52 protein-coding genes, 1 pseudogene and 1 riboswitch are annotated in these 57671 nt (G+C 39.2%); of the genes and pseudogenes, 34 read left to right on the top strand and 19 right to left on the bottom strand.

What is annotated here, in order from left to right; translation table 11 throughout:
• The first annotated feature begins 230 nt into the window (after positions 1–230).
• Both HMPREF0023_RS06075 and HMPREF0023_RS06070 read left to right on the top strand, forming a co-directional pair.
• Positions 231–710 (top strand): SgcJ/EcaC family oxidoreductase, encoded by a 480-nt coding sequence (locus HMPREF0023_RS06075; protein WP_008941495.1) that lies wholly within the window; start codon positions 231–233, stop codon positions 708–710.
• Between the two features lie 323 nt (positions 711–1033).
• Positions 1034–2206: an MFS transporter gene (locus HMPREF0023_RS06070; RefSeq protein ID WP_190319061.1), complete on the top strand. Its 1173-nt coding sequence runs from the start codon at positions 1034–1036 to the stop codon at positions 2204–2206.
• A gap of 2 nt (positions 2207–2208) precedes the next feature.
• On the opposite strand, the gene HMPREF0023_RS06065 is transcribed toward HMPREF0023_RS06070, so the two are convergent.
• Positions 2209–3699, bottom strand: a complete 1491-nt coding sequence (locus HMPREF0023_RS06065; RefSeq protein WP_008941493.1) for an amidase — start codon at positions 3697–3699, stop codon at positions 2209–2211.
• Between the two features lie 197 nt (positions 3700–3896).
• On the opposite strand from HMPREF0023_RS06065, the gene HMPREF0023_RS06060 reads away from it, so the two are divergent.
• A complete protein-coding gene (locus HMPREF0023_RS06060; protein WP_008941492.1) occupies positions 3897–4373 on the top strand; it encodes a hypothetical protein in 477 nt (158 codons plus the stop codon).
• A 45-nt stretch (positions 4374–4418) separates the two neighbouring features.
• Here the strand turns inward: HMPREF0023_RS06060 and accC are convergent, their stop codons facing one another.
• The 5 genes from accC to HMPREF0023_RS06035 all read right to left on the bottom strand — a co-directional run bounded on the left by accC (position 4419) and on the right by HMPREF0023_RS06035 (position 9034).
• A complete protein-coding gene (accC, locus tag HMPREF0023_RS06055) occupies positions 4419–5783 on the bottom strand; it encodes an acetyl-CoA carboxylase biotin carboxylase subunit (protein WP_004638905.1) in 1365 nt (454 codons plus the stop codon).
• Between the two features lie 17 nt (positions 5784–5800).
• Complete coding sequence (accB, locus tag HMPREF0023_RS06050; RefSeq protein WP_004638908.1) at positions 5801–6220, bottom strand: acetyl-CoA carboxylase biotin carboxyl carrier protein; 420 nt, start codon at positions 6218–6220, stop codon at positions 5801–5803.
• Positions 6221–6245: 25 nt separating this feature from the next.
• Positions 6246–6695, bottom strand: coding sequence for a type II 3-dehydroquinate dehydratase (gene aroQ, locus HMPREF0023_RS06045; RefSeq protein ID WP_004638910.1), 450 nt, complete (start codon positions 6693–6695; stop codon positions 6246–6248).
• Between the two features lie 713 nt (positions 6696–7408).
• The gene (locus HMPREF0023_RS06040; protein ID WP_005090699.1) at positions 7409–8443 is read right to left on the bottom strand and encodes an ABC transporter substrate-binding protein; all 1035 of its coding nucleotides are present in this window, start codon (positions 8441–8443) and stop codon (positions 7409–7411) included.
• On the bottom strand, positions 8444–9034 hold the full coding sequence (locus tag HMPREF0023_RS06035; RefSeq protein ID WP_004638917.1) for an ANTAR domain-containing response regulator: 591 nt from the start codon (positions 9032–9034) through the stop codon (positions 8444–8446). It abuts the gene before it with no gap.
• Between the two features lie 527 nt (positions 9035–9561).
• On the opposite strand from HMPREF0023_RS06035, the gene HMPREF0023_RS06030 reads away from it, so the two are divergent.
• The 5 genes from HMPREF0023_RS06030 (at position 9562) to mobA (ending at position 18612) form a co-directional block, all read left to right on the top strand.
• The gene (locus tag HMPREF0023_RS06030; protein WP_005090698.1) at positions 9562–10914 is read left to right on the top strand and encodes an MFS transporter; all 1353 of its coding nucleotides are present in this window, start codon (positions 9562–9564) and stop codon (positions 10912–10914) included.
• A gap of 27 nt (positions 10915–10941) precedes the next feature.
• Positions 10942–13488 carry a nitrite reductase large subunit NirB gene (nirB, locus tag HMPREF0023_RS06025; RefSeq protein WP_017396744.1) on the top strand — a complete coding sequence of 849 codons (2547 nt, stop codon included), beginning with the start codon at positions 10942–10944 and terminating at the stop codon, positions 13486–13488.
• A gap of 11 nt (positions 13489–13499) precedes the next feature.
• Complete coding sequence (gene nirD, locus HMPREF0023_RS06020; RefSeq protein WP_008941489.1) at positions 13500–15119, top strand: nitrite reductase small subunit NirD; 1620 nt, start codon at positions 13500–13502, stop codon at positions 15117–15119.
• An 86-nt stretch (positions 15120–15205) separates the two neighbouring features.
• On the top strand, positions 15206–17986 hold the full coding sequence (locus HMPREF0023_RS06015) for a nitrate reductase (protein WP_008941488.1): 2781 nt from the start codon (positions 15206–15208) through the stop codon (positions 17984–17986).
• On the top strand, positions 17983–18612 hold the full coding sequence (mobA, locus tag HMPREF0023_RS06010; protein WP_008941487.1) for a molybdenum cofactor guanylyltransferase: 630 nt from the start codon (positions 17983–17985) through the stop codon (positions 18610–18612). Before HMPREF0023_RS06015 ends, mobA begins: the two co-directional genes overlap by 4 nt.
• Before the next feature lie 39 nt (positions 18613–18651).
• Here mobA and dsdA read toward each other — a convergent pair whose 3' ends face one another.
• Positions 18652–19983: a D-serine ammonia-lyase gene (gene dsdA / locus HMPREF0023_RS06005; protein WP_008941486.1), complete on the bottom strand. Its 1332-nt coding sequence runs from the start codon at positions 19981–19983 to the stop codon at positions 18652–18654.
• Positions 19984–20390: 407 nt separating this feature from the next.
• Between dsdA and HMPREF0023_RS06000 the strand changes: the two genes are divergently transcribed.
• The 7 genes and pseudogenes from HMPREF0023_RS06000 to HMPREF0023_RS05970 all read left to right on the top strand — a co-directional run bounded on the left by HMPREF0023_RS06000 (position 20391) and on the right by HMPREF0023_RS05970 (position 27590).
• Entirely contained in the window at positions 20391–22685 is a 2295-nt protein-coding gene (locus HMPREF0023_RS06000; protein ID WP_008941485.1) for a molybdopterin oxidoreductase, read from the top strand.
• Between the two features lie 266 nt (positions 22686–22951).
• Entirely contained in the window at positions 22952–23983 is a 1032-nt protein-coding gene (moaA, locus tag HMPREF0023_RS05995) for a GTP 3',8-cyclase MoaA (protein WP_008941484.1), read from the top strand.
• Positions 23984–24008: 25 nt separating this feature from the next.
• Complete coding sequence (locus HMPREF0023_RS05990) at positions 24009–24260, top strand: MoaD/ThiS family protein (RefSeq protein WP_005090684.1); 252 nt, start codon at positions 24009–24011, stop codon at positions 24258–24260.
• A gap of 1 nt (position 24261) precedes the next feature.
• On the top strand, positions 24262–24774 hold the full coding sequence (locus HMPREF0023_RS05985) for a molybdenum cofactor biosynthesis protein MoaE (protein WP_008941482.1): 513 nt from the start codon (positions 24262–24264) through the stop codon (positions 24772–24774).
• A 17-nt stretch (positions 24775–24791) separates the two neighbouring features.
• A complete protein-coding gene (gene moaCB, locus HMPREF0023_RS05980; protein ID WP_008941481.1) occupies positions 24792–25715 on the top strand; it encodes a bifunctional molybdenum cofactor biosynthesis protein MoaC/MoaB in 924 nt (307 codons plus the stop codon).
• A pseudogene (locus HMPREF0023_RS05975) lies at positions 25715–26949 on the top strand (molybdopterin molybdotransferase MoeA). Before moaCB ends, HMPREF0023_RS05975 begins: the two are co-directional and overlap by 1 nt.
• A 158-nt stretch (positions 26950–27107) precedes the next feature.
• On the top strand, positions 27108–27590 hold the full coding sequence (locus tag HMPREF0023_RS05970; protein WP_005080915.1) for a winged helix-turn-helix transcriptional regulator: 483 nt from the start codon (positions 27108–27110) through the stop codon (positions 27588–27590).
• Between the two features lies 1 nt (position 27591).
• On the opposite strand, the gene HMPREF0023_RS05965 is transcribed toward HMPREF0023_RS05970, so the two are convergent.
• Positions 27592–28989 (bottom strand): PLP-dependent aminotransferase family protein, encoded by a 1398-nt coding sequence (locus HMPREF0023_RS05965; protein ID WP_017394827.1) that lies wholly within the window; start codon positions 28987–28989, stop codon positions 27592–27594.
• A 123-nt stretch (positions 28990–29112) separates the two neighbouring features.
• Here HMPREF0023_RS05965 and HMPREF0023_RS05960 point away from each other — a divergent pair, with 123 nt between their 5' ends.
• On the top strand, positions 29113–29976 hold the full coding sequence (locus HMPREF0023_RS05960; protein ID WP_008941477.1) for a DMT family transporter: 864 nt from the start codon (positions 29113–29115) through the stop codon (positions 29974–29976).
• Positions 29977–29981: 5 nt separating this feature from the next.
• Here the strand turns inward: HMPREF0023_RS05960 and HMPREF0023_RS05955 are convergent, their stop codons facing one another.
• The 4 genes from HMPREF0023_RS05955 to tusD are packed head-to-tail and all read right to left on the bottom strand — an operon-like array spanning position 29982 to position 31384.
• Positions 29982–30293, bottom strand: coding sequence for a TusE/DsrC/DsvC family sulfur relay protein (locus tag HMPREF0023_RS05955; protein WP_004638950.1), 312 nt, complete (start codon positions 30291–30293; stop codon positions 29982–29984).
• A 34-nt stretch (positions 30294–30327) separates the two neighbouring features.
• Positions 30328–30612, bottom strand: coding sequence for a DsrH/TusB family sulfur metabolism protein (locus tag HMPREF0023_RS05950; RefSeq protein ID WP_008941476.1), 285 nt, complete (start codon positions 30610–30612; stop codon positions 30328–30330).
• 9 nt (positions 30613–30621) lie between these two features.
• A complete protein-coding gene (locus HMPREF0023_RS05945; protein WP_017394826.1) occupies positions 30622–30972 on the bottom strand; it encodes a hypothetical protein in 351 nt (116 codons plus the stop codon).
• Positions 30973–31015: 43 nt separating this feature from the next.
• The gene (gene tusD / locus HMPREF0023_RS05940) at positions 31016–31384 is read right to left on the bottom strand and encodes a sulfurtransferase complex subunit TusD (RefSeq protein WP_008941474.1); all 369 of its coding nucleotides are present in this window, start codon (positions 31382–31384) and stop codon (positions 31016–31018) included.
• 63 nt (positions 31385–31447) lie between these two features.
• Between tusD and HMPREF0023_RS05935 the strand changes: the two genes are divergently transcribed.
• From HMPREF0023_RS05935 to HMPREF0023_RS05920, 4 genes are all read left to right on the top strand, one after another.
• Positions 31448–32455 carry an SDR family NAD(P)-dependent oxidoreductase gene (locus tag HMPREF0023_RS05935; RefSeq protein WP_008941473.1) on the top strand — a complete coding sequence of 336 codons (1008 nt, stop codon included), beginning with the start codon at positions 31448–31450 and terminating at the stop codon, positions 32453–32455.
• A 151-nt stretch (positions 32456–32606) separates the two neighbouring features.
• A complete protein-coding gene (gene fumC, locus HMPREF0023_RS05930) occupies positions 32607–34001 on the top strand; it encodes a class II fumarate hydratase (protein WP_005090663.1) in 1395 nt (464 codons plus the stop codon).
• 114 nt (positions 34002–34115) lie between these two features.
• Complete coding sequence (locus HMPREF0023_RS05925) at positions 34116–34607, top strand: hypothetical protein (protein ID WP_008941472.1); 492 nt, start codon at positions 34116–34118, stop codon at positions 34605–34607.
• Positions 34608–34738: 131 nt separating this feature from the next.
• Positions 34739–34828: riboswitch (glycine riboswitch) on the top strand.
• A 177-nt stretch (positions 34829–35005) separates the two neighbouring features.
• On the top strand, positions 35006–36250 hold the full coding sequence (locus tag HMPREF0023_RS05920; RefSeq protein ID WP_008941471.1) for a D-amino acid dehydrogenase: 1245 nt from the start codon (positions 35006–35008) through the stop codon (positions 36248–36250).
• A 43-nt stretch (positions 36251–36293) separates the two neighbouring features.
• Here HMPREF0023_RS05920 and HMPREF0023_RS05915 read toward each other — a convergent pair whose 3' ends face one another.
• On the bottom strand, positions 36294–36941 hold the full coding sequence (locus tag HMPREF0023_RS05915) for a hypothetical protein (protein ID WP_008941470.1): 648 nt from the start codon (positions 36939–36941) through the stop codon (positions 36294–36296).
• 98 nt (positions 36942–37039) lie between these two features.
• On the opposite strand from HMPREF0023_RS05915, the gene ispF reads away from it, so the two are divergent.
• Positions 37040–37531, top strand: a complete 492-nt coding sequence (ispF, locus tag HMPREF0023_RS05910; protein ID WP_004638973.1) for a 2-C-methyl-D-erythritol 2,4-cyclodiphosphate synthase — start codon at positions 37040–37042, stop codon at positions 37529–37531.
• On the opposite strand, the gene HMPREF0023_RS05905 is transcribed toward ispF, so the two are convergent.
• From HMPREF0023_RS05905 to glnL, 5 genes are all read right to left on the bottom strand, one after another.
• Positions 37519–38043 carry a protein tyrosine phosphatase family protein gene (locus HMPREF0023_RS05905; RefSeq protein WP_017396745.1) on the bottom strand — a complete coding sequence of 175 codons (525 nt, stop codon included), beginning with the start codon at positions 38041–38043 and terminating at the stop codon, positions 37519–37521. The two genes, ispF and HMPREF0023_RS05905, sit on opposite strands and share 13 nt — an antisense overlap.
• Before the next feature lie 138 nt (positions 38044–38181).
• The gene (argF, locus tag HMPREF0023_RS05900; protein WP_005080892.1) at positions 38182–39102 is read right to left on the bottom strand and encodes an ornithine carbamoyltransferase; all 921 of its coding nucleotides are present in this window, start codon (positions 39100–39102) and stop codon (positions 38182–38184) included.
• Between the two features lie 112 nt (positions 39103–39214).
• A complete protein-coding gene (locus HMPREF0023_RS05895; RefSeq protein WP_005080889.1) occupies positions 39215–39856 on the bottom strand; it encodes a TetR/AcrR family transcriptional regulator in 642 nt (213 codons plus the stop codon).
• A gap of 147 nt (positions 39857–40003) precedes the next feature.
• A complete protein-coding gene (glnG, locus tag HMPREF0023_RS05890) occupies positions 40004–41503 on the bottom strand; it encodes a nitrogen regulation protein NR(I) (RefSeq protein ID WP_004638982.1) in 1500 nt (499 codons plus the stop codon).
• Complete coding sequence (gene glnL / locus HMPREF0023_RS05885) at positions 41490–42599, bottom strand: nitrogen regulation protein NR(II) (protein WP_004638983.1); 1110 nt, start codon at positions 42597–42599, stop codon at positions 41490–41492. Before glnL ends, glnG begins: the two co-directional genes overlap by 14 nt.
• Before the next feature lie 329 nt (positions 42600–42928).
• On the opposite strand from glnL, the gene rimO reads away from it, so the two are divergent.
• From rimO to lpxA, 12 genes are all read left to right on the top strand, one after another.
• Positions 42929–44272 carry a 30S ribosomal protein S12 methylthiotransferase RimO gene (gene rimO, locus HMPREF0023_RS05880; protein ID WP_004638985.1) on the top strand — a complete coding sequence of 448 codons (1344 nt, stop codon included), beginning with the start codon at positions 42929–42931 and terminating at the stop codon, positions 44270–44272.
• Positions 44273–44327: 55 nt separating this feature from the next.
• Entirely contained in the window at positions 44328–45056 is a 729-nt protein-coding gene (gene pyrH / locus HMPREF0023_RS05875; RefSeq protein WP_004638988.1) for a UMP kinase, read from the top strand.
• Between the two features lie 76 nt (positions 45057–45132).
• The gene (gene frr / locus HMPREF0023_RS05870; protein ID WP_008941467.1) at positions 45133–45687 is read left to right on the top strand and encodes a ribosome recycling factor; all 555 of its coding nucleotides are present in this window, start codon (positions 45133–45135) and stop codon (positions 45685–45687) included.
• A gap of 3 nt (positions 45688–45690) precedes the next feature.
• Positions 45691–46440, top strand: a complete 750-nt coding sequence (gene uppS, locus HMPREF0023_RS05865; protein WP_004638991.1) for a polyprenyl diphosphate synthase — start codon at positions 45691–45693, stop codon at positions 46438–46440.
• Positions 46441–46442: 2 nt separating this feature from the next.
• Positions 46443–47267: a phosphatidate cytidylyltransferase gene (locus tag HMPREF0023_RS05860; RefSeq protein WP_004638994.1), complete on the top strand. Its 825-nt coding sequence runs from the start codon at positions 46443–46445 to the stop codon at positions 47265–47267.
• On the top strand, positions 47268–48464 hold the full coding sequence (ispC, locus tag HMPREF0023_RS05855) for a 1-deoxy-D-xylulose-5-phosphate reductoisomerase (RefSeq protein ID WP_008941466.1): 1197 nt from the start codon (positions 47268–47270) through the stop codon (positions 48462–48464).
• 5 nt (positions 48465–48469) lie between these two features.
• Positions 48470–49825, top strand: coding sequence for an RIP metalloprotease RseP (gene rseP, locus HMPREF0023_RS05850; protein WP_008941465.1), 1356 nt, complete (start codon positions 48470–48472; stop codon positions 49823–49825).
• Between the two features lie 34 nt (positions 49826–49859).
• On the top strand, positions 49860–52409 hold the full coding sequence (gene bamA / locus HMPREF0023_RS05845) for an outer membrane protein assembly factor BamA (RefSeq protein ID WP_008941464.1): 2550 nt from the start codon (positions 49860–49862) through the stop codon (positions 52407–52409).
• A 44-nt stretch (positions 52410–52453) separates the two neighbouring features.
• Entirely contained in the window at positions 52454–52942 is a 489-nt protein-coding gene (locus HMPREF0023_RS05840) for an OmpH family outer membrane protein (protein WP_005090640.1), read from the top strand.
• Positions 52943–52945: 3 nt separating this feature from the next.
• On the top strand, positions 52946–54016 hold the full coding sequence (gene lpxD / locus HMPREF0023_RS05835) for a UDP-3-O-(3-hydroxymyristoyl)glucosamine N-acyltransferase (RefSeq protein ID WP_008941463.1): 1071 nt from the start codon (positions 52946–52948) through the stop codon (positions 54014–54016).
• A gap of 6 nt (positions 54017–54022) precedes the next feature.
• The gene (gene fabZ / locus HMPREF0023_RS05830; protein ID WP_004639006.1) at positions 54023–54508 is read left to right on the top strand and encodes a 3-hydroxyacyl-ACP dehydratase FabZ; all 486 of its coding nucleotides are present in this window, start codon (positions 54023–54025) and stop codon (positions 54506–54508) included.
• Positions 54505–55293, top strand: coding sequence for an acyl-ACP--UDP-N-acetylglucosamine O-acyltransferase (lpxA, locus tag HMPREF0023_RS05825; protein ID WP_004639009.1), 789 nt, complete (start codon positions 54505–54507; stop codon positions 55291–55293). The genes fabZ and lpxA overlap by 4 nt, the downstream gene beginning before the upstream one ends.
• Positions 55294–55344: 51 nt before the next feature.
• On the opposite strand, the gene HMPREF0023_RS05820 is transcribed toward lpxA, so the two are convergent.
• Positions 55345–56277 (bottom strand): AraC family transcriptional regulator, encoded by a 933-nt coding sequence (locus HMPREF0023_RS05820; protein ID WP_005090635.1) that lies wholly within the window; start codon positions 56275–56277, stop codon positions 55345–55347.
• Positions 56278–56465: 188 nt separating this feature from the next.
• Here HMPREF0023_RS05820 and HMPREF0023_RS05815 point away from each other — a divergent pair.
• On the top strand, positions 56466–57671 hold a 1206-nt coding region (locus HMPREF0023_RS05815), incomplete at its 3' end, for an alkane 1-monooxygenase (RefSeq protein WP_034437292.1).

Below are 57671 nucleotides of genomic sequence, written 5' to 3'. Positions count from 1 at the left end.
ATATACTATGTATATAATAATTAATATCTATAATTGAATTTTATATTATGTGGTCTTAATTTATTTAATTATAAATTAATATGATACAGATAAATAACAAAAAAGAGATTTAATGCCAATCCTGAATTTAAAACTAAACTTAAAATGTGGGGGATTTATTAAATGGTCTAAATATAAGTTCCATTTTATGAATTGAATAAGATAATTATTTAACTATAAGGAGGTACAAATTGAAACTGGTTTATGTTTCTGTGTTATTTGGCGGTGTTTTATCAGGTTGTGTGAGTGTGAGTAAGTTTGATGATCATTCTGCACACCAAATAAAAGCATGTAAAAGCACAAATGATCAAGAAATTAGCGCATTATTTGAAAAATGGAATCAAGATTTACAAAGCGGAAAACCTGAAAGCATTGTAAAGCTTTATGCCCAAGACTCGGTTTTACTTCCAACTTTATCTAATAAATTGAGATTTACCCCTGCTGAAAAGGAAGATTATTTTAAGCATTTTATGGAAAATGCACCTTCGGGAAAGATTGAAACACGATTTATCGATATTGGCTGTAATACTGCATTGGATACAGGGGTCTATACGTTTTCTTTTGCAAAAACAGGAGAGTTTGTAAAAGCCCGTTATAGTTATACCTATCAATGGAATGGTAACCAGTGGTTAATTACGAGTCATCATTCTTCGTTAATGCCAGAGATTTAATAAAATAATATTGTATTAAAAGATGTTTATATAAATTAGAGATAGAATGATATTTATCTCTAATTTTAAATATTAATTTTAGAGTGTGGAGATATAAGGAAGATGCTTGATGTTAAAATGCATCTCAAATTTTTAATACATATTCGCTACTTGATTCTATGTTTCTTGCTGCATGCTCATGATTTTCCTTAGATCCATTTGTTTTATTTGAAAATATTTTAGCTAAATTGATTTATTGATTGCTCGGTTAAGTTACAATTTATGACTCAGCTTAGCAAAATGATTTGATAAGTCAGTGTATTGAAAATGTGAAGGTCTATAACTTGTCCCAACTTCTTACAATCCAAACACGATTAGGTGGTTTTTACCTATTTTACTACGCGATCGTGGGGACGTTTATGCCTTATTGGAATTTATATCTTCAAGATCAGGGCTTTGATTACCAAGAAATAGGAATTTTGTCTTCTATTGCGATTATCACTCGATTTTTTGCACCATTGATTTGGGGCTGGATTGCTGATAAATCGGGTAGACGTATGCTTCTCGTTCGAATTGCAACGTGGATGGAGGCCTGTATTTGGTTTTTAATTTTTATTATTCCAAATAATTTTCAGTCTGTTGCGTTGTTGATGCTGATTTTTAGTTTTTTTCAGAATGCAATTTTAGCCCAATTTGAAGGGGTAACATTATTTTGGTTGGGAGAGAAACGAGCAGAGCTTTATGGGCGAGTGCGAAAATGGGGTTCTGTAGGCTTTATTGTTGGTGTATTTGCTATTGGGGCAATACTTGAAATTATTCCAATATCAATGTTGCCGATCTTACTTCTAGCAATTTCATTTCTTGCTTTCTTATGGTCATTTACAATCCATGAGCCTAAGCATGCACCGAGTTCACAGAAAAAATTAGAACCATTGTGGCCAGTATTAAAGCGGCCAATGATTGCAGCATTTTTTACCATTGAATTTATTTTGTTGTTTTCTCAGGCACCATTTTATAGCTTTTATAGTAATTATTTACATGAGGTCGGATATAGCACTACACAGATTGGAAGTCTGTGGGCGACAGGAGTTATCGCTGAAATCATCATGTTTGCTGTAGCTCATAAACTTTTCTTTAGTCGGTTTTCATGGCGAATATTGGTTGCTGTTTGTCTAATTATGACAAGTGTACGTTGGTTTTTGGTTGGAATCTTTGAAACGAACTATATGGGGCAATTATTGGCGCAATGTTTACATGCATTTAGCTTTGGTTTGTTTCATTTAATTGCGATGAAAGTAATTTTCCAAAATTTTTCAGCAGGCCAACAGGGGCGCGGGCAAGCTTTGTATAGCACGATGTGGGGTTTGGGAGTGGCATCTGGAAGTTTGTTGGCTGGACATTACTGGACGCTTTTATCGGGTGCAACCATTTTCTTGTGTGCAGGTATTATTGTGCTGTTCGGTTTGATCTTGATTTATTGGTTGCCGAATCAGCTTGAGACGGCAACCCCAAAATAATATTAAAGCGATATTTTCTTGTATTGAGGCATCCATGGTTGAGCTTGTTCTAATTGCGCTGCAAGTTGTAACAAGCGATCTTCCCGCCCAAACGGAGCGATAAACTGACTACCAAGTGGTAAACCATGCTTATTCCAATATAAGGGCACTGACATGGCAGGTAAACCTGTAACATTTGCCAGTTGTGTGAATGGCACCCAGCTTAAATTGTCTTGTACCATTTTTTCAACCAGTTTCCCTTGTGCAAGATAATGTGCTTTTCCGAGTTTTAGTAAACCTTTTAGAATGGGTTTCTGCCACGCAGGCGTAGCAATCTCACCATTTTTTGGTGCAACTGAAGCCGTAGTCGGAGTCAAATAAAGGTCATATTTTTCAAAGAAAATGTTCATTTGAGTGCTATAAAGTCCCCAGTTATTGAGGTTGTGAATATATTCAGTTGCTGTTGTTTTAGCACCAAATGCAGCCAAAGCAATGGAGTCAAGCTCAAAGTCCTGATCTGTAGAGCCGGTCATTTGTTTGATTTGTGCTTGCATATAGGAGAATTGGCTAAACCATGTCGTAATAAAGTCTTTTGCTAAAGCAAGTCCATCGATTTTGGGGCGATCTTCCACCACAATATGTCCAAGTGACTCTAAAAGTTTGGCGGTCTGTTGAATGGCTTGAATAGCATCTTTAGATACTTTAGTGCCAATAGGTGATTGGGTGTTAAATGCGATTTTAAGTTTTTTAGGGGATTGCTGGATGATATCCAGATATTTTTGATCGGGCGCCTGAATGGTAAAAAGTGAGCTTTGTTCAGGACCTTGCACTGCATCGAGCATAGCAGCACTGTCACGAACTGTTTTGCTTAAAACATGTTGCATCGCTGCACCATGCATGGCTTCACTATATTGTGGTCCCCATGGTGTACGACCTCGACTTGGTTTAAGCCCAAACAATCCACAATAAGATGCGGGAATGCGGATTGAGCCTCCACCATCTCCAGCACCTGCGATCGGTACAATACCACCTGCCACTGCTGAAGCAGATCCACCCGATGAACCACCACTATTATGTTTTAAATTCCATGGATTATGGCATGCCCCCCAAGCATCGGGTTCCGTAATTCCTTTGATTCCGAACTCTGGTGTATTGGTTCGACCAAAACTAATGATTCCTGCTTTTTCCCAACGGTTTACAATTTCTGCATTAAAATCCGGGGTGTAATTGATTCTTTTTAATGAATGGCTGCCATAAGAAGTGGGTACACCTTGATATTCTTGAAATAAATCTTTTACTAAAAAGGGAACGCCTGTAAATGGTCCCGATAGATTTTGTTTAGTGCGTTGCTTGGCTTGTTCATGCATCGGGATGATAATTGCATTGAGTTTGGGATTAACTTGAGCACTTCGTTCTAGGGCAAGTTCTAATAACTCTACTGCTTGAATTTCTTTATTTTTTACAAGCTGAGCTAAACCAAGACCATCATATTGGACGTATTCAGAAAATTTCATGGCTTTGATCCCTAAAGCTAAATTTTTACAGTAATATTTTGTTCAAATTGAACTTAGCATACCTTAAAAAAGTAAAATCAATAAATAGATTGCACCAGAAAAATATTGTGTTGATATGGTTATGAAGCAGTGTTTTTATTGAAAAATATGCTAAGTTAAAGCCAAGGAATGTTTAGATGATAACTTAAATTAAATCTATGAAAAATATTTATATTATTGGATTCTTGTGTGCTTGCTCAACATGGATATTAGCTGAAACGACAGCAAATACGAGTGTTGTGAACACCCCTCAAATGGCAACAGCGAATAGCATTCGTGTCACAAATCGTCCTGAAATTATGGGGCTTTGGGGAATGGAAATACCAAATAATAAAAAATGTGTTGAGTACTACAATTTTCGTGGTGCAAATGAAGTTGTAATTAGAAGTGGTAAAGAGTGGTCTTATGGAATGTATGACTATCAGCCTTCTGACAATCAATTAGAGCGTTTACCCGCACTTATTTTACAAATCAAATATGATAATAATGAAGTTGATTGTTCAGGCCAGCAAGTTGATCAAACAGGTGAGGTTTCTCAATATTTTGTCAAATGGGCTAATCCTCATACGATAGATTTTTGTGCCAATGAAAAAGGCGACAAGTGCTTTGCAACTTTACGCCGTGTTTTGCCATAAAATATTGATATAAAAAACCTCTTATTCGTAAATAAGAGGTTTTTTTTAAGCAGTTTCAGCTTTTGGTTCAAGCTGTTTTAGCAAATGCTTTTCAAGGTAATGAATATCCATTGCTTGTTCGCAGAAGTTTTTGTCCTTCAAGATCAAATCTTTATGTAATGGGATATTGGTTTTAATACCTGTCAAAATCATTTCATCAAGTGCTTGGCGCATACGTGCAAGTGATGTTTCGCGATCTTTACCATGAGCAATTAATTTTGCAATCATTGAATCATAGTATGGGGGAATGCTGTAGCCTTGATAAATATGAGAATCTAAGCGAATACCTGCACCACCTGGTGCGTAGAAACTATTGATTTGACCTGGTGATGGTAGGAAGGTCGTTGGATCTTCGGCATTGATACGGCATTCGATCGCATGACCTTTCACTTCGATCTCATGTTGTTCAAGGTTTAGACCTAAACCACCAGCAATACGAAGTTGTTGTTCGATGATATCGACTCCAGTCACCATCTCGGTCACAGGATGTTCAACTTGAACACGTGTGTTCATCTCGATAAAGAAGAACTCACCATCTTCAAATAAGAACTCGAATGTACCTGCACCACGATATTGCATGAGCTTACATGCATTGACGCAAGCTTCGAGAATATCAGCACGTGCTTGTTCTGGAAGATTTGGCGCAGGTGCTTCTTCTAATACTTTTTGATGACGACGTTGGAGCGAACAATCACGATCATATAAATGAATTGCATGACCATTTCCATCACCAAGTACTTGAACTTCTACATGGCGAGGTTTTTGTAAAAAGCGTTCCATGTAAACGGTGTCATCACCGAACCACATTTCAGCATCACGTTGGGCAGCTTGAACAGACTCAAGTAATGTATCAACACGCTCAACGATACGCATACCACGACCACCACCACCAGCAGCAGCTTTAACAATCAGCGGGAAACCAATTTCTTTGGCTTCTGCAAGCGCATTGTGGATAGTTACTGCATGGTCACAGCCTGGAACAGTAGGTACGCCTGCCTTTTTCATCGCAATAATCGCCGATACCTTGTTGCCCATGAGGCGGATATGCTCAGGGCGAGGACCGATGAAAATAAAACCAGAATTTTCTACAATTTCAGCAAACTCAGCGTTTTCTGAGAGAAAGCCATAACCAGGATGAATTGCATCAGCACCTGTGATTTCTGCGGCAGTAATAATGGCAGGAATATTTAAATAGCTTTCACTTGTCGTGCCCGGTCCAATACAAACCGCTTCATCTACGAAGCGTAAGTGCATTAAATCTTTATCTGCATCGGAATATATACCAACAGTTTTAATGCCAAGCGTTTTGCAAGCCCGAGTAATTCGTAATGCGATTTCACCACGGTTTGCAATGAGTACTTTTTGCAACATAGAAATCCCCAGACTGATTAAGCGCGGTAGCGGAATAATGGCTGACCAAATTGGATTACATCACCATTTTTCACTAGGATCTCTTCGATAACGCCGCTTTGAGTTGCCTCGATTGGGTTCATGATTTTCATTGCTTCGATGATCCCAAGTGTTTCACCAGCAGAAACCGTCTGACCTACTTTTACAAAAGGTGCCTCACCAGGACTAGGCGCTGCATAGAACACACCTACCATTGGAGATGGTTCAACTGCACCACGCGGTGTTTTTGCAACTGGCGCAGCTGCTGCAGTAGCCGCAGGGGCAGCAACAGGCGCTGCTGCATAAACTGGTGTTGGGCGAGTCAATGAGATGGATTGATCACCTTCCTTAACTTCAATCGCTTGTAAGTCAGATTCAATCATCAAGTCGATGAGCTTCTTGATTTTACGGATATCCATGAGTGAGCATTCCTGAAGGTTTAAATTAATTAGAAGATTGAATTTTTTCGATAGCGTAGTTGAGTGCAAAGGAATAACCTTGTGCACCTAAGCCACAAATCACGCCGATGGCTTTGTCTGATAAATATGAGTGGTGACGAAATGATTCACGCGCATGAACATTTGACAGATGAACCTCAATAAATGGGATCGCAACACCGAGAAGGGCGTCACGTATAGCAACAGAAGTATGGGTGAGTGCAGCAGGGTTAATGATAATGAATTTAACGCCTTCATTTTGCGCCTGATGGATACGATCGACGATCGCACCTTCCCAGTTACTTTGAAATGTATCTAATATCAGTGATGCATGTTTAGCTTGAGCAGTGAGCTGTTGGTTAATATCATCGAGAGTGAGATAACCATAAACTTCTGGTTCGCGCTTTCCTAGTAAGTTTAAATTCGGTCCGTGAATTACCAAAATGGTTGAGCTCATTCAGCCTGCTCCAATTTTAAAACTGCAAATGTTTTTTGCAAGATGTCTGCAAAGTTTGCTTATTATGGCACAAAATTCTGCAATTTTTTATAATTTCATTTAATCGATGAAGAAATTTGCATACCAAGCATGCTGCATATAATGAAAACTTTGCAAGGAAATGGCAATGTTAAAATATGACAAATTTTTCGATATTTTTAAAGTTTAATTATTTTAAACTGAATCGGCTGAAATGGTTCATGGCATTTGTGTAACTCAGCAGTCATTACTGTAAAGCGTTGATTTCGATCATGGGTTTTTCATGATCTATAAATAGTGGATAAGTGTTATAAATATTCAGATTTATTTTTTTTGAAAGATACTAATCTATTGTTTTTATTTTGATTTCTATCTTTATATTTGTTTTTTAATTTCGTGTTGATGACATGAGGAAATGCATTGCAATAAAGTTTTGATTTCAAAGTTAGTTTGATTCTTGGCATATTTTTAATGTTATAAGAAATTGTTTATTCTCTAAGCGGTTTGAGAAAATATGGAATTGGCAAAAGTGATGTGTTTTTATATTTTTGATGGCAGTTAATGACATAAAAATGTCCGAAAAAGATATGCTAGGTTTCGCTAAGATCATCTGACTTAAAAGGCTATATTGATTGGCTTAGCCTTTTTTGGGTCTTTCAAAGCTGTCTTTACTATAAAGACAGCTTTTTTTTGGGCTAAATGTTGCTGTTGAAGCTGATTGCATTTTGATAAGTCTCTAACAAAAGACAGTCTTGTGCTAGATCCAGTTCGGGTCTTTGAGTAGGTTGTGGTGTTTGCCATTTTTGCATCTGTTGAAATAGCCATTCAAAATCTTTAGTTTTCGGTTTTGCATCGATCTGTATAAAGTTTCGAATGATATTTTGGATTTTAAAATATTTTTCAACATGAACCTCAGGTGAGCAATTGAACTGAATGATGTCAAACTCGACTAGCAATCGCCAAACAGGAGAGAAGTCTTTTATTTCCTTCAATTCTTTTTGTGCTCTCAACACTGCACTAGTGAGTGCAATCAAAGTGTTTGGATGTTGTTGAGCCCATTCTTGGGTTACTGCTAGTACTTTATCAGCTACATTTGGGATAATTTCCTGACTCGAACAAACAATATGGCTCAAGCCAAAGACTTCAGCTTGAGTATTCCAAGGTTCACCGACACAAAAACCATCAATCAGGTGGGTGTTGAGTGCTTCGACCATATAAGGTGGCGCTAAGGTTTTGACATCCATCGAATGTGCGAGATCTGCATCGGCGAGTGCTAACCATTCTCTTAAGCAATAATGATGAATGGAGTGCTGAAATACATGTGCTAATGAAAGCGTTTGATGGCCTTTAATTTTTTGCACCAGCTTATGTGCTGAAACTTCAACTGGGTCGTGTTGGTGAATATCTAATTCATAGCAAAGTTTTTGACTCAGGCTAATAAATGCACGGTTTTCGCTCAAAACTAACGGGGTTTGCAATGGTATGCCGATTTGATCTGCACCAACCGCGGCAGCTGGAAGCATTGCAGATAGGCAATGTGCGGCATCGAGCAGCCCAAAAGCAAGGCGATCACGCAGACTTGCCCAAGAAGCTTCTTTAACCAAACTGATATTTAATCCGACATCTTCAAAATAGCCACGTTGTTTGGCCCATAATAAGGCAACACAGTCCAGTAATGGTATGTAGCCAAGCTGCAAGTCTACTTTTTCTAATTCTACTAAATGGCTCATCTATTCATCCTTTAGTTGATTATTTAAAAGTTGTTGCGCATCGAGTAGGCGACGAGCCATCTCACCAATGGTCATGCGATGGCTCATGGCATTTTTTCTGAGCAGCTGAAAGGCAGTGTCTTCACTCAAATCATGTAATTGCATCAATAAAACTTTGGCTTTCTCGATATCTTTGCGATCTGCAAGTTTGGTTTTTGCATCTCTAAGATCGCCTTCAAGTTTTTTATGCTTTTTATATTGTTCAATTGAAATATCTAAGATGGTATGTAGGCGAGACGGTTCTATACCATCAACAATATAAGCAGTTATGCCTGCATCAATCGCTTGTTTAATGGTGTTTTTATCGGTGTTTTTGGTAAACAACACAGTTGGTAGATCAAAGTTACTGACACAGCTTTCGATTACATCACGATGTGGATGATCCATATCGAGTAAGATTACATCTGCTTGCAGATGTTCAAGTTTGAATATATTTAAGTGATCAAGGGTAAAGCAAGCAACCACATCAAAATCATGTTCTATTAAACAGGTTTTAATGTATTCCGCCCGAGCCTGATCATCGTCTATGAGTACGATCTTGAGTTTCGGCATAAGTATAAAAGTCAAACAGTCGGTTTATGCACGTTATGAAGTCAGTGCTGTGGGTTTTATTATTTAAGCAAAATTAATGCCATGAGAAAATTTAATATAGTGCAAAAGTTCCAAAGTCGATCTATTGATGCGCTGTATTGTATCGCTGCTTAAGTATTTAACGAAATAATTATTTGGTTTTATCTGTCTAATTAATTGTGGTGCGCATTTTTGGTGCGCAAAAAGTCATGTTATGAAGCACGTGGAAATGTGCTTTAAAACAGGTCATCTGTATATTTATGTTAAAAAGCACAATTTAGTGCGTGTATAGAAAGCTTAATTTATTGGATAAAATGTATATAAAACAATAATTAATAAGTTATTATCTGCATGGTTTTTTAAATATGGCATGGCATTTGCTTAATATTTATTGAGTCAAAGACGACTTTTCAAAAATGTAAGACGGCCAACGATGTCCGATCTGATCGGTTTGTTTACACAATGGTTTGTGTCAACAAAGCAGTATACGTTCAGTATAGGAGATGGCAATGTCTTTAGATCTATCGGCTAAAAAAGCCACATCAATTAAGTTATTTAACTTTTCTGCTCCAGCGATGCGGGCATTCCATATGAGTTGGCTTGCTTTCTTCGTATGTTTCTTTGCTTGGTTCGCATGCGCACCATTGATGCCAGTGATTGCTGGTGAATTCAATTTAACTATAGATCAAATTGCCAATATTAATATTGCAGCTGTGGCGATCACGATTGTCGTACGACTTATTGTTGGCCCACTGTGTGATAAATATGGCCCGCGTATTACTTATACCGCGTTACTGTTGATCGGAAGTATTCCTGTATTTGGGGTTGCAGCAGCTAATAGTTATGAATCATTCCTATTCTTTCGATTGTTGATTGGTGCAATTGGTGCGAGTTTTGTCATTACGCAATATCACACCAGCATTATGTTTGCTCCAAATGTTGTCGGAACCGCAAATGCGACAACCGCAGGTTGGGGAAATGCAGGTGGTGGTGCGACGCAAGTCTTGATGCCATTGATGCTTGCAGCATTGGTGATGTTTGGTGCTGAGCAGGCAATGGGCTGGAGAGTCGCACTGCTTGTTCCTGGTTTGTTGATGGTCGTTGTTGGGATCTTGTATTGGAAATTTACACAAGATTCTCCACAAGGAAATTTTAAAGAGCTTCGTGAGCACGGTGTCTCGGTTGGTAGCGATAAAAAAGGTGGAATGGCGATTTTGATGCAGGCAGCACGTAATTATCGTGTGTGGATATTGTTTGTTTCTTATGCTGCTTGTTTTGGTATTGAGATTTTTATTCACAACATTATCGCGATGTATTACGTCACGCATTTTGAATTTGGTTTAAAAGAAGCTGGTTTGGCGGCAGGGATCTTTGGTTTGCTTGCACTATTTGCCCGTGCTTTAGGCGGTATGGTTTCAGACAAAGTTGCATTAAAACGTGGTTTGGATGGGCGTACAAAGATTCTATTTTTACTGATTTTAGGTGAGGGTTTATTCCTGATTCTTTTTTCTCAAATGAACAGTGTGACACTGGCAATTTTGAGTATGACGATTTTCGCCTTATTTACCCACATGGCGTGTGGAGCGACTTATGCATTGGTTCCATTTATTGACCGTGAGGCACTAGGTGGTGTTGCAGGCATTATTGGTGCTGGTGGCAATGTTGGTGCAGTTGCAGCAGGGTTCTTATTGAAAGGTATGTTGGATATCCAGACTTGTTTAATGGTCTTAGGTGGCTTGGTTGTTATTGCTGCGGGTTCTGTAATGTTTATTCGCTTCTCAGTAGAGCATAAAGAAAAAGAGCAGCTTCTATTTGAACAAGCACTTATAGAACGCCACGCAGAACAAAACAGCGCAGCTTAATTGCAAGCAGATTTTAGGAGAAACACAATGAAATTAGTGATGATTGGTCACGGTATGGTGGGGCATAAATTCATCGAAGCCATCTTAGAGAAAGCAGATGATGAATTAGAAATTACAATTCTTGCTGAAGAACCTCGCATTGCATATGACCGTGTACATTTGACAGAATATTTTTCTGGTAAATCGGCAAAAGACTTGTCACTTGCACGTTTCGATTTCGCCGATGCACATGGAATTGATCTTCGTTTAAATACCAAAGCGACTGCCATTGATACAACTGAACAAACCATCACAACCAATCATGGTGATGTGATTCATTATGATAAATTGGTGTTGGCAACTGGTTCATACGCATTTGTTCCACCAATTTCGGGTAACGATCGTGAAAATTGCTTTGTATATCGTACGATTGAAGATTTAGATGCAATCCGTGCAGCAAGTCTAAATGCGAAAACAGGTGTGGTTATTGGTGGTGGTTTGCTTGGGTTGGAAGCGGCTAAGGCTTTACGTGATTTAAATCTAGAAACCCATGTGGTTGAGTTTGCTCCACGGTTAATGGCGGTACAGATCGATGATTTAGGCGGAAAAGTATTACGCCGTAAAATCGAAAACTTAGGTGTAAAAGTTCATACTCAAAAAGCGACACAATGTATCGAAGCAGGGAATGACGCTACACACGTAATGAAGTTTGCCGATGGTAGCGAACTTGAAACAGACATTATTTTATTCTCTGCGGGGATTCGTCCGCGTGATGAATTAGCACGTTCAAGTGGTTTAGTGCTTGGTGAGCGTGGTGGTATCAAGATCAATGATTACTGCCAAACCTCTGATGAAAACATTTACGCAATTGGCGAATGTGCACTTTGGGACAATAAAATTTATGGTCTCGTTGCGCCGGGCTATGACATGGCGCGTATTGCAGCCAAGCATATCTTAGCTGAAGAAACACATTGTTTCGCTGGTGCTGATATGAGCACTAAGTTGAAATTGATGGGTGTAGATGTGGCATCGGTTGGTGATGCTCATGGCATGACACCGAATTCGCTTAGCTATTTCTATGCTGATGAAGATGCATTGGTTTATAAGAAAATCGTTGTCGATGCAGACAAAACCAAATTACTGGGTGCAGTACTGGTTGGTGATGCAAAAGAATATAACGATCTTCTACAAATGATGTTGAATGGTATCGCATTGCCAGAAACACCTGAAAGTCTGATCATGCCTGGATTTACTGATTCGGGTGCGAAGGCGGGTGGCAGTGGTGTTGATTTACTTCCAGACAGCGCAACGATTTGTTCATGTAACAACGTATCGAAAGCAGATATTTGCCAAGCCATTTGTGATGGTTCTACCTCTTTAGGTGCTTTAAAGAAATGTACTAAAGCAGCAACAGCATGTGGTGGTTGTGCGCCATTAGTTACTCAAGTTTTAAAGTCTGAGTTACAACGTCAAGGTGTAACGGTTAATAACCATGTTTGTGAGCACTTCCCGTACTCACGTCAAGAGATCTATCACTTGGTGCGTGTCAATGAAATCAAAACATTTGATGATTTGATTCAACAACATGGTCATGGTTTAGGTTGTGATATCTGTAAACCAATGACAGCAAACATTTTGGCATCGTGCTGGAATGACTTTGTATTGGAGCCAACGCACGCAGGTCTACAAGACAGTAATGACTACTACTTAGGAAATATCCAAAAGGATGGTTCATACTCAGTTGTACCGCGTATGGCAGGTGGTGAAGTTACTCCAGATGGTTTGATTGCTGTCGGTCAAATTGCTAAAAAATATAACCTGTATACCAAAATTACAGGTGGTCAACGTGTTGACTTATTTGGTGCTCAACTGCACGAGTTACCATTGATTTGGGAAGAGTTGAATGCAGCAGGCTTCGAGTCAGGTCATGCTTACGGTAAATCATTACGTACAGTGAAATCATGTGTAGGTAGCACTTGGTGCCGTTATGGCGTAGATGATTCTGTTGGTTTAGCGATTGAATTAGAAAACCGCTACAAAGGCTTACGCTCACCGCACAAACTAAAAATGGCTGTGTCAGGTTGTACGCGTGAGTGTGCTGAAGCACAAGGTAAAGATGTCGGTGTCATTGCGACAGAAAAAGGCTGGAACTTGTATGTGTGTGGTAATGGTGGAATGAAACCACGTCATGCAGAGCTTTTAGCGTCTGATCTAGATACTGAAACTTTGATTCGTTATATCGACCGCTTCTTTATGTTCTATATCCAAACCGCCGATCGTTTACAACGTACGAGTGTATGGCGTGACAACATGGAAGGTGGTTTAGATTATCTCAAAGCTGTGATTGTTGATGATTCGCTTGGTCTTGCAGAAGAACTTGAAAATCGCATGGCACATGTCATTGGAACGTATCAAGACGAATGGCGTACTGCGGTAGAGAATCCTGAGATTCGTAAACGCTTCCAAACTTACATTAATGCAAGCGCTGAAGAGCAAGCTGATCCATATATTCAATTTACCGAAGTGCGTGATCAGATCCGTCCATTAAATGAAGCTGAACGTTCAGTTGATCGTATCCCGATGGTAGAAGCATAAGGAGAATCAAAATGACAAATCTAAAAGACATGAATATGCTTCCAGAAAATCAATGGATTGATGTGTGTCATCTTGATGACATCACGCCAAATACAGGTGTAGGTGCGCTTATTGCGGGTCAATCCGTTGCTTTATTCCGTGTAGGGAACGAAAAACGTATTTATGCATTAAGTAATAAAGATCCGTTTAGCCAAGCAAATGTAATGGCGCGCGGTATTATTGGTGATTTACAAGGTGAGCGTGTTATTGCCTCACCGATTTACAAACAACACTTCAGTCTAGCAACAGGTCGATGCCTAGAAGATAAAGATCAAAAGCTTTCTGTTTTTCCAACCAAAATTGAAAATGGTCGAGTTTGGGTAGGTACTGTTCCACAAAAAACTTATATTACCAATAATGGTGTTTCTCAAGAAAAATTGAAGCTCGTTCTGATCGGTAATGGTTTGGCAGGAATGCGCTGTCTAGAGGATTTACTCGACATGGCACCTGATCGTTATGATGTAACGGTGATTGGTGAAGAGCCTTGGGGTAACTATAACCGTATCATGCTTTCACCCGTACTTTCTGGTGAGAAAACCATTGATGACATCATGTTGCACCCACATGCATGGTATAGCGATAAGGGCATCAAGTTTATAGCGGATGATCCTGCTATAAAAATCGATCGTACTCGTAAAGTAGTGCATACACAAAAAGGCGAAAGTGTCGATTACGATCGTTTGATCATTGCAACAGGTTCATCGCCATTTATCCCACCTGTGCAAGGCGTGGATTTGAAAGGTGTGATCAGCTTCCGTGATATTTTCGATGTCAACACTATGATTCAATACGCTGAAAGTAAGAAAAATGCTGTAGTGATTGGTGGTGGTTTGCTTGGCTTAGAAGCTGCATATGGTCTTGTACAACGCGGTATGAATGTTACGGTTCTTCATCTGATGGATCGTATCATGGAGCGTCAGCTTGATGGTCGTGCGAGTCGCATGTTGCGTCAAAGCATCGAAGAAAAAGGTATTAATATTATCACTGAGGCAAATACTGAAGCCTTAATTGGTCAAGATGGTCATGTGAGCCAAGTTCGCCTGAAAGATGGCACGGTGTTGGATGCTGATCTTGTCGTATTTGCAGTCGGTATTCGTCCGAATATTGCCTTGGCTCAAAGTGCTGGTTTACGTTGTAATCGTGGTATTTTGGTCAATGATACCATGCAAACATTTGACCCAAGTATCTATGCGGTGGGCGAGTGTATTGAGCATCGTAATCAGACTTTTGGTCTGGTCGAACCACTGTGGGGGCAAGCATTTATCTGTGCGACGCATTTGGCAGAACACGGTAGTTTAACTTTCAAATCACCAACTGTTCCGACTCAGCTGAAAGTTAGTGGCGTCGATGTATTCTCGGCTGGAAATTTTGAACCGAAAGAAGATTATGAAGACATTATTTTGAATGATGAAAAACGACAAATTTACAAGCGTATCATTATTCAGAAAGATAAAGTCATCGGTGCGGTACTGTTCGGTGATACTGAAGATGGCATGTGGTATGCGGAATTGATTGCAGATCAAACACCAATTTCAACATTTAGAAATAAATTGTTATTTGGTAAGGATTTTGCAATGAAGAAAGCAGGTTAATCATCTTTGGGGTTTAGGTTCCTCGGTGCCTAAACCCAAACAGAACGTGAAATTCAGGCATAGATGAAATAGGTGAAGGGGCAGTCATGAACAGTATTCAAAATTTAGAACACAGTCGCTCCGATCAAGCAGAAACAATCATTACAAAAACAACGTGTCCCTATTGTGGGGTTGGATGTGGTGTTGATGTCACGGTAAATCATAAAGCACAAGGAACAAAGGTTCAGGTTGCTGGTGATTTGGAACATCCATCTAATTTTGGACGCCTTTGTATTAAAGGCAGTAATTTGGCGGATACTCTAGGATTAGAGACTCGCGTTTTGCATCCGATGTTTGGTCGTAAGAACCATCGTAAGGTAACGACATGGGATGCAGCCATAGAAAAAATCGCAGATCAATTCCAAGCGTGTATCGATCAACACGGTCATGATAGTGTGGCATTTTATGTATCAGGGCAGCTATTGACTGAAGATTATTATGTCGTCAATAAGTTTGTGAAAGGCTATCTGGGTACAGCCAATATTGATACCAATTCACGTCTGTGTATGTCTTCTGCAGTTGCAGCGCATAAGCGTGCTTTTGGTGAGGATATCGTGCCAGCGAGTTATGAAGATTTTGAATTTACCGATATGGTGGTGTTGGTGGGTTCTAATACTGCATGGTGTCATCCTGTACTGTACCAACGCATCATGCAGGCGAAAAGTAAAAATCCAGATTTATTCGTGGTTGTGGTTGATCCCCGTTTTACCAGTACATGTGAACAAGCAGATTTGCACCTTCCAATTTTACCTGGACAAGATGTCGCATTGTTCAATGGTTTATTACAGTATTTATATAAGAATAACTTTATTGATCAACATTTTGTCGATACACATACCGAAGGTTTAGACACTTTACTAGAATCTAGTCAGACTGAAGCTGATTTTGACTCAGTCGTGAAACGTACGGGAATTTCAGCAGAAAAGCTAAAATTCTTCTTCGAAAAATTTGCCACCACTGAAAAAGTTGTGAGCTTATTTTCAATGGGTGTGAATCAATCTTCTCAAGGGGTGAATAAAGCCAATAGCATTATCAATTGCCATCTTTTGACAGGGAAAATTGGTAAGTTAGGTGCTGCGCCATTCTCAATGACAGGTCAACCGAATGCCATGGGTGGCCGTGAAGTGGGTGGTTTAGCCAATATGTTGGCAGCACATATGGACATCGATAATCCATCACACCAAACACTTGTACAAAACTTTTGGAACAGTCCTGTGATTGCCAATCAAGCGGGACTCAAAGCAGTTGACTTATTCCAAGCTGTAGAGTCTGGGAAAATTAAAGCCATATGGATTATGGCAACCAATCCTGTGGTGAGTTTACCTGATGCGGATCAAGTAAAACGCGCATTGAACAAATGTGAGTTTGTCGTGGTTTCAGATATTTGTGCTGATACAGATACCACAGCTTATGCGGATGTGTTGCTTCCTGCGTTAGGTTGGGGTGAAAAAGATGGAACTGTGACCAACTCAGAGCGCCGTATTTCACGTCAAAGAGCTTTTTTACCTGCTCCAAAGCAAGCAAAAGCAGACTGGTGGGCCGTTGCTGAAGTTGCGAAAAAATTAGGTTTTTCTGGTTTTGATTTTAACAATGCATGTGACATCTTTAATGAGCACGCAGCCTTATCTGCGCATCAAAATGCAAGTTTGGATCAACGTGATCAAGTTGAAAACTTTCGTTATTTCAACCTAAAAGGACTAATGAATTTGTCTTTGGATGAATATGATCATTTACGTCCGATCCAATGGCCTGTTTGGGAAAAAGGTCAAAGTACTGCGGTTGAGCAGTTATTTGATCAAGGTTTGTTTAGCCATAAAAGCAAAAAAGCAAAACTGATCCCGACAGTGGCAATTGATCCAGTTCATGCAGTTTCTGAAGATTATCCATTGGTGTTGAATACAGGTCGTATTCGTGATCAATGGCACACCATGACGCGAACAGGTTTGTCAGCAAATCTGACTACTCACCGAGCTGAACCATTTTGTGAAATTCACCCGAATGATGCTTTAAAATTTGGTATTCGTGATAAAGCATTGGTTGAAGTGAAGTCACAATGGGGCAGTTGTGTTCTGCGTGTCACTTTGGCTCAAGGTGTTCGCCGTGGTCAAATTTTTGCACCGATTCATTGGACGGAGCAAGTTGCCTCTGATGCCCGTGTCGGAAAAGTAGTTAATCCAGTTGTAGATGCAATATCAGGTGAACCTGAGTTTAAACATACGCCTGTTGCAATTCAGCCGTTCCATACGACATGGCAAGGTGTTTTGTATGTCCGAGATGGGTTTGAACAACAAATCAAAACCTCATTGCAAACATGTGCATGGTGGGCAAAAGTTAAAATAGCCAAAGCAGTTCGTTTTGAAATTGCAGATCGTCACAACTTTGATCAGACTCAGAAGAATTTAAAAAGTTTCTTGCCTTTTGTAGATGAAACCTATGAATGGTTGAGTATTGAAGATGTTTCAGCACAAATGAGTCATAGCATCATTCTGAAAGATGGGATTTTGATTGCCAGTCTTTATATTGCGCCATCGGATATGTTGCCTGACCGTGATTGGGTTGCGAGTTTATTCAAACGTGAGCGTTTAAGTGCATTACATCGTAAAGCACTGCTTGCTGGTATGCCGATGTCAGCCGCAAATAATGATGGACCATTGGTTTGTAGCTGCTTTAAAGTAGGTAAAAATAAGATCATTGAAGCAATTAAAACGCAGAATATTACTCATGAAAAACAAGTGACAGCTTGTCTAAAAGCGGGTGGTAATTGTGGTTCTTGTTTACCTGAAATCAGAGGTTTGATTAAAACCTGCCAGTTGGAGGCGGAAGCATGAATACAGATTTTCCCGCTACAGATCTCGTGATCTTGGCGGGAGGACAGGCACGACGAATGAATGGGATGAACAAACTATTGCAACAGTTTGATGATCAGATTCAATTGTCAAAAATTTGTCAGCGCTTTAAAGCGGAAGTTCAGCAGATATGGGTCAATAGTCATCGTGATAGCTCGATCTATAAAAGCATAGAGCCGACTGTTGAATGTTTTTCTGATGATCAACAAGGGTTTTTAGGGCCGTTGATGGGAATGAAAAGTGCATGGTCGCGTGTACAAGCAGAATATGCATTATTTATTCCTTGTGATGTGACTTATATCCCAAATCAAGTGCTTGCAAAGCTGCATCGTGCTTTAGAGAAAAATCCGCAAGCATCCGTGGCGTATGTAAATATCAATGGCGATGCGTTGTATCCATTTTGCTTGTTAAAAAGAGCGAGTTTATCGATATTAGAAAACCAGCTCGCTGCAAATAAATTAAGTTTAAGAGAAACTTTTAGGCAACTACACGCTCAACACGTTATCTTTCAAAAGCAAAGTCTATTTTGTCATAGCATCAACTCTTTGGATGAGCTGCAACAATACAAGCAAATGAAAGCTTTTAAACAGATGTTTACTACAGACTGATCAGTGAAAAGCTTTCATGTGATTATTTTAAATAAGTGTTTATATTTTGGATTTTTGCAGATAAATTTCCATTTCTTCCACAGGAACCATACCACCACCAGTCGCCCAAACAATATGATTGGCATTATTCATTTGTCGTTCAGTCAGATGGTGCATAGCAGCATATGCTTGGTTTTGGGTGATTAAGATTGGGCCTAGCATTCCAGCCAAGGCAGATGGTTCCAATTGTAAATCTTCTGATTGATTGAGTAGCCCCAATAATTTATACATGCTTTGATCATCCAGTGTGTAGAAAGCATCGAGTAGTCTCTGCATCGCTCGACCCACAAATCCAGATGCACGTCCTACTGCTAAGCCATCTGCTGCGGTAATGTTATCAATGCCTAGGTCTTGTACTGAGATTTGATCATGCAAGCCTGTTGCTACACCTAGCAGCATGCAAGGTGAGTGAGTTGGTTCAGCAAATATACAATGTACGTGATCACCCAAAGCCATTTTTAAACCAAATGCGACACCGCCTGGGCCACCACCAACGCCACATGGCAAATAAACAAATAAAGGATGCTCTTGATCAACCGTAATATTTTGAGATTCTAATTGTGTTTTTAAGCGTTCACCTGCAACGGCATATCCTAAAAATAAAGTTTTTGAATTTTCGTCATCAATAAAAAAGCAATTTGGATTTTTTAATGCTGCTTTACGACCTTCTTCAACTGCAACACCATAATCTTGGGCGTATTCAATAACGGTAACACCATGTGACCTTAATTTATCTTTTTTCCACTGACGTGCATCTGCCGACATATGCACAGTGACATCGAAGCCAAGTTTGGCACTCATGATACCAATCGAAAGTCCTAAATTACCTGTAGAGCCAACGGCAATACTGTATTGACTAAAAAAATCTCTAAATTCAGGACTGTCTAATTTTGAATAATCATCTTCAACTGTTAATAAATCTGCTTGAATGGCAAGTTTTTCAGCCCGATAGAGCACCTCGTAAATACCGCCACGTGCTTTGATCGATCCTGATATTGGCAAATGACTGTCTTTTTTTAACCATAATTTCCCAGTGATATTTTGTTTGAAATGAGCTTCAAGCGTTTTCTGCATCTTTGGAATAGAAACCAGTTCAGACTCAATCATTCCTTTACTTATCTCAGTTTCAGGAAATACGGACATCAGATAAGGAGCGAAGCGAGCTAAACGATCACGAGCATCATCAATATCTTGTTGAGTCAGTCCTACAAAGGGCAAACCTTGTGCTAAAGAGGTGGTTTGGGGATTCAACCAAATTGTTTCTTTAAGTTGAATAAGATCATCGACAATCGGATGTTGTGCAACAAGGGTTTCAATTTGGTTTGAATTCATTAGACTGCTCATAAGATCTTTCTATTATGGAGAGAAAAAATTGAAGAAATTTCATTCTTTTTAGATATTCATGTATTACAGTGATTAGATCAATAAAAATTATATTTTTATATCAACAACCTTATTCATTTATAAGAACTCTGTTGAACCAAATCTTAATTTAATTTCGGATCGTTGTACTTGATCTTTACTTAAATAAGTTCTATTTTGGAACTTGATTGATTTTAAGCCATTGTCCAAATGATTTGTTAAGATTGAACATCATGTTTGGATAAGTAAAAAGTCAGAAAAATAATCGAAATAAGTGCTTGTTGTGCTTTTTCATCATTTGTAGGTTGAACCTTGTTTACTTTTAAAAATCCAAAAGACCTTTAGCGGATGAGATTGCAAATCATAGGGAGAATAAAATGCCAATGTCGACTACGATAGCAAGACAGGATGTGACTGCTTGTATTTTATGTTCGAGAAACTGTGGTTTAAGTGTTGAAGTTGAAAACAATCAATTTAAGAAAATTAAAGGTGATGATCAGCATCCGTTTTCACAAGGTTACATTTGTCAAAAAGCAGCACGTTTACAGCATTATCAACAACATGCAGATCGTTTAACTCATCCCTTGAAGCGACAAGCTGATGGTTCATTTCAAGAAATTTCTTGGGATCAAGCGATCCAAGAAATTGCAGATCAATTGGTTAAAATTCGTGATGCACATGGCGGAACAGCATTTGCATCGGTTGGTGGTGGTGGGCAAGGCAATCATCTAGGAGCGGCTTATGGTCGCCAACTATTGTATGCAATGAAAAGCTTTTATGCCTATAACTCACTTGCTCAAGAAAAAACTGGTGATTTCTGGGTAAATGGACGTTTGTTTGGTAGTCAAGCATGTCATACCACCGAAGATGTGGAACATGCGGATTATGTTTTATTTATTGGAACCAATCCGTTTCAAGCACATGGTATTCCAAATGCTCGTGATACTTTAAAACATATCAAGAAAGATCCAAACCGAACAATGGTGGTTTTTGATCCGCGTGTTACTGAAACGGCTAAGCAAGCTGATATCCATGTGCAATTAAAACCAGGTACAGATTCCTATTTGATGTCTGCAATGATTGCGATCATGTTGCGCGAAGATTTGTATGATCAAGCATTTATTCAAAAACATACGCATGGGTTTGAGCGAGTTAAACAGGCATTTTCTACAATACCAATTGAAGAATATATTGAGAAGGCAGATGTCTCTGTAGAGCTGATTTATCAAATTGTACGGGATTTTGCCAAAGCTAAGCGTGGTTGTGTTCGGATTGATTTAGGTATTCAGCATACTTTAAACACCACCTTAAACGGATATTTGGAAAAACTACTTTATTTGCTTGCAGGACATTTTGGTAAACAGGGAACGAATAACTTACACACCATGTTTATTCCGATCTTGACCAATACTGATGAGCGTAATCCTAAATATCGTCGTACGGTTCATCATAAGATGTTCCCAATATCAGGTTTCTTTCCACCAAATATTTTACCTGACGAAATTCTAAAAGCAGGCGAGAAGCGAGTACGTGCAGTCTTTGTAGATAGTTGCAATCCATTGCTCACCTATCCAGATACCGCAGCTTATGAACAAGCATTCCAGTCATTGGAATTGCTAGTTGTGGTTGATGTTGCGATGACAGAAACAGCGCGATTAGCCCATTATGTATTGCCAGCGCATAGTCAATTTGAAAAGTGGGAATTTACCGGCTTTAATTTGGAATTCCCACAAAATGGTTTCCATTTACGTCATCCGCTTTTTAAAGCTCAAGGCAATACGCTGCCTGAATCGGAAATCTATACTCGCCTACTTGAAGCAATGGGTGCTATTCCAAAACAGTTTCCTCTACTGAATAAGATTGCGCAAAAGGATTCTCCGAAGACAGCTTATCTAGGTTATTTTGCTGCACTTGCTGCTAGTTTTGTGAGAAATAAAAAGTTAGTCCCATTTGCGGCATCTATTGTTTATCGAACACTTGGGCAGACATTACCCAATGATGCAGCATCAACGGCTTTATTATTGCCTTTGTGTATGCAGTATTCTGTTCAACATTATAAAGCTGTCAAACAAGCGGGTTATAAAGGGAATCGTTTAACATTAGGCGTAAACTTATTCCAAGCGATATTGCAAAAACGTTCTGGCGTTATTCTCTCTAAACACAACTATGATGATGTCTGGGATTTGGTTGCTTATAAAGATAAAAAGATTCATTTAGCAATCCCTGAAATGTTGATTGAATTAGCACAACTGAATCAACAAACTCAAGGCACAAGTGAACAGTTTCCATTTATCTTATTGGCGGGTGAACGCCGTAGCTATAATGCAAACCAAATCTACCGTGATCCAGCATGGCGTAAGGTTGATGCAGAAGGTCGACTGAGAATGAATCCTGAAGATGCAATTCATTTTGGCGTAGATACAGGTCACTCATTACAGTGTATTTCAGAACATGGTCGGATCACAGTGGTTGTCGAGATTGATGAGGGAATGCGAAAAGGGGTCGTTTCGCTGCCGCATGGTTATGGTTTACGTTATAGCGGAGGTCAGGCGATTGGACCTGAATTAAACCGATTAACTTCGTTAAAGCATTGCGATCCTTTGTCGAAAACCCCATATCATAAATATGTGCCTGTACGACTAGAGAAACCTGCGGCATGGTGGATGGATTGAGTTGATTTGCACTATTTTATTGCGTTTAAATTGATATGTGTTTTGAAATAGTGCAATCTCGTTTAACGATAATCTCCTATAAATCATCAGATTTTGTTCTAGGATTAAAATGATAAGTTCATTCAACGAAAGATAGAGCATATAGTTGAATCAGTTTTAGGAATTGGAATAATAATTGCTTAGGTAAAATTCTCATATGTTCAAGAAAATAGATAAGCACACAACTTGTGCTGAACATGATGGGAAAATTCACAATATGAGTGCATATGATGAAGTATGAAATACCTGAAACGAATTTACCGATCTTGCAAGATCAGTATGCTCGTATTAAGCGTAAGTTACGTATTTCGGTGACGGATCGTTGCAATTTTAAATGTGTGTATTGTATGCCCGAGCATCCTGAATGGATGAAAAAGCAAGATTTATTGAGCTTTGAAGCATTATTTTTATTTTGCCAATACATGGTCAGTCAAGGAATTGAAAACATCCGTATTACGGGTGGTGAACCACTCATGCGTCAGGGTGTGGTTCATTTTATTGCTGAGTTACAGGCTTTACGTGCAGAAGGGCTAAAACGTATCTCGATTACCACCAATGCACACTATCTCACCAAATATGCACAACAATTGAAAAATGCGGGATTAGATGATTTAAATATCAGTCTTGATAGCTTAGATCCAACCCAATTTAAGTCGCTGACTAAAAAAGAGTTAGCACCTGTTTTGGCAGGTATAGAAGCAGCTAAGCAAGCCCAACTGCCATTTAAAATAAACTGTGTGTTAATGAAAGGTCAAAATGATGATCAAATTGTACCGATGGTCAAATGGGCTAAACAGCAAGACATTCCACTACGATTTATTGAATTTATGCCATTGGATGGTGATCAGCACTGGTCACAACAGGCAGTGGTGAGCGAAGCAGAAATTTTGGAACAGCTTAAAGCACATTATGAAATTCAGCTAATTCCGCAGCAACATGAGCCAGCCAGACAATACCAATTGGATGGAAATTATCGCATTGGTATCATTTCTACGATTACTCACTCTTTTTGTGGGGAATGCGATCGAATTCGTTTAACTGCACAAGGTGAACTCTATAATTGTCTATTTGCCCAACAAGGTTTGAATATCAAACCGTACTTATTAAAGATACTCCGAGCGCAAAAAACACAACAATTATCTGATTTTGATCAACTAGATATGCAGGTGAAACCTTATATCTGGCAAAAAGCTCAAGGCTATCATGCAATTCAACATCAACAAGTGCGTAAAATCAGTATGCACATGTTGGGTGGTTAATTTAATAAAATGGTGTGGAGAAGAAATGCAAACCATTGAAGTGAAAATTGAAGCTTTTGGAGCGATAGAAAGACTTTTGCCAAAAGCACTTAGTTTTGAGTTTGCTCATCACCAATCGGTCAAAGATGTATTGCAACAGATTGTGACCCTTTATCCAGAATCAAGTAATGCGATGGAAAAATGTGCCTGTGCGATTGGTGAGGATATTGTGACTCGTCAAACGACCTTAGATTCATCATGTACTTTGGTGCTGTTATCACCAGTTGCGGGAGGATAAAATGCGTGAGTTTGCTAGAGTCCAAGATCAGGTTTTAAGCTTAGACAGTTTTGATCCAATCCAAGATTTTCCAGAATGTGGTGGCATCGATATTTTCATTGGGACAGTACGTAACCATCATGAAGGTAAAGCAGTAAAAGCACTTAAATACACGTCTTATACGCCTGTCGCTGAAAAAATGATTCGTGAAATCGAACAGGAAATCAAAGATAAATATCAGGTTTCTTATGTGCGCGTGATGCATCGTATTGGCTATTTAGATGTGAGTGATACGGCGATTATCGCGATTGCTTATGCTGCACATCGCCGTGAGGCATTTCAGGCGTGTGAAGAAGCCGTAGAGCGTGTCAAGCACGAAGTCCCGATCTGGAAAGAAGAGTTTTTTATGGATGGAACGAGCCAATATGTTGAAGGGTGTTGTATTCGCAAAGACAGCCCAGATACGACTGCCCCAGAAAAACATAGACATGAACATGACCATCAACATTGCGCACATGAGCGTACACACGAATAAGGTTTTAGGAAGTTAAGATGAAAAATGTTGGGATGAAACCTGAAAGTTATCGTGTTGCAGAGGCACAAGCGATTTTACATGCACCACCACATTGTATTCAGTTACTTCGAGATGGAAACACAGAAAAAGGTGATGCTTTAAAAACTGCACGGATAGCAGGTATTTTGGCAGCAAAACGTACCGATGAGCTGATTCCACTTTGCCATCCATTACCGATCTATCGTGCAGATGTGGAATATGATTTACACGATGATCATGTTGTGATTTTAACGACGGTTGAGACGATTGGACCAACTGGCGTTGAAATGGAAGCTTTAACTGCTGCAAGTTTAGCAGGCTTAACGATTTACGATATGTTAAAGCCACATTGTGAACCAGATGAGCTATGTTTAGATCAATGTAAATTGCTCAAGAAAAAGGGCGGTAAGTCTCATTTTAAACGTACCTTACGTCAACCTGTTTCTGCTGCAGTGATTGTTCTCTCAGATACTGTGGCAGCTGGTCGAAAACCTGATACGGCAGGAAAGTCAGTTGTTGATACTTTGACAGAAGCTGGTTTTGATCCAATTCATTATCAAATTCTGCCTGATGAATCTGATCAGTTAAAGGATCTAGTGTTAGAGTTAACCAAATCTTATGCGTGCATTATGACTGTTGGTGGTACAGGAATCGGGAAGCGTGACATTACTGTCGATACGTTGGAGCCGCTATTAGAACGTAAATTAGATGGTTTAATGGAAGCTTCTCGAGCATTTGGTCAAAGACGTACACCTTATGCAGCGATGTCTCGTGGTGTGGCAGGGTTTATTGATCGTTCATTGGTTGTGACTTTGCCGGGTAGCCGTGGTGGTGCAACTGAATCAATGGCTGCAATACTGCCTGCTTTGGTACATATCTTTGATGTATGCCGTGATCTGCCTCATCCGGGAGGCTATGAATAATGTCTGGATGCGGCGCTGAAAAAGGTTTAATCAGTATTGATGAAGCATTAGCTTTGATTCAAACCCAACCTAAAACTCTAACAGCAGAGACGCTGGCTTTAGGAGATAGTTTAAATCGGTATCTGGCAAAGGCGGTGTATTCTGAGGTTAACTTACCGAGCTTTTCTCAAAGTGCAGTTGATGGTTATGCAATCAACTGCTCGCTTGATGATCTTCAAAATGCTAGCTTCAAGCTGAATGGGGAAATCAAAGCAGGTACTGTTTCCGAGTTACCTTTGCAGCAAAACCACGCGATTCGGATTTTCACAGGTGGGAAAATACCTGAGGGAACGACCCATGTCGCTCGCCAAGAAATCGTGATCCTTGAAAGCGCTGATCAAATTCGTTTAAGTGAACATATTAAACCACATGCCGATATTCGATTTACGGGTGAGGAAGTCCAACAAGGACAACAATTGGCAGATGTTGGACAAAAAATCAATATTGGTACACTCGCTGCTTTGAGTATGGCAGGAGTACAAAGTTTAGACGTCTTCTGCAAGCCAAAAGTCGCTGTGGTGATTACGGGGGATGAGGTTGCTAAAACGCCTGAGGATTTGCAAAGTGGCAAAGTTTTTGATGCGAATGGCCCACTTCTAAAGGCTTGGTTCAAAGATTATGGGCAGGATGTTGAAATCATACATATTGCCGATACTGCAGAGCAAGTCAGTGCATGTTTTGAGCAACTTAAACAAAAATATGATGTAATCATTACGACAGGAGGTGTTTCTGTTGGTGATTATGACTTTGTTCGTCCTTGTGCTTTTGAGACAGGATTTCAACAGGTTTTTTGGAAAGTGAAGCAAAAACCGGGTAAACCACTTTTTTTGCTGAATATACACAAGCTGATGGTCTTCATCATTGTTATTTATTAGGGTTGCCGGGAAATCCTGCGGCTGTTTATGTTGCTATGCAGATTTATGGAAAAGCGTTGCTTGATGCCCTGCAAAGCCAAACACAAACCTTACAGTGGTTTAGTGCAACGCTAACCCATGCACTAAAACCTGATGCACGAGAGCGTTTCTTGAGAATGCATGCTTATTTTGAAAATGGGCAGCTTAAACTTCAAAGTTTGGCCAAACAACAATCTCATATGCTCAGTAACTTGATGCAAGCGAATTGTCTGGTGCGCGTTCCATCCAATATTCAACTAGAAGCAGGTCAACAGTTGTCAGGTCTATTTATTCAAAATTAAATTTTGAATAAATTAAAATTATCCTGAGTTTTACCAAGTTCCGATATTGCACTGATGTGAAAGGTGATTTAGTGTATATACTATATCTTGCTTATTTTGTAAGCATAACGGTTCAAGGTATCGCTGCGATATCTGTTTAAAAAGATTGGGTGATAATAATGAAATGGGAAGAAATTGGTGACCAGCCATGTTCTGTGGCTAGAACACTTTCGATTCTTGGAGATCGTTGGACGATGCTTATTTTGCGTAATGCTTTTATGGGCGTCCGTCGTTTTGATGATTTCCAACGTAGTCTGGGTTTAACCAGACATGTTCTTTCCGAACGGCTAAAGCGTTTGGTTGAGCATGATATTCTTGTCAAAGTTCCATACGTAGAACGACAGGAGCGCTTTGAGTATAAATTAACCGAGAAGGGGTTGGATTTATATCCTATTATTCTTTCAATGACCCAATGGGCAGATAAGTGGATGGATATGGGTTTAGGTAAACCCATTGAATTTACACATAAAACCTGCGGAAATAAAATGACCCCTAAAATGGTTTGTTCAGAATGTAATGAACCGATCAAGGCAAAAGAAGTACGTGCAAGTGCTGGTCCTGGCTATTTTGCTTATATTGAACAAAAACAAAAAAGTGCATGATTTAGTTTTTTTGTAGTTCTATTTCCTGTTGAATCGCGTGAGATAGAACTTCAAAAACTTTTTGGTCGGAACATTGAGCGACATTGAAGCGGATAAAGTTTTTATAATTTTGACTTTGGCTAAACGCATTTCCCGGCGCTAAAATGACATTATTTTCGAGACACGTTTGGGCAATACGTGCAGTATCTAAATTCTTAGCTAATTCACACCATAAGAAAATACCTGCTTGAGGCTTTATCCAAGGTCTAATCTTCAACTTTTCTAATTGTTTAATCGTAAAGTCCATTGATTTTGCTAAACGTGTTTTTAATTCATCTAAATGTTTGCGGTAAGTTCCGTCGGTTAAAGCAGCGTATAAGATTTCAGCGGATAGATGGCTACCACCAAAACCAGTCGCAATTTTTATATCTGTGAGATCTTCTATCCATTGAGATTTTGTTGCGATATAGCCCGTACGTACAGAACCTGACAACGTTTTAGAAAAACTACCAATATGAATCACCTTTGAAAGGCCATCTAGTGCTGCCAGCCTAGGTGCTGGATCTAATTCTAAATCTGCAAAAATATCATCTTCGATTACAATCAGGTTGGATTGTTCAGCCAATTGCAATAATTGATAGGCTGTTGATGCTGTTAGTCTTGCACCTGTAGGGTTATGAATACCAGAATTGGTTATATATAACCGTGGATTATGTTGTGTGATTGCTTGTGAAAAAGCATTTAAATCTGGACCCGTAGGTGTATAAGGAATGCCAATAATTCGAATTTGGTGAACCTTGAGTAACGCATGAAAATTAAAATAACAAGGATCATCTACCAGCACGACATCATTTGGCTTTAAAAAATATCGACAAATTAAATCAATAGCTTGTGTACCAGAGTCTGTTAATAAGATTTGGTTAGGTGTTGCTTCGATTCCTTTACCTAGAATTTTACGCGCTAATAGCTCACGTAAGGCAGGAGAACCAAGTGGTGATGAATAATCAGTTAAAATTTTTGATTCAACTTTAGAAATTTTACGAATTGCTTTACGGATGTTTTCATGTGGCATCCAGTCATCAGGTAACCAACCACAGCCGGGCTTAAGCATATCTGGCTTGGCTTCTAAAGACTGTCTTGAAATCCATAAAGGGTCTATGTTCCGATCAATTTTGGGATGAATTTGAGAGATAGATAGAGGCGGAATTGGTCCAGATACAAAAAAACCAGAACCTGTCTTAGACTCGATTAAACCTTGTGATGCAAGGCGCTCATAGGCTTCTACGATCGTAGAGACAGATAAATTGAGTTGCTTGGCTAAGCCGCGAACCGAAGATAGCCGTGAACCTGGGGTGAGTGAACGAGTTTTAATTTGTTCATGGATATGTTGTATAACAAAATCTATTTTTGTGGTTTTCATTGCGATCATCTTAAACTGTATTGTTAATATATACAGTACAGTTATTTGGAATTGTACTGTATTGTGTATGGTGAACTAACCATAACACAGTTTAAATTCTTCATATAGATGTGGAGAGTTTAAATGAAATATTTCAATAATGGATGGGTAAATGGACTTGTTGGTGTCATGATTTTTGCTGGCTCTTTGCCAGCCACACGTGTTGCTGTACTTGAATTTAGTCCTACTTTCTTAACTGCTGCAAGGGCTGCTATTGCTGGTCTTTTTGCAGTGCTGTTATTGGTGTTGTTGCAGCAGAAGTTACCAAAACGAGTAGATTGGCTACCATTGTTTTATGTTGCGATCGGTGTCGTTGTCGGCTTTCCACTTTTTACAGCACTCGCTTTGCAATATGTGAGTGCAGCACATAGCATTGTTTTCATTGGGTTATTGCCATTAGCGACCGCTATTTTTGGTGTGGTGAGGGGTGGCGAAAAAACGAGCCAAAAATTTTGGTTTTTTGCAATTTTGGGGGCCGCTTTAGTCTTTGGCTATATGTTAGTTCAAACCAAGAGTTGGCTATTTCATTATGGTGACTTTTACATGTTGCTAGCGATTTTACTTTGTGGCTTTGGCTATGCTGAAGGGGGAAGGCTTTCAAAGCATTTAGGTGGCTGGCAAGTAATCTGTTGGGCACTACTTTTAACTCTACCTGTAATGCTATGGATCTCATGGTTATATATGCCAAACAGTTTTGCTGATATTTCATGGTCAGCAAAGTTAGGTCTAATTTATGTCTCAATATTTAGTATGTTGATTGGTTTTTTCTTTTGGTATAAAGGCTTAGCTCAAGGAGGGATTGCTGCAGTGGGGCAGTTACAGTTATTGCAACCGCTATTCGGATTGGCAATCGCAGCTGTTTTATTACATGAACATGTCAGTATAACGATGTTTGTAGTTACGGTTGCTGTGATTGCCTGTGTTACTTGTGCTAAAAAATTTGCTTAAGAAAATTATAAACAATTTGCAGGTTTAGGAACGCCAGCCAAACGGCTTAGATGACGAGCGACTAAACCTGTATTGAATCTTTGTTGTAAAACAGCATTATTAATTTCTGGACTGACAGTTTTCATTAAAAACTTGATTAGTGGTCGAGTTGCAGGTGAATGTCCGAACTGTTGATAAAATTGACGAACAGCTTGAAGCACTTCGAAATGCCATTCAGTTAATTCTAAATCTAGAGATTGCGCTAATACTTGCGCTACATCATGATTCCAAATCGTGTAATCAACTAAATGACCATCTTGATCTAAATCTAATTGCATAAAATAGCCTAAGAGTATTTCAAATTGAAAGATGTTATTTCAAGCTAATACAGCGTTTAAACTGTAATGCAAGCTGAGCAAATTGAGCGTAATCAATGCACTTTACACGTGTTTTTAAGTCATCACTCAATAAAGCAGAGTCACTTTCTAAACAATATAAATTAGGATACGTCTCAATGATCATGTGATTGATACCCAATACAGCATCGCTCATCACAACGATATGATCATTTGCCTGAGCCATTTGTGTTAAATCACTCCATATTTTTTCAATATGAAGATAAGGGGCTTGAATCAAAAAAAGTGTAGCTTCTTTCATTATGGCTCCTTACCAATACAGTACGTGATCAAATGATTGGATGAGCTCGGGAGTGAGTTCAATAAACTCAATCTCTTGTTCTGAGTTTTGAACAATATCGAGTTGTTGATTTTTTGTTTCGATGAGCAAGGGGGTTAAATCATAAAACTCGAAACTTTCCACCATATTTGAGGCAATTTTAAAGGCGTGTTGAATAGAATCAAAAGTAAGCTGATCATTGAGTAAGCTGAGTGCAGCATCTTTTAATAATACTTTGACAGAAATCCCAAAGGTTGCTAAAACCATAGTTGCAGATAAACTTTCGTTAATTTGCAAACTGGTTAAGTTGGGCTGCGTTAGGATGACGAGTACAGATTTCACACAATATACCTTTTAAAAGCAACACTCTATTAAATAACTTAAACTAAAATTGAATTAAGCGAGAACAATCTTGCACTGCATCAGCAAGTTCGCCAAGACCGACTAGCTCAAAGCCATGGGCTAAGTTATGGTTTTGGAGAGAATGGCGTTGTGCATTGCTCGCATCGGTGATACCCCGGGCAAGGGCAGCACTGACACAGACAGGGAGTCGAATACCGAGCTTTTGCCATTCTTGTTTTAGGTTGCGCTGATCGTCAGGAAACCACTGTAAATCATTCGCAACTTGAACTCCATCTTGGTAAAAGAAGACACGAAATTCTTCACGCATATTGTGTAATGCTTGTGCCAGACCAAATGCATGCCAAGCCATGACAGAAGTTGGTGCGGAGGTAATTAGCAGTAATGTACTCATTGAATATTCACGGTCATGTAGGCGAATGATGCGGACATAATTAAAAAAGAAGGTAATTATACAATGATTTTGGTGACAGGTGGTTTAGGCTTTATCGGTTCACATATTGCTTTGAGTTTGCTGGCTCATGGAAAAGAGATTGTTATTGTCGATAATTTAGCGAATTCAACGTTACAAACCTTGGAACGACTTGAATATATTTCAGGGATGTATATCCCATTTGCAAAATTAGATGTCAGAAATACGCCAGCGCTCAATAAAGTGTTTGAACAATATTCCATCGACACCGTCATACATACCGCTAGTTTTAAATCTCTTGAAGAATCCACCTTAAAGCCGCTTGAATATTACAATGATAACGTAAGTTGTATTATGAGTTTACTCAGAGCGATGCAGCGTATGGGTGTTCGACAACTCGTGAACTTGTCCAGTATTGCAGTATATGGGCAGTCTGATGCATTGCTTTCGGAGGAGACTGCGTTTAATTACAGTTATCCGAACCCTTATATCCGTTCTCAGCAAATCGTAGAAGATATTATTGCGGATACTTATAAAGTTGACCATGAATGGAAAATCGTAAACCTACGTTTATCCAATATTGTAGGTGCATTTGAACATGGAGTACTCGGTGAGTATGTCGTTCAATTACCTAAAAACATTGTCCCTTTAGCATTACAAGTTGCAGCGATGCAAAGAGAATGTATCGATCTACAGAATCAAGCAGAAACCGATGATGGAACTGTCGAGCGCAGTTTCTTGCATGTATTAGATGTTTGTGAAGCTGTAATGATGACGATGAATTGGTTAGAAACACAAAATAGCTGCTTAGAAGCATTTAACCTTGCACATAAACAATTGACTTCGATCCAAACCTTATTAGATGAAATTGCGAAAGTTACACAAGCTGAGATACGTGTTCAGCCTGCGGTTTATCAACATCAAGAGCTAGCAAGATTAGGTGCAAATATTGAGAAGGCGAAGCAGGTCCTCAATTGGGAACCAAAGCGGTCTTTGACCCAAATGTTAGAGGATGAGTGGCGTTTTTATCTCAATACGCTAAAAGGAAACTAGATAATGATTCTTATTTACATATTTTGATTGTTCTACGATAATGGTCAAGCTAATCAAAAATCCGTCATGGATTGATTCTGATTTCGCTAGCCAAAGCATCTATTTGCTTCAGCCCGTGAGAACTTTAACCAAATAGAGCAGAGGTTGTTTTATGCAAATGCGAATTGAACACGATACGATGGGTGAAATTGAAGTTCCCAATGAAGCCTTGTGGGGTGCGCAAACGCAACGAAGTTTACAGAACTTCAAAATAGGTCAGGAGCGTTTACCACGCGCGATGATTCGAGCAATGGGGCTAGTAAAAAAAGCCGCAGCTATCACCAATGCAGAATTAAAACAACTCCCAGAAGATTTAAGCCAATATATTGTTGATGCAGCTGAAGAAGTGATCGCTGGTCAATGGGATGCTCAATTCCCATTAGTTGTATGGCAAACAGGTTCAGGTACGCAAAGTAACATGAACTGTAATGAAGTGATTGCCAATATTGCGAACCAAAAATTAGGTCAAACACTCGGTGCGCAGAAGCCAGTACATCCAAATGATCATGTCAATCGTGCTCAATCAACCAATGACTCGTTTCCAACAGCGATTCATGTGGCAGCAAGTCTGCAAATCAATGAGTTATTAATTCCTGCTGTTGAGCAATTAAAACAGACTCTACAGCGTAAATCTGAAGAGTTTAACGATATTGTGAAGATTGGCCGGACCCACTTGCAAGATGCGACACCTTTAACTTTAGGGCAAGAGTTTAGCGGCTATGTTTCTCAATTAGAGCATGGCTTAAAGCGTTTGCATCAAGCACTTGCGGGTTTATATGAACTTCCTCTAGGTGGTACAGCTGTAGGCACTGGCTTGAACGCACATCCAGATTATGCAGTCAAAGCAGCAGCGCAATTAGCTGAATTAACTGGCTTGCCATTTGTGACTGCACCAAATAAGTTTGAAGCTTTGGCTGGGCGTGATGCTGCGGTATTTGCTTCGGGCGCCTTGAAAACATTAGCTGCAAGTTTGAATAAAATTGCCAATGATATTCGCTGGCTAGCGAGTGGTCCACGCTGCGGATTTGGCGAGATTCGCATACCAGAAAATGAACCTGGTTCAAGTATTATGCCTGGAAAAGTCAATCCAACTCAAAGCGAAGCAATGACGATGGTTGTGGCTCAGGTCTTAGGGAATGATACAACAATCAATGTGGCGGGAGCATCAGGCAATTTTGAGTTAAATGTGTTTATGCCCGTCATTGCGTATAATTTATTGCAATCTATTCAGCTGCTTGGTGATGCTTGTAATAGTTTTAATGATCATTGTGCAATTGGTATTGAGCCAAATCGAGAGAAGATAGATTATTTCCTTCATAACTCTTTAATGTTGGTAACCGCTTTAAACCCTGTTATTGGTTACGAGAATTCAGCAAAAGTCGCGAAAACAGCTTATAAAGAAAATAAAACCTTAAAACAGGTCGCGGTTGAACTTGGTTTAGTCACTGAGGCGCAATTTGATGAAGTGGTGAAACCAGAAAATATGGTGTCGCCAAATAGTAAATAGTATCGCGTGGTGCAAAGTAGTCTTTTCTCATGAGGAAAGGCTATTTTTATCAGTGGTTTTTATAAAGTGAACTGCGTACAATATCGGTTTGATTGACTAGACCAACGTTTTATTATGCTTAATATTTTCTTAACAGATACCCAAACCCATATTCAATATTCTGGTCTATCACATGAAAATCCTGTTAAGTTTTTATTGAATTTAAAGAAAATTTTTCCAAGCACAGCTGATTTATTGTTACCCGTCTTGCCTGATGACAATAATCTAGAAAATGTAACTTGGGAAGCAACATCTAAAGATTTTGAGGTATTTAAAAAGTTACTAGAAGGTTGGGGAATTATTGAGTTGCGTTTAAGTGCAATCACAACCTACAAAGATAAGAATTTTGCCAATGAACTGGTAAAAAAAGCACAAGCTCGACGTAAACATATTGCTCAAACACAGCCGCAGCTATCTATGATTGCTTTAGATTATATTCTTATGCATGAGATTCATGCGCTGATAGATGCTGAGTTGGTGATGATTGGCGAAAAATTCTATCTGCCGACCTTGCGTGAGCTTTGGAAAGGACAATTTTCTGAACAAATTTTGCAAGCGAAGTTTTAACTTTTAAAAGCAGACCATTGGTCTGCTTTTTTGTGTTTGATTTAGAAGTCACTATTTGACCTACAAACTTTTACAAGATTTTCTTATAGATTTTTTTTCAAACGGCATATATATTGCTTAGAAGGGATATAAATATTATTGCGGGAGAGAAGTTCTTCAATGAACTCGCCGAAGGAGCAACGACCCCGGAAACTCTCAGGCAGAAGGACTGTAATAATAGACATACAATCTGGAGAGCAGTGCTCAATTTGTAGAAATTTATAAAATCTGATCTACGATATACACTCACCGAAGGGGAAGGCTTAATGATTAATTGGTAATCATCTGCCGAAACTCTCAGGTACCATGACAGATGGGGCTATGCATTAAGGAATGTTCTGCATTTCTAGGAGTTTGCTATGCCACATGTTGTTGTCATTGGTGCGGGGATTACAGGTGTAACGTCTGCTTATGAACTAATTAAGCTAGGTTATCAAGTCACTGTCATTGATCGTCATCTATTTCCAGCAATGGAAACCTCTTTCGCCAATGGTGGGCAATTATCTGCGTGTAATGCTGAAGTTTGGAATCAAAAGGCAACGGTGCTCAAGGGTATCAAATGGATGAGCAAGAAAGATGCACCATTATTGCTCAATCCATCATTCAGTCTGCACAAATATCGTTGGTTAATTGAGTTTTTAACTCATATCAAAGATTATAAAGCCAATACCATTGAAACCGTACGCCTAGCTTTATTGGCAAGACAGCGTTTATTTGAAATTGCAGAAAAAGAAAATATTTCTTTTGATTTGGAAAAACGTGGCATTCTACACATGTATCATACCAAAGAAGATTTTGAAATCGCGAAAAAGGTCAACGATGTATTGGTTGAAGGAAAGTTAGAGCGGAATGCGATTACACCTGAGGAAATGAAGGTGATTGAGCCGAATTTGACAGGTGATTATTATGGTGGATATTACACAGCTGGAGATGCAACGGGAGATATTCACAAGTATTCAGTGGGTTTGGCAGAAAAAACACAAGAATATGGAGTTAAATATCGCTTTGGTTTGGATGTTGTGGATGTCAAATGTTTGCAAGACAAAGTCCTTATTCAATGTAAAAACAGTTCTGAGAATATGCATCCAGAATCGGATGTCCATACCGAAATTGAAGCTGATCTCGTCTTGGTGTGTGGTGGCGTGGGAAGTTATCAATTGGCGGATCTGCTAGGTGATAGTGTCAATGTCTATCCTGTGAAAGGTTATTCGATCACGGTTCAACTTAAAGATGAGCAAAGTGTCAAAAATGCCCCTTGGGTAAGTTTGTTGGATGAGAGTGCTAAAATCGTCACTTCACGATTGGGCGCAGATCGATTCCGTGTCGCAGGCACAGCCGAGTTCAATGGCTACAACCGTGATATTCGTGCAGATCGGATTCAGCCTTTAATCAATTGGGTAAATCAAAACTTCGATATCTCGACGGAACATGTTGTGCCTTGGGCTGGTTTGCGTCCAATGATGCCGAATATGCTACCTGTAGTGAAGCAAGGGAAACAGCCGCGAGTATTTTATAATACTGGACATGGTCATTTAGGGTGGACGTTATCGGCTGCTACAGCAGTATTGGTTAGTGAAGAGATTTCACGGAAGTTTCCAAACTAAAATTCAAAAAAAGCCGATGTTTTAACATCGGCTTTTAGTTTGTTTAATCATACAAACGATAAATACCCGTAAAGCGTTCGCAACCTTTTTGTTCTGATCTGACCACTAATAAGGCACGTTGAAAGTCAAACTGATACTGACATTTTTTCTCATTGTCGATAATTTGGTTTTTTTTATCAGATGTACTATACGCCAGTAGAGACATCGTTTGCGTTTCTAATCGATTGTTTGGGCTGCGATAGGCCGTTCCTTCGATTTTGAGACGGTCTTTATCGAGTTGGTGAATTTGAATGTGTACAGGTTGCTTGGCTATGCTGCCGTGTTCATATTTTAGATAATGTTGTGTAAGTGTTTGATTTATTGATGTGTAAAAGTTCAAGTCATCCATGCGAGCATCAAACTGTTGTAAGTAGCAAGTTTTAGATTTGCACTGTTGTAGCTGACGTAACCACATTTCTTGGGTTGCATGCAAAAGTTGCACAGGTGCATCCGTTACTAAATAAGCTGTTAAAAATTTATCATTCAGCTTAAATCGTTGTTCTTCGTATTGCTTAGAACATACATTCTGAAAGTCGGCACGATGATTAGAGCAGTCAATTGCTTTAGCAAACGCAAATGTTGAGCATAAACAACTCAATGTGATGATACAGCCCGTTTTCTTTAATTGATTTCTTACAGTGTTCAACAGCATAATCACTTATACTTTCAGTCTAATTTGCTCACTGTACTATAGCGAAATAGAAAGCCTGAATTCAAGATTAGTTCAGTATATTCTAAAAGGAAAATCATATGGTTGCTCAGATTCGAATTGGACAAGGCATCGATGTACATGCTTTTGACGACGGGCAGTATGTTACTTTGGCAGGCATTAAAATACCGCATACACATGGTTTAAAGGCACATTCTGATGGTGATGTAATCCTACATGCGTTGTGTGATGCTTTGTTAGGGGCACTTGCCTTAGGGGATATCGGTCAGCATTTTCCAGACACAGATCCCGAATATAAAGGTGCAGATAGTCGTATTCTACTAAAGCATGTTTATCAATTGATCTTAGATCGTGGTTATCATTTAAATAACGCAGATATTACCGTTGCATGTGAACGACCAAAACTAGCACCACATAATTTAGAAATGCGTCAAAGTATTGCTGATGTATTAGATGTGGATATTACGCAGATTAGTATTAAAGCGACGACCACTGAAAAACTAGGTTTTACTGGCCGTCAGGAAGGTATTTTGGCGAGTGCAGTTGTACTACTTTCACATCAAGCAAAATGATCTGCATTGATCATGGATTGTTGGAGTTCTTGTGTTGCTTTACGACCTTGTAGTTGTAGAGCAATACTATGAATGAGACCCGTCCATGTTTCATTAGGTTCCCAGATTTCATGTAACAGCGCTTGCGCGGTCGGTAAATCAATATTCATATAAAATTGACGATAGAGATACATCAAGCTACTCACACGCATATTCTTGGCACAATGCAGCCAAACCACTTCATTCTGAACAAGATGATCGATTAAATCTAAAACAAGTAGGCATTGTTCTGAGCAAGGTACATCCCAGTCAATAGGAATGTGAATATAGTTAAGACCTAGGTCTAAACAAATTTGATCTTGTTTAACTAAATGATTTTCAGATTTACTTGTTGCGAGATTGATGACAGTGCTGCATCCATACTCTTTAATTAGTTGCAACTCTTCAGTAGAAGGTTGGGCTGAAGTAAAGAGGTGTTCATGCACTAAGGAAAAACTAGGAATTTGTGTGAGTGTTTGTTCTAATGAAGTCATCATGTACGCTATCGCAAGCATTTAATCGTGTCGATAAACTACTATAAGTGTTTTTGTTGGAGTGTTCAATTTAAGCGTATAAATAAAAACAGCACCACGAGGATGCTGTTTATAGGATCAAAATAAGCGAATACAAGCTTAATCTTTTTTCATATTCTCATTGAGTAAAAATTCCATCAATGCTTTCTGTGCATGTAAGCGGTTTTCTGCTTCATCCCAAACGACCGCATTTTTGTGATCTAACATGTTTTCAGAAATCTCTTCACCACGATGTGCTGGCAAACAATGCATAAATAAACAATCAGGATGAGCGAGATCCATCAATTGTTCATTGACTTGGAAATCTGCAAATGCTTTTTCACGAAGCTTTTGTTCTTCTTCCTGTCCCATGCTTGCCCATACGTCGGTGACAATCAGGTCGGCATTTACAGCAGCATCTTCTGCTTTGTTAAAGACTTCCACACAATCTGCAAACTCAGCTAGGAATTCTGGTTTTGGCTCATAGCCTTCAGGAGAGGCGATTTTGAGTTTAAAGCCCATCATATGTGCAGCTTCAACATATGAGTTACACATATTGTTGCCATCACCAATCCAAGCGACAGTTTTGCCTTCGATACTGCCACGATGCTCTTGGAACGTTTGCAGGTCGGCAAGGAGTTGACAAGGATGATGGTCATCAGTGAGACCATTGATCACAGGTACTTTTGAATAGGATGCAAAGCGTTCAACAATATCATGACCAAATGTGCGAATCATGACGATGTCAAGCATGCTTGAGATAACACGAGCAGAATCTTCGATGGGTTCACCACGACCAAGTTGTGTATCGCGCGGGGAAAGGAAGATCGCACTGCCACCGAACTGGCAAATACCTGCTTCAAAAGAAATGCGGGTACGCGTGCTAGATTTCTCAAAAATCATTCCCAAAACTTTACCAGCAAATGGTTGATACAACGTATTGCTATGCTGCATGCGTTTAAGTTCTTGTGCGCGATCTAAAATGCGTTGCAGTTCTAAAGAAGATAGGTCACGTAAAGTTAGAAAATGCCGAAGCGCCATAGCTACTCCCACAATAATTATTGAGTAAAAACAATAATTAATTGCTGTTTGACGGGTGGTGAATAAAAAAGAATTGAATACTATACTACAGCTATTCGAAAATGCAAAAGAATTAGACCTTTTGATGAGCTTTTAAAAACAAATCTACTGAATATTGAATATAATCAAAGATTTCTAGATCATTTTCTGGGATCTTTAAGCCCATTAAAATGCGCCATTCGACATCACGTAAAATACCGAAATACATTGTTGCTGAGTAATGTGGTTGTGTGCAGATGATTTCATTTTTGAGATGGGATTGATGTAGTGCACATGCAATTGTATTTTGAACATTCACCGCACATTTATCATAGAAATAATTTGCCAGTTGCGCATCTTTCTGGGTTTGCTCTGTAAACATGCGCATAAATGCAATATTTTCTGGTTTGATAATGTGGTGGTAAAAGCGTTGAAGCGTTTGAGTTAAATAATGATTCAAACTGACACAATCTGGAGAGTAAGGTAAACATACACCATTAAAAAAAACCTCTCTTCGATAATCACAAATCGCAGTAAAAAGACCTTCTTTATTACCAAAGTATTTATAAATAGAGGCTTTTGATCCTCCAGCATGACTTACGATGTCATCCAAAGAAACATCATCATAACCCTTTTCAAGAAATAGATCGGTTGCACAAAGTAATAGCGCAAGACGACGCTCTTGTCCGCGACGGGTTTGAGGCTGTTCACAGTTTGGGTAACAAATATCTGCCATTGTATTCGGTACTATTGATGGTGGGGTTGCGATTATTATAGCAAAAACCATATGTGTTGTATGGTGTTCTAGAGGAAGTTGTTTTCTCCTGTTAAATAGAAAAAAGCGAGCTGATATTGAGCTCGCTTTTTTAATGACTTCTAAGGCTTAGGCTGAACGAATTTCTTCATCGTCATCATCTTCAGTCGAGTCCATACCAAGCTCTTTAAGTTTACGGGTTAGGGTGTTGCGTCCCCAACCTAAAAGCTCAGCGGCATGACGTTTTCGACCACGGGTTTGCTGTAAAGCTGCTGTGATCAGTGTGCGCTCGAACATCGGCGTTGCAATATCAAGTATTTTCATTTCACCATTTTTGAGTTTTTGGATAGCCCATTGTGCCAATAACTCATCCCAATGATGAACAGCAATTCTTTCCACAATATTAGGATTGCTCGGAACTGTTGAGGCTGCTCCATCATTTGGTGATTTTTGGATCGAAACTTGTTTAAGTTCAGCAGGTAAGTCCTCTGGGTAAACTTCACGACCTGTGATCATTACTGTAAGCCAACGACAAGTATTTTCGAGTTGGCGAACGTTACCTGGCCATGGCAACTGCTGCATGTAGTCCGTGGTTTCAGTACGTAAAATTTTAGGACTTACACCGAGTTCTTTACCTGCACGTGCTAAGAAATGCTGTGCAAGCATAGGGATGTCTTCGCTACGATGAGCAAGTTTAGGAATATGAATACGAATGACATTCAAGCGGTGGTATAAGTCTTCACGGAAACGACCTTCATTTACAAGTTTTTCGAGGTCTTGATGTGTCGCTGCGACAATTCGTACATCCACTTTCACAGGAATGTGTCCGCCAACACGGTAGAACTCACCGTCTGCAAGAACACGGAGCAAACGTGTTTGGGTTTCAAACGGCATATCGCCAATTTCATCAAGGAATAAAGTGCCACCATTCGCTTGTTCAAAACGACCTTGATGTTGTGTGTTAGCCCCTGTAAATGCACCTTTTTCATGACCAAATAACTCGGTTTCAATCAAGTCCTTTGGAATAGCAGCCATGTTTAGTGCAATAAAAGGTTTAGCGCGACGAGGTGAGTGTTTATGCAATGCATGGGCAACCAACTCTTTACCTGTACCAGATTCACCATTGATTAGAACAGTAATATGGGATTGCGATAAACGTCCAATGGCACGAAATACTTCCTGCATAGCAGGAGATTCACCAATAATTTCGGTCGATTGCAGTGGTGAAGCTGTTTTGGTTGCTTCTTGTTGCTGCAATTTATTGATATGTAAGATTGCACGATTAACGAGTGCAAGTGCTTCATCAATATCAAAAGGTTTTGGTAAATACTCAAAAGCACCTGTTTGATAACTAGAGACAGCTGATTCAAGATCAGAATGTGCTGTCATAATAATTACAGGTAAATCAGGGTGTGAGTTCTTAACCTTAGATAAGAATGTTAAACCGTCAATTCCAGGCATGCGGATGTCGGTCAGAATGACATCTGGTGCATCATCATGTAAGCGCTCAAGTGCAGTTTGTGCTTCTTCAAAGTTGGTGACATCAAAACCTTCTTCTTTGAATGTTTTTTCAAGTACCCAACGCATGGCACGATCGTCATCTATAACCCAAATTTTATTTCGTGACATGGTTTGACTCCCAAGGTAGATATAAGCTAAATACGGTTTTTCCAGCAACGGATTGACATTCAATCATTCCGTTATGTTGATGCATAATGTTTTGAGCAATACTAAGCCCCAGTCCTGTACCTTTAGCACGTCCTGTGACCAGTGGATAAAAAACAGACTCCAGAATACTTTCCGGTACGCCTGGTCCATTGTCTTCTATGTCGATTCGGATCGTTGATCGATTTAACACGCCATTAATTGTGACAAGTCGTTGAATCCGAGTTCTTAAAATCAGTTCAGGTTCAGAATCAACAAAGAAATCCTTGTTTTCAGTCATGGCTTGTACTGCATTAACACTAATGTTGAGCATGACTTGAATGAGTTGGTCACGATCAGCCATCACGTCAGGTAATGAAAGATCGTAATCACGAGTGATCTTGATTTTCTTTTTAGTTTGGTTGGTAATTAATGAGCGTACTCGCTCAAGTGGCTCATGCACATTGACATGCTCGTAACTAGGCAGTTGGCGTGAACCAAGCATCGTATCTGCGAGGTTGGTCAGCCGATCTACTTCACTAATAATAATGTCTGTAAACTCACCATAACTATCATCATTTAAGCTGCGCGCGAGTAGCTGAGTTGCACCACGGATTCCAGCCAATGGATTCTTGATTTCATGTGCGACTCCTCGAACGAGTTGACGAGCAACTTGATGCTGTTGAACTAGATTTTCTTCTTTCGAAATTTTCAGCATGCGATCAATCGGGTTGAGCTCAATTAAAAGTAAACTAGATTGATTTTTACCTGTATTGAGTTGTGAAACTGTATAATCGACATGGATGGATTTGAAGTTGACATTTATTACAGCTTCACGACGAGTGTAATGTTGTCCGCTTTTCAAGGTATTTAATAAAGCTTCATAGGTGTTAAATGGATCATCATGCGCATGTAATAGATTTAACACAGGCTGACCAGATGCACGTAGCAAACTAATATCAAATAATGCTTCACATGCTGAATTTAAATAAAAAATATTAAGCTGACTATCGACCAATAAAATGGCAGTTGTTAGGTTATCGACCAGTAGTCGATAGTCGATAGTGTTATGTTGATCCATTTGTGAATCGTCCTGTTTTAAAATGGCGCAATTAAATATCAATTTGAATAGATTGCCATTAACTTCTTAAATGTACGTTATGCAAAATGCAAGCCAACTTTGTATTGGCTAATTTTCAATAGCTTATTGATGAATACATCCATTTATACGGTATTTTTCACATAGATAGGATGATTTAATAATTTTACCATGTTCCAAAATGGTGCATGTGTGGATTTTTATCAAAACTTTGGTTGTATTTTGGTGCATTACACAAAGAGATGGCTTTGTAGCTATGCGTAAGGCGAGAAAAGACATACAATACGCCGATTCAAGTGGAGCGCAGATTCATGAAGACCCCCAAAGTCGGTTTTGTATCTTTAGGTTGTCCTAAGGCATTGGTAGATTCTGAACGAATTTTAACTCAGTTAAAGACTGAAGGTTATCAAGTTGCATCAGATTATGATGGTGCAGATTTGGTTGTGATTAACACCTGTGGTTTTATTGAATCTGCAGTACAAGAGTCTTTAGATGCGATTGGCGAAGCCATGAGCGAAAATGGTCGAGTTATCGTTACAGGTTGCCTAGGTAAGGACGAAGATAAAATCCGCCAAATGCACCCAAATGTTTTAAAAGTAACAGGTGCTGCGGCATATCAAGATGTGATGGAAGCTGTGCATGAGTATGTACCAGCACCACCAAAACACAATCCATTTATTGATTTAGTTCCTGAGCAAGGTGTGCGTTTAACGCCAAAGCATTATGCTTATTTGAAAATCTCAGAAGGATGTAACCATCGTTGTACATTCTGCATCATCCCAAGTATGCGTGGTGACTTGGTTTCTCGTCCTGTAGGTCAAGTGCTCGATGAAGCAGCAGCGCTTAAGCGTGCAGGCGTAAAAGAAGTTTTGGTGATTTCCCAAGATACTTCTGCATATGGTGTAGATACTAAGTACAAGTTGGATTTTTGGAATGGGCAGCCAGTCAAAACCAAATTCTATGATATGTGTGAGGCACTTGGTCAATTAGGCATATGGGTACGTTTACATTACGTTTATCCTTATCCACATGTGGATGCTGCGATTGATTTAATGGCACAAGGCAAAATTTTACCTTATTTAGATATCCCTTTTCAGCACGCCAGTCCGCGCATCTTAAAATTGATGAAGCGACCAGCTCACAGTGAAAATACATTAGAGCGCCTTAAATTGTGGCGTGAAAAATGTCCTGAATTGGTGATTCGTTCTACTTTTGTTGTTGGTTTCCCTGGCGAAACAGAAGAAGATTTTCAAATGCTCTTAGATTGGTTGAAAGAAGCACAACTTGATCGTGTTGGATGCTTTACATATTCGCCAGTTGAAGGTGCGACAGCAAATGATTTGCCAGATCATGTACCAGAAGAAGTAAAACAAGAACGCTATGAACGTTTTATGGAAGTTCAGCAGCAAATTTCGGCTGCTAAATTACAAAAGCGTATTGGTCAGCGAATGATCGTGTTAGTTGATAGTTTGGAAGAAGAGTTCCCAGTTGCAGTCGCACGTTCGTATGCTGATGCACCAGAGATTGATGGTAATGTTTTTGTTGAAGATATCGACAAGAGTGTAATTCAAGCCGGTAATTTGCTTGAGGTCGAAATTACAGATGCGGATGAATATGATTTATTTGCAAAGTTAATTGCGATTAAATCTACTTAATGTTGAATGAGATATAAAGAATAATTTTTGAGATTGGTCGGTTTGGAGTAACAGTATGTCAACGTCTAAAAATCCACGTTATGCGCGAATTTTGCTAAAGCTTTCGGGTGAAGCTTTAGCTGGAAATAAAGATATGGGTATCGATGCCCAAGTTCTAGATCAAATGTCACTTTCAATTGCGCACCTAGTTGGTTTGGGTGTTCAGGTCGGTATCGTGGTTGGTGGTGGTAATTTATACCGCGGTAGCCAATTGCAAAAAGACGGCTTGGTTGGACGTGTAACTGGCGATCAAATGGGAATGTTGGCAACCGTTATGAATGGCCTAGCAATGCGAGATGCATTGGTTCGTCGCAATATTAAAACCCGTTTAATGTCAGCTTTGTCGATCGGAACAGTGGTGGAGTCATATTCTAGTCGCGATGCGATTCGCCATTTAAGTCAAGGCGAGGTTTGTGTTTTTGTAGCAGGTACAGGCAATCCATTCTTTACAACTGATACTGCGGCTTGCTTGCGTGGTATTGAGATCGAAGCGAATTTGATCTTGAAAGCAACCAAAGTTGATGGTGTATATAATAAAGATCCAAGTAAATATGATGACGCTGTAAAATATGACAATCTGACTTTTGATCAAGTGCTTGATGAAAAGCTAGGTGTAATGGATCTTACCGCAATTTGTTTATGTCGTGACCATAATGTGCCATTACAAGTCTTTGATATGAACAAATCTGGTGCATTGCTTTCCGTCGTAATGGGCGAAAAAGAAGGAACTCACGTTACGAACTAATGTACGTAAGCCTGAAAGCTCTTTATACTACGCATAATTTTTTTGTAATATCTCATGAATAAGTAAGGAAGATCATATGATTAACGATCTTAAAAAAGACGCAGAAGACCGTATGAATAAGTCACTTGACTCGTTAGAACATGGTTTTGCCAAGGTTCGTACTGGACGTGCTCACCCATCAATTTTAAATGGTGTGATGGTTCCTTACTATGGTTCTGATGTTCCGCTTAACCAAGTTGCAAACATTGGGCTTGAGGATTCACGTACTTTACTCGTGCAACCATTCGAACGTTCAATGGTTTCTGCAATTGATAAAGCGATACGTGAGGCAGGTTTAGGATTGAATCCTATTACGGCTGACGCTATTCGTGTACCAATGGCAGCATTGACGGAGGAAACTCGTCGCGATATGCAAAAAGTTGCACGTAATGAAGCAGAAAATGCAAAAGTGTCGATTCGAAATATTCGTCGTGATGTATTGGGTGATATCAAAGCATTATTGAAAGAAAAAGAAATTTCTGAAGATGATGATCGTCGTGCATCAGATGAAATTCAAAAAATTACGGATAAATTTGTTGCCGAGGTTGATAAGCGTCTTGCAGCGAAAGAAGCAGAATTGATGAAGGTCTGATTTATGACCTCATCAGAAGAACATCATCCTCCTCAACATGTTGCCATCATTATGGATGGCAACAATCGTTTTGCTAAAAAAAAGCAAATGCAAAAAGGCGATGGACATCGTGAGGGTAAAAATGTCCTAGATCCTGTCGTTGAACACTGTAAAAGATCAGGTGTACGTGCTTTAACTGTTTTTGCATTTTCAAGTGAAAATTGGAATCGACCACAATATGAGGTTGATTTACTCATGCAGTTGCTCAAAGAAACAATCTATGAGCAGCTTCCTCGTATGGAAAAATTCAATATTGCATTACGTTTTATTGGTGATCGATCTAGATTATCAGAAGAATTACGGGATTTGATGCAAGAAGCGGAGCAGAAAACAGCTGCGTTTGATTCTATGACACTTTCTATTGCAATTAGTTATGGTGGTATGTGGGATATGGCACATGCTGCAAAATCTATTGCTGAAGATGTGGTTGCAGGAAAGCTCCAAACAGATCAGATAAATGTTGATTTATTTGATAAATATGTCAGTCTAAATGATTTACCAGCTGTCGATTTGTTGATTCGTACAGGCGGTGATTATCGTTTGTCTAACTTCTTGCTGTGGCAGGCGGCCTATGCGGAGTTGTATTTTACCGATACTTTATGGCCAGAATTTACCATAAAGGAGTTAGATCACGCATTTCGTGTTTTCTCAGGGCGAGAAAGACGTTTTGGTAAAACCTCTGAACAAATTCAACAAGCGAAAATAGAGAATTAATAATGTTTGAGCGGATTATTACCGCATTGGTGTTAGTTGCAGTTGTTTTAAGTTGCATGTTTGCAACGCAATCACATTATCCAATGTTTGTGCTTATGATTTTAGCTGCGGGGGTAGCAGGTTATGAGTGGTTTAAACTCATGCCTCGTGTTCAAACGACTGCCTCAAAACCCAAAGCATGGGTGTATGGTGGCTTTGTCGCACTGGTTTCGACACTTGCATTGTTTTATGATGATGTTGCACTATTACTTTGGGCTGCATCTATTCTCACTTGGCTAGGTAGTATTTATTGGGTGAGGAATTATCCCGAATCTGATAATTGGTACAATCCGTCATTATATCTTATTGGCTTTATCTTAATTTCAGCTGCGGTTACAGCGCTATATGCGGTTTGGCATAGTTCGCCATGGTGGTTAATGTATTTGTTCCTTTTGGTTTGGGGAGCAGATAGTGGGGCTTATTTTGTGGGTCGTAAGTTTGGTCAAAAGAAACTTGCACCTTCAGTCAGTCCAAATAAATCACTAGAAGGTTTGTATGGTGGTATTGCAACAACTGTAATTATTATGTTGGTTGTTCAATATTTCTATCTAAATCTAACAATTGTACAGTTGATCCTATTTTTAATGCTCTCCATCATTACTGTATTTGCGTCAGTTTTAGGTGACTTATTTGAATCTATGATTAAGCGTCGTGCAGGTATTAAAGATTCTGGACGCGTGTTGCCAGGTCATGGTGGTGTGCTTGATCGTATTGATTCTTTACTTGCAGCCGCTCCGATTTTTGCAGCTGGAATGTATATTTTAAAACTTATTGGTGTAGATCTTTAGATGACTCAAGCTGTATGTATATTGGGTGTTACTGGCTCAATTGGACAAAGTACTTTAAGAGTATTACAACAACACCCAGATCAATACTCAGTATTTGCAGTTTCTGCTTATAGTCGTTTAGATGAACTTTTAGAAATTTGTAAACAATTTCATCCGAAAATTGTTGTGGTTCCAAATAAAAAAGCATTGGAATTACAACAAAGATTCAAGCAAGAAAATTTAAACAATATTGAAATATTAACCGATGAAGCAGGTCTTGTTGCAATAGCTGAGCATTCAGAAGTTGATATTGTGATGGCAGCAATCGTCGGTGCTGCTGGGCTTTTGCCAACCTTGGCTGCGGTTAAGTCAGGCAAGCGTGTATTACTTGCGAATAAAGAGTCACTGGTGATGTCTGGTGATATCATGATGCAAGCTGCTAAGCAACATAATGCATTGTTATTGCCCGTAGACTCCGAACATAATGCAATTTTTCAATCACTTCCACATGATTATTTAGATGCTGAAAGAACGGGACAACCTCAGTTAGGCGTGTCTCGTATCCTATTAACAGCATCAGGTGGTCCATTTCTCAATCATTCGTTGGAACAATTATCCAAGGTCACTCCTCAACAAGCGTGCAAGCATCCGAATTGGTCGATGGGGCAAAAGATTTCTGTTGATTCTGCAACCCTGATGAATAAGGGGTTGGAATTGATAGAGGCGTGTCATTTGTTTTCAATATCCGAACATTTTGTTACAGTTGTTGTCCATCCACAAAGTATTATTCATTCGATGGTGCAATATGTGGATGGTTCGACTTTGGCACAAATGGGTAATCCTGATATGTGTACACCAATTGCACATGCATTGGCTTGGCCAAAACGTTTGGCAACAGATGTTCCAGCGTTAAATTTATTTGATACGGCACAGCTTGATTTTCAAGCACCTGATATTATTAAGTTTCCTGCATTGGATTTAGCTCGTCAAGCGATGCGCGCAGGCGGTTTGGCGCCAACGATCTTAAATGCTGCGAATGAAATTGCTGTTTCGGCTTTTTTGCAGCATAAAATTAGGTTTACAGCGATTCCTGAAGTTGTTGGACATACTTTACAAGTTGTACAAAACGCTAAAGCAGAAAATATAGACATCATTTTGCATACTGATATGATCGCTAGACAAGTTGCAGAGACGTATATTGTGGATATAGGGGGCTAAATCGTATGAATGCACTATTTATGATTGTTGCAGCGATTTTATTACTTGGTCCACTTATCGCTATTCATGAATTTGGTCATTATTGGGTTGCTCGTAAATTAGGTGTCAAAGTCTTGGTTTATTCCATTGGTTTTGGTCCTACGTTATTGAAATGGCAATCCAAAAAATCAGGTATTCAATATCAGCTTTCTGCATTACCTTTGGGCGGTTACGTCAAAATGCTCGATGAGCGTGAGGGAAATGTCGCTGAAAAGGATCTTCCTTATGCATTTAATCGCCAATCACCTTGGAAAAGGATTGCGATTGTTGCAGCAGGGCCGTTGGTTAACTTGATTTTTGCTGTATTACTGTTCTGGATTTTATTTTTACCAGCTCAGGAACAATTGAACACACGTATTGGCAAGATCATGCCGGATACTGTTGCTGCACAGGTTGATTTACAGGTGGGTGACAAAGTGGTTGCTGTTGATGGTCAGTCAACACCAACTTGGGAAAAACTAAATTTTGCATTAATTAACCGTATTGGTGAGTCTGGGCAGGTTTCAGTCGTTGTAGACCGTGAGGGTTCTGAAAAACAATTTAATTTGCCGATTCAGAACTTCCTTAAAGATCAAAGTCAGTCTCCTTTGGATGCATTGGGGTTTTTACCTTATCGGCCGATGATTCCAGCAGTAGTAAAAGAGTTGACTACTGATGGTGCTGCAATACGTCAAGGCATGAAAGAGGGTGATCGAATTGTTGCGATTAATAATGTCGCAATGAATGATTGGTTTGATGTGGTTAATGTAGTACAAAACTCCCCTGAAAAATTGCTGAACATAGATGTAATGCGTCAAGGTGAATTGGTTCATTTACAGATGATCCCTCGTGGTCAACGTGACAATATGGGTAACGTTACAGGTGTTTTGGGTGTTAAAAGTGATGCTGGTAAAGTCACGATACCAAATGAATATAAGCAAACAATTCAGTACACACCTTTAGAGGCTTTAGGTGTTGCTTTTGATAAAACAGTGCAACTTTCACAGATGATTTTTAATTCGATCGTTAAAATGATTCGAGGATTGATTGGTCTGGATAATTTATCTGGTCCAATTACGATTGCTAAAGTGGCTGGACAAAGTGCGGAAATGGGATGGCAAACTTTTATTTCCTTTATGGCACTTATGAGTGTGAGCTTGGGGATTTTAAACCTGTTGCCAATTCCTATGCTTGATGGTGGTCATCTGGTTTATTACTTTATCGAGATCATCCGTGGAAAACCTGTTTCTGAACAAATACAGATATTGGGTCTAAAAGTTGGTATGTTACTGCTCGGTAGCATGATGCTTTTGGCTTTATTTAACGACTTCATGCGTTTATAAAAACGCAAATGGAATTTAACTTACTGGAAAATATATGGGCATGCGTCACACACATTTATTAATGCCTTTGGCACTGGTTAGTGCGATGGCAGTGGTACAACAAGCATACGCAGCAGATGAGTTTCTTGCACGAGATATACGAATTGATGGGCTAGTGCGTTTAACACCTGCAAGTATCTATTCGATGTTACCAATAAATAGTGGTGATCGTGTAAGTGACCCAATGATCGCGGAAGCAATTCGTAGCTTATATGCTTCGGGTTTGTTTGATGATATCAAGGCATATAAGCAAAATGATGTTTTGGTCTTCAACGTTGTTGAGCGACCAGTTATTTCAAAACTGGAATTTAAAGGCAATAAACTCATTCCTAAAGAAGCCTTAGAACAAGGCTTAAAGAAAATGGGTATTGCTGAAGGAGAGGTTTTCAAAAAATCTGCGTTACAGATTATTGAAACTGAACTAGAGCAACAATATACCCAACAAGGGCGTTATGATGCAGATGTGACGGTTGAAACAGTAGCACGTCCAAATAACCGTGTTGAGTTGATGTTGAATTTCAACGAAGGTACTGCAGCAAAAGTTTTCGACATCAACATTATCGGCAACACAGTATTTAGTGATAGTGATATTAAGCAGGCTTTTGCAGTAAAAGAAAGTGGTTGGGCTTCTATTGTTACTCGTAATGACCGTTACGCTCGTGAGAAAATGGCAGCGAGTTTAGAAGCATTGCGTGCTTTATATCTGAATAAAGGTTATATCAACTTTAATATTATTAACTCTCAACTTAATATCAGTGAAGATAAAAAGAATATCTTTATTGAAGTTTCAGTAGATGAAGGCAGTCAATTTAAGTTTGGTGAAACCAAATTTTTAGGTGATGCTCTTTATAAACCAGAAGAGTTAAATGCCTTAAAGCTTTATAAAGACGGTGAGACTTATTCGCAAGAGCGTGTAAATGCGGTTAAGCAATTATTACTGCGTAAGTATGGTAATGCAGGTTATTACTACGCTGAAGTCAATGTCGTTCCAGATATTAACAATGAAACTGGTATTGTTAATCTAAATTATTATGTGAATCCTGGGCAGCAAGTTACAGTTCGTCGTGTTAACTTTTCAGGAAACAATAAAACTGCCGATGAAGTCTTACGTCGTGAAATGCGTCAGATGGAAGGTGCTTTAGCCAGTAATGAAAAAATTGACCTGTCTAAAATCCGTCTAGAACGTACTGGTTTCTTTAAAACTGTAGATGTGAAGCCTGTTCGTGTTCCGAACTCACCAGATCAGGTAGATCTGAATGTTGCCGTAGAAGAGCAACACTCAGGTACAACCACGCTTGCTGTGGGTTATTCACAAAATGGTGGTGTGACGTTCCAAGCGGGCTTAAGTCAAACCAACTTTATGGGAACTGGTAATCGTGTTGCGATAGATCTTTCTCGTTCAGAGACACAAGATTACTACAACTTAAGTGTGACTGATCCATACTTTACGATTGATGGTGTAAGTCGTGGTTACAATGTTTATTACCGTAAGACAAAGCTGAATGAAAACTATAACGTTAACAACTACGTAACGGATAGTATCGGTGGTAGTTTAAGTTTTGGTTATCCAATTGATGAAAATCAGAGTTTAAGTGCTTCACTTGGTATTGATCAGACTAAAGTCAGAACTGGTCCAAGTGTATCGACTTACATTCGTGATTATTTACTTGCAAATGGTGGCAAGGCAACAGGATCTTCTACTTGGTGTCCAAGTGGCGAAAATGAGACTGAGGATGATCCAGAGAATCCACTTACTCCAAAACCAAAACCTGGAACTTGTAAGGGAGGATTTAAGGACTATAACAGTGCATTTGAAGGTGAATTCCTGACCTATATGCTTAATTTAGGTTGGTCATATAATACACTCAATCGCCCTGTATTCCCGACTTCCGGTATGTCGCATCGTGTAGGTCTTGAAGTTGGTCTTCCAGGTAGTGATGTCGACTATCAAAAACTAACTTATGATGCTCAAGCATTTAAATCATTAGGTGCGGGCTTTGTTCTTCGTGGTTACGGAAAGTTAGGTTATGGTAATGATTTACCATTCTATAAAAACTTCTATGCAGGTGGTTATGGTTCGGTTCGTGGTTATGATAACAGTTCATTAGGACCTAGATATCCAAGTGTGATTTTCCAAGAAACGGGTAGAAATGATCCAGATCCAGAGGAAGTGGGTGGTAATGCACTTGTTCAGTTCGGTACTGAATTGGCATTACCAGTGCCATTCAAAGGTGATTGGGCACGCCAAGTGCGTCCAGTCATATTTGCTGAAGGTGCACAAGTTTTTGATACCAAATGTGATATTTCAAACAGTGCTTATGGTGATCAAGGTATGACCATTAATGGGCAAAAAATTACCGATGTTAAGCAATACTGTAAAGATAATTACGGTTTAGATTTTGGAAATTTACGTTATAGCGTAGGCGTTGGTTTTACATGGATTACCATGATTGGACCTTTATCACTGAGCTATGCTTACCCGCTTAATGATAAGAAGGGTGATGATACTAAATCAATCCAATTCGAAATTGGTCGTACTTTCTAAGTACGACCTCGGTTAAATTTGTAAAATATATAAAGGACGGACTCATGAAAACATTAACAGCACTGGTATTCGGTTTGGGTTTAACTGTATCAGCTTTTAGCAATGCTGCTGGTATAGCAGTGGTAGACTTAGCAAAAGTTGTAGAAAGCAGCACTTATCTCAAACAACAAAATGCAAGCCTAGGTCAGTCAGTAAAACCAACATCGACGAAGTTAGAGCAGTTAGGCAAAGAAATCGAGACTTTACAGCAACGTGCTCAATCGGCAAATCAAGCGGATTTGCAGAAACTTTCGGCTCAGTACCAAGCAAAAGTGAATGAATTCAATACGACACAACAAAGCTTGCAGACTAAAGTTCAGTCAACTTTGCAAACGATGAATACCACTTTTGAGAATCGTGTGAAGCAAGCAGCTGAACAATTGCGTAAAGAGAACAATTTAGACTTTATTTTGAATAAAAATTCTACGATTGCCTCTGACGCTCAGTATGATTTAACTGATAAAATGATTCAAAAGGTCAATGCAATGAAATAATCAATGAATAGACGTAGTTACCGTTTAGAAGAAATTGCTCACCTTGTACAAGGTGAGTTTTTTGGTGAAAAAGACTTCGAAATTTTTAACTTAGCAAGTTTAGAACAAGCACAAAGTCAGCACATAAGTTTTGTAAATGGTGATAAGTATTTAGCACAGGCTGAGTCAAGTCTTGCTGGCGTTTATATCGTTACACCGACATTAAAAGCGCAATTGAAAGATAAGAAAAACTTTATTGTTGTTGAAAATCCTTATTTAGCTTTCGCAATGTTAACCCATGTTTTTGCAAAAAAGATAACTCAACGTGGAATTGAAAGCACAGCCCAGATCCATCCTTCAGCTATCATCGCAGATGATGCCTATATTGGTCATTATGCTGTAATTGGTGAAAACTGTGTGGTTGGTGCTAACACGATTATTCAAGCTCACGTATTTTTAGATGATCATGTTGAAGTGGGCAAAGATGGTTTCATTGATACTCATGTGACGATCACAGGCGAAGCAAAACTTGGTGATCGTGTTCGTATTCATGCAAATACAGTGATTGGCTCTGAAGGTTTTGGTTTTGCACCATACCAAGGAAAATGGCATCGAATTGCTCAGTTGGGTTCTGTTCGTATCGGAAATGATGTTCGTATCGGTTCAAATTGCAGCATTGATCGTGGTGCTTTAGATGACACAATTTTAGAAGATGGTGTCATTATTGATAACCTTGTGCAAATCGCTCACAATGTACAGATCGGTGAAAACACTGCGATAGCAGCAAATTGTGGTATTGCAGGAAGTGCGAAGATTGGCAAAAACTGCATACTTGGTGGGGCGAGTGGGGTTGTTGGACACCTGGAAATCACAGATAATGTGACACTTACAGCAATGTCAATGGTCACAAAAAATATTTATGAAGCTGGAACCTATTCTTCAGGAATGGGACTTTTTGAAAATAAGCACTGGAAAAAGACGATTGTACGTTTAAGACAATTAGCAGATGTGCCATTGACCCAAATAATGAAAAGACTGGATCATATGCAAGCTCAATTAGAGTCCCTTGAATCAACCTTAAAGTTACGTAAATAATTTATTATGACCGAGTCTACATTACCAGCATTTACAATGCCTGAATTACCAATGGATATTCTCACCATTCGTGAATATTTACCGCATCGTTATCCTTTTTTATTGGTTGACAGAGTAACAGACGTTACAGAGAACAGCATCGTTGGCTATAAAAATGTGACGATCAACGAGGAGTTTTTCCAAGGGCACTTTCCAGCTTACCCAATTATGCCTGGTGTTTTAATCATTGAAGCATTAGCGCAAGTCTCTGGTATTCTGGGTTTTGTACTCACTAACCAAAAGCCAAAAGCAGGTTCATTATTTTTATTTGCCGGTGCAGAAAAAATAAGATTTAAGAAACAGGTTGTTGCGGGTGACCAGCTTGTCTTAAAATCTGAACTTGTGATGCAAAAACGTGGCATTTACAAGTACAATTGTACTGCAAGTGTTGACGGCATTGTTGCGGCAACAGCTGAGATTATTATTTCACACCAGAAAATTGAGCAGGCATGAGTAGTCAAAATTTAATACATCCTACAGCAATTATTGATCCGTCTGCAGAAATCGCATCTGATGTGCAGATCGGACCTTATTGTATTGTGGGTCCAAATGTAAGTATTGACACAGGTACAAAATTACACTCACATGTAGTGATTGGTGGTTTTACACGGATTGGTAAAAATAACGATATTTTTCAATTCGCAAGTGTTGGGGAAATCTGCCAAGATTTGAAGTATAAAGGCGAAGAAACTTGGTTAGAAATTGGGGATCACAACACGATTCGTGAGCATTGCACATTACACCGCGGTACTGTACAGGATCAAGGTCTGACTAAAATTGGTAGTCATAACCTTTTTATGGTCAATACGCATATTGCACATGACTGTATTATTGGTGATCACAATATTTTTGCCAACAACGTGGGTATTGCTGGACATGTACATGTGGGAAATCATGTCATTGTTGGTGGTAATGCTGGTGTACATCAATTCTGTCGAATCGATTCATATAGTATGATTGGTGGTGCTGCGTTGATCCTGAAAGATGTGCCTGCTTATGTGTTGGCTTCCGGTAATCCTGCACATGCGCATGGTTTAAATATCGAAGGTATGCGACGTAAAGGTTGGTCTAGAGAAACGATTCAGGGTCTAAGAACTGCATACAAACTGATTTATAAATCAGGTTTGACAACTGAACAAGCAATTGAGCAAATTCGAAATGAGATTTTAGGCTCAGTTTCAGAAGCGCAGTTGTTGATTGACTCATTAGAACAATCAACACGTGGCATCGTACGATAATTTATTGGTCATCTAAAAAGACACCTCGGTGTCTTTTTTTATTTGTACAATTTAAGGTTCAACTTCAACATATTGCTGTCGATATTGCTTAGGTGATAATTCAAAAGTTCGTTTAAATGCTTGGCTGAAAGCCGTTTCAGATGAATAGCCCACTTTATTGGCGATGACTTGTATAGAGTAGTTGCTTTTACGTAAATATTGGCTTGCTAGGCGCATACGATGCTGTTGTAAATAGGCGAGAGGAGACTCACCAATTACTTCATGGAATAAACTCGCAAACTTCGAGCGTGACATACAGCACTGCTCTGCAAGGGATTCGACAGTCCAAGCATCTTCCGGATGATTGTGAATCGCTGCGAGACTATTACTAAGCTCGGGGTGATTTAATGCACTAAGCCAGCCATGTTGACTCGAAATTTGTTGAATATGGTCGCGGATACATTTGATTAGTAAAATATTAACTAGATGATCGATAATAATATCTCGACCTGCTTGAATATTTTGAGTCTCTAATGCCAGAAAATGTAATCCAATTTGCAGCCATTCAGGCGCTGTATTATCACCTTGTTGAATATGAATGAGTGAGGGTAGAGCTTGAATAAATGGACGAGCCATAATCGTATCAATTTGACATCGAATGGTAAGTATCAGATTTTTTTCAGATGACTCTGTACCAAACTCAACTGCTTCTTCACGATGACCATCAAACAATTTTGAGATATCAACCGCATCAATAAGCTTGGTGATGGCATTATCTGCGCCTGTATGTGCCTGTCCCGATGGGATTAAGACAATTTCACCTGCATGTGCGACGAGATTATTCTGCGCATCAATTTGAATATATACTGAACCGACTAAAACAATATGTACGATCAAAGCAGCTTGATCTTGGCAAATGAATCCCCATTCTCCTTGTGTTTTCAAATAGATATATTCAGTGTGATTTAAATGAATATCTGCAAAAATTTTACTTAAGGCGTCCATATGCGTTTTATATAATGTATGTAATTTAAATTATAGAGAGCTATTGTAATAACTCAATATGTGTTTTTAGGACAAAAACAGGGGGGATTACGCCAAAGACTTATACATAGGTTTTTTGGACGCTTGCAACTGTCATCGCCTTCATAATTCTTCAAAATATACATATATACGAAGACATGGATACGACGATGAATGCGCCAGTAAATGTTAGTCAAGAACTTACGCCAGTAAGCATTCCAAAATCAAAAACTGAATTGGATCGTAAACGTTATCTATGGGCCATCAGCCCAGCTTTACCTGTAATTGGAATTGGAATTTTAGCAGGTTATCAATTTGCCCCTCGTCCCCTAAAGAAAATCTTCGCTTTAGGCGGTCCGATTGTTTTACATATTGTCATTCCAACAATTGATACGATTATTGGTAAAGATGCGAATAATCCAAGCGACGAAGATATTAAATTGCTGGAAAAAGATCCGTATTATTCTCGCTTAGTAAAAAGCTTCATTCCATTACAATATGCAGCGAACTTATATGCATGTTATTTAACAAGCCGAAAAGAAACCTCTTTTCTTGATAAAATTTTGCTTGGTGTTTCAATGGGTGCGATCAATGGTATCGCCATTAATACGGCACATGAGTTGAGTCATAAACATGATCGTATTGATCATATTCTTTCTCACTTAGCATTGGTACCTACAGGTTATAACCATTTCCGTGTTGAACATCCTTACGGTCATCATAAGCGTGCCGCAACTCCTGAAGATCCAGCGTCTTCACAAATGGGGGAAACTTTTTACGAATTTTGGCCACGTACAGTGATTGGTTCTTTAAAATCTGCAATTGAGATTGAAACCAATCGTTTAAAACGTAAAGGCAAAGAGTTCTGGTCTACAGAGAATGAGTTGTTACAAGGTTGGGGCATGAGTGCTGCATTTCATGGTTCAATGGTTGGTTTATTTGGAAAAGGTGTAAATCCATATTTAGCAACTCAAGCATTTTATGGCATTAGTTTATTTGAAATTATTAACTATATTGAACACTATGGTTTAAAACGTCAAAAAGATGCAAACGGCAAGTATCAACGTACAATGCCAGAGCATAGCTGGAACAACAATAATATCGTAACGAACTTATTCTTGTACCAATTGCAACGTCACTCGGATCATCATGCTTATCCAACTCGTCCGTTCCAAGCTTTACGTCATTTTGATGAGGCACCAGAGTTGCCAAGTGGTTATGCAAGTATGCTTCTACCAGCATTGATTCCACCTCTATGGTTTAAAATGATGGATAAACGTGTTGTTGATCACTACAAAGGTGATTTAAACAAAGCGAACATTTATCCAAAACGTCGTGCAAAACTTTTCAAAAAATTTGGCGGGGTTGATCAATCA

This window comes from Acinetobacter sp. ATCC 27244, assembly GCF_000156555.1.
Classification (GTDB): domain Bacteria; phylum Pseudomonadota; class Gammaproteobacteria; order Pseudomonadales; family Moraxellaceae; genus Acinetobacter; species Acinetobacter haemolyticus.
This window is presented reverse-complemented; position numbering and strand designations above follow the sequence as displayed.

Bases quoted from the DNA above. Each gene is read 5' to 3' on its own strand.
- rimO (WP_004638985.1), top strand. From the start codon at position 42,929: ATGAAGACCCCCAAAGTCGGTTTTGTATCTTTAGGTTGTCCTAAGGCA.
- lpxA (WP_004639009.1), top strand. From the start codon at position 54,505: ATGAGTAGTCAAAATTTAATACATCCTACAGCAATTATTGATCCGTCT.
- HMPREF0023_RS05960 (WP_008941477.1), top strand. From the start codon at position 29,113: ATGAAATATTTCAATAATGGATGGGTAAATGGACTTGTTGGTGTCATG.
- mobA (WP_008941487.1), top strand. From the start codon at position 17,983: ATGAATACAGATTTTCCCGCTACAGATCTCGTGATCTTGGCGGGAGGA.
- fumC (WP_005090663.1), top strand. From the start codon at position 32,607: ATGCAAATGCGAATTGAACACGATACGATGGGTGAAATTGAAGTTCCC.
- glnG (WP_004638982.1), bottom strand. From the start codon at position 41,503: ATGTCACGAAATAAAATTTGGGTTATAGATGACGATCGTGCCATGCGT.
- lpxD (WP_008941463.1), top strand. From the start codon at position 52,946: ATGAATAGACGTAGTTACCGTTTAGAAGAAATTGCTCACCTTGTACAA.
- dsdA (WP_008941486.1), bottom strand. From the start codon at position 19,983: ATGAATTCAAACCAAATTGAAACCCTTGTTGCACAACATCCGATTGTC.
- HMPREF0023_RS06060 (WP_008941492.1), top strand. From the start codon at position 3,897: ATGAAAAATATTTATATTATTGGATTCTTGTGTGCTTGCTCAACATGG.
- frr (WP_008941467.1), top strand. From the start codon at position 45,133: ATGATTAACGATCTTAAAAAAGACGCAGAAGACCGTATGAATAAGTCA.
- accB (WP_004638908.1), bottom strand. From the start codon at position 6,220: ATGGATATCCGTAAAATCAAGAAGCTCATCGACTTGATGATTGAATCT.
- HMPREF0023_RS05990 (WP_005090684.1), top strand. From the start codon at position 24,009: ATGCAAACCATTGAAGTGAAAATTGAAGCTTTTGGAGCGATAGAAAGA.
- HMPREF0023_RS05895 (WP_005080889.1), bottom strand. From the start codon at position 39,856: ATGGCAGATATTTGTTACCCAAACTGTGAACAGCCTCAAACCCGTCGC.
- HMPREF0023_RS05965 (WP_017394827.1), bottom strand. From the start codon at position 28,989: ATGAAAACCACAAAAATAGATTTTGTTATACAACATATCCATGAACAA.
- HMPREF0023_RS05905 (WP_017396745.1), bottom strand. From the start codon at position 38,043: ATGACTTCATTAGAACAAACACTCACACAAATTCCTAGTTTTTCCTTA.
- nirD (WP_008941489.1), top strand. From the start codon at position 13,500: ATGACAAATCTAAAAGACATGAATATGCTTCCAGAAAATCAATGGATT.
- HMPREF0023_RS06035 (WP_004638917.1), bottom strand. From the start codon at position 9,034: ATGCCGAAACTCAAGATCGTACTCATAGACGATGATCAGGCTCGGGCG.
- tusD (WP_008941474.1), bottom strand. From the start codon at position 31,384: ATGAGTACATTACTGCTAATTACCTCCGCACCAACTTCTGTCATGGCT.
- HMPREF0023_RS06000 (WP_008941485.1), top strand. From the start codon at position 20,391: ATGCCAATGTCGACTACGATAGCAAGACAGGATGTGACTGCTTGTATT.
- HMPREF0023_RS05915 (WP_008941470.1), bottom strand. From the start codon at position 36,941: ATGCTGTTGAACACTGTAAGAAATCAATTAAAGAAAACGGGCTGTATC.
- ispC (WP_008941466.1), top strand. From the start codon at position 47,268: ATGACTCAAGCTGTATGTATATTGGGTGTTACTGGCTCAATTGGACAA.
- HMPREF0023_RS05920 (WP_008941471.1), top strand. From the start codon at position 35,006: ATGCCACATGTTGTTGTCATTGGTGCGGGGATTACAGGTGTAACGTCT.
- HMPREF0023_RS05970 (WP_005080915.1), top strand. From the start codon at position 27,108: ATGAAATGGGAAGAAATTGGTGACCAGCCATGTTCTGTGGCTAGAACA.
- HMPREF0023_RS05860 (WP_004638994.1), top strand. From the start codon at position 46,443: ATGTTTGAGCGGATTATTACCGCATTGGTGTTAGTTGCAGTTGTTTTA.
- fabZ (WP_004639006.1), top strand. From the start codon at position 54,023: ATGACCGAGTCTACATTACCAGCATTTACAATGCCTGAATTACCAATG.
- uppS (WP_004638991.1), top strand. From the start codon at position 45,691: ATGACCTCATCAGAAGAACATCATCCTCCTCAACATGTTGCCATCATT.
- glnL (WP_004638983.1), bottom strand. From the start codon at position 42,599: ATGGATCAACATAACACTATCGACTATCGACTACTGGTCGATAACCTA.
- HMPREF0023_RS05820 (WP_005090635.1), bottom strand. From the start codon at position 56,277: ATGGACGCCTTAAGTAAAATTTTTGCAGATATTCATTTAAATCACACT.
- rseP (WP_008941465.1), top strand. From the start codon at position 48,470: ATGAATGCACTATTTATGATTGTTGCAGCGATTTTATTACTTGGTCCA.
- HMPREF0023_RS05935 (WP_008941473.1), top strand. From the start codon at position 31,448: ATGATTTTGGTGACAGGTGGTTTAGGCTTTATCGGTTCACATATTGCT.
- HMPREF0023_RS05985 (WP_008941482.1), top strand. From the start codon at position 24,262: ATGCGTGAGTTTGCTAGAGTCCAAGATCAGGTTTTAAGCTTAGACAGT.
- HMPREF0023_RS06065 (WP_008941493.1), bottom strand. From the start codon at position 3,699: ATGAAATTTTCTGAATACGTCCAATATGATGGTCTTGGTTTAGCTCAG.
- pyrH (WP_004638988.1), top strand. From the start codon at position 44,328: ATGTCAACGTCTAAAAATCCACGTTATGCGCGAATTTTGCTAAAGCTT.
- moaA (WP_008941484.1), top strand. From the start codon at position 22,952: ATGATGAAGTATGAAATACCTGAAACGAATTTACCGATCTTGCAAGAT.
- HMPREF0023_RS06030 (WP_005090698.1), top strand. From the start codon at position 9,562: ATGTCTTTAGATCTATCGGCTAAAAAAGCCACATCAATTAAGTTATTT.
- HMPREF0023_RS05955 (WP_004638950.1), bottom strand. From the start codon at position 30,293: ATGCAATTAGATTTAGATCAAGATGGTCATTTAGTTGATTACACGATT.
- aroQ (WP_004638910.1), bottom strand. From the start codon at position 6,695: ATGAGCTCAACCATTTTGGTAATTCACGGACCGAATTTAAACTTACTA.
- bamA (WP_008941464.1), top strand. From the start codon at position 49,860: ATGGGCATGCGTCACACACATTTATTAATGCCTTTGGCACTGGTTAGT.
- moaCB (WP_008941481.1), top strand. From the start codon at position 24,792: ATGAAAAATGTTGGGATGAAACCTGAAAGTTATCGTGTTGCAGAGGCA.
- HMPREF0023_RS05925 (WP_008941472.1), top strand. From the start codon at position 34,116: ATGCTTAATATTTTCTTAACAGATACCCAAACCCATATTCAATATTCT.
- accC (WP_004638905.1), bottom strand. From the start codon at position 5,783: ATGTTGCAAAAAGTACTCATTGCAAACCGTGGTGAAATCGCATTACGA.
- HMPREF0023_RS05840 (WP_005090640.1), top strand. From the start codon at position 52,454: ATGAAAACATTAACAGCACTGGTATTCGGTTTGGGTTTAACTGTATCA.
- HMPREF0023_RS06015 (WP_008941488.1), top strand. From the start codon at position 15,206: ATGAACAGTATTCAAAATTTAGAACACAGTCGCTCCGATCAAGCAGAA.
- argF (WP_005080892.1), bottom strand. From the start codon at position 39,102: ATGGCGCTTCGGCATTTTCTAACTTTACGTGACCTATCTTCTTTAGAA.
- nirB (WP_017396744.1), top strand. From the start codon at position 10,942: ATGAAATTAGTGATGATTGGTCACGGTATGGTGGGGCATAAATTCATC.
- HMPREF0023_RS05950 (WP_008941476.1), bottom strand. From the start codon at position 30,612: ATGAAAGAAGCTACACTTTTTTTGATTCAAGCCCCTTATCTTCATATT.
- HMPREF0023_RS06040 (WP_005090699.1), bottom strand. From the start codon at position 8,443: ATGAGCCATTTAGTAGAATTAGAAAAAGTAGACTTGCAGCTTGGCTAC.
- ispF (WP_004638973.1), top strand. From the start codon at position 37,040: ATGGTTGCTCAGATTCGAATTGGACAAGGCATCGATGTACATGCTTTT.